Source organism: Weissella viridescens (genome assembly GCF_003862435.1).
GTDB lineage: Bacteria > Bacillota > Bacilli > Lactobacillales > Lactobacillaceae > Weissella > Weissella viridescens_A.
Genome location: NZ_RHGY01000007.1, coordinates 1 through 57,671, shown reverse-complemented (window position 1 = coordinate 57,671; position 57,671 = coordinate 1). Strand labels below are relative to the sequence as shown.

Genomic DNA, 57,671 nt, shown 5'->3' with positions numbered 1-57,671 from the left:
TTGCTGAAATGCCAGATGGCTTAGATACTGAAGTTGGTGAACGTGGGATTAAGGTCAGTGGGGGTCAACGTCAACGATTAGCCATTGCGCGTGCCTTTCTCCGGAATCCGAAAATTCTCATGTTAGATGAGGCAACGGCTAGTCTTGATTCTGAGTCTGAAGCAATGGTACAGAAAGCTTTAGCTGATTTAATGAAGGATCGTACAACCTTAACAATCGCCCATCGTTTAAGTACAATTGTCGATGCGGATAATATTTATTTCATCGACCATGGTCAAGTTAGTGGAAACGGAACGCATCAGCAATTAATGGACACGCTTCCCCTCTATCGTGATTATGTAAAAATTCAATTCAAAGCTTAAATTAAACAAAATGACGTCCTACCAAAAACGTAGGACGTCATTTTTATTGCAAATTTAGTTACAAAAAAAGACTATGAAGTTATTCATAGTCTTTTTCAATTTAAGCTTCGTCTTGCAAGTCAAACCTGAAGCGCTTCTTCATTTGCATTCTGAAGAATAGGTATGACAAACCGGCTAAGACAATACTGATAGCAATGAGAATCAACATTGGTTGCACAATACTATCTCCAGTAGAGATGGTTGCACGTAGTCCCTCAATTGAGTACGTCATTGGCATGTATGGATGAATTGCCCGATAGAATGGTGTTGTTAACTGCATTGGGTAAGTTCCCCCTGATGCAGAAAGCTGCAAGACCATCAAAATCAAGGCTAGGAATGTTCCTAACTTTCCTAAGCAGACATTCAACAAGAACAGTATCGTCATGTCGGCGATGGAACTTATGATGAGTACTACTAAGAACTTAAATGGTTCAAGTGGATGGATACCCACGAGTAAGATTGATGCAACGAATACAATCGTAGCTGATCCAATTGACAATGCAAATGGAACCATGAACTTACTGAACCACCAACCTAGTGAACTCTTAGGTGGCACAATCGCTGGATCAAAGACATTGATAATTGCCATTAATGTAATCATTCCAACATACAAGTAGATTGAAAGCATATATGGTGCCATACCATAACCGTTATTCTTTGTGTTGGTTGAGTCATGATGCTTTACCTTCAATGGCTTACCAAACATGTTAACGGTCTTCTTATTATCCTTGACCTTGCCAATCTTTTCAGCACCATCGTTCAAGCCCTTTGAAAGCTTATCAGCACCCTTATCGGCAGAAACCAAGCCAACTGACAGCTGGTTTGCCCCAGCTGTTAGCTTACCACCACCGGCAGCAAGTTGTTGTGCGGCATCATAGATTTGGGCACCCTTAGCATTCAATTGACCTAAGCCACCAGCGAGTTGTTGACCACCTTGGTTTAGTTGTGAAACACCACCAGTGTATTGACCAAGCCCACTAGCTAATTGGTTCGCTCCTGATTGAAGTTGTCCGCTCTTACTGTCTAGTTGTCCCAGACCACCAGCAAGTTGATTAGCTCCTGATTGAAGTTGTCCGCTCTTGCTGTCTAGTTGTCCTAGGCCACCGGCAAGTTGACTAGCTCCTGATTGAATCTCGCCACTCTTACTATCAAGTTGGGTTAAGCCATTATAAACTTCAGCCCCACCTTGCTTAAGACCAGCACTCTTTTCATTAAGCTGACTCAAACCGCCATTCAACGAATTAGCGCCTGATGAAAGTTCAGATACACCGCCGAAGGCTTTTTGCATACCGGCATAGAGTTGATCATATCCATCAGCTAGCTTAGCCAAATTATTCGTTTGACCAGAAGCACTTTGCAATTCAGATTGAACAGCATTCAAGTTCGCTGTCAAACCACTTACATTAGAAGAAATGGTTTGCTTTTGTGCTGCAGTTAAGTTAGAAGCATTCTCCAAAGCAGCCAAACTTTGAATCTGACCTGCCATGGCACTTAACTTAGCTGTTAAGGCAGCACTATTCCCACCGTTTTGGGCTTGACGTAGCTTATCAACTTCAGCCTTATATTGGGCTGCTGCTGAACTTAAGCTTTGACCGCCACCGTTAACACTACTATTGAGTGTATTTAATGATTCCGTTAGCTTTGCACTACCCGCTTGGGCAGAACTAACCCCTGCCGTATATTGTTGGATTCCAGAATTTAATTGTGAACTTCCATTCACTAACTTTGAAACGCCACCAGTATATTGACCTAAGCCATTTGCTAATGATTGACCACCTTGGTTAAGTTTTGAAACACCACCAGTATATTGACCTAAGCCACTGGCAAGTGATTGACCACCTTGGTTTAGCTTTGAAACACCACCAGTGTATTGGCCTAAGCCACCAGCAAGTGAACCGGCACCTGACTGTAGTTGACCACCTTTACTATTTAGTTCAGATAGACCACCAGCAAGCTTTTGACCACCTGCATTTAATTGAGCAACACCATTGGTGTATTGCCCCAATCCTTGTCCAAGTTGACCAGCACCGTTACCAAGCTTGTTTGCACCATCAGCTAGGCTCTTTGAACCGTTACTTGCTTTTTGCAAACCATCGCCAAGTTTAGCTGAACCATCAGCTGCCTTTTGCATACCTTTTCCAGCTTGTTTAAAGCCAGTCAAGACGGCTTTTGCATAAGCCTTGGTTACTTCACTTTGTACATCAGCTTTGATTTCATTCATGGCACCTTCACCAATTTTTGAACCGATGAAGTTGTTTCCTGCGCTGGTCTTGTACTTTAATTGCATTTGCTTTGGATTATCATCCATCAAAGTTTCCGAATTCTTCGAAAAATCCTTAGGAATGATGATTTCCAAATAGTACTTACCTTCATTTAATTTCTTATCAGCTTCTTTTTGATCAACTTTTTGGAAATCCAAACTCTTACTATCAACTAAGTTGTTAGCCATTGATTTTCCAATATCAATCTTTTTACCATCAACCTTGACGCTCTTGTCTTGATTAACAACCGCCACTGGCAATTTATCCAAAGAGCCATATGGATTCCACATTGACTTCAAGAAAATAACTGAATAAATTGCCGGAATCAACATGATGACAATCATCGCAAAGCGAAGTAACTTGTTTTTCTTTAATTTTTCCCACTCAGCTTTTATCATGCGTGACTCCTTTCTGGATGATGTGTACGTAGTAACTGACTAATCTTGTAACTATTCAGTCGCTGGAGATAGGCCTGCTCCGCTTGCTCCATAAATGAAGCAACTTCTTCTTCGCCTGCCCGTATATCGGAAGCACCTTCCAAAAAATTATCCGCTAGATGTTTAGGGTGGTAATTCTTTTTCTTACCCTCAATTGCATAATAGATATCAAGCAAAGAGATGTCGTCTGTATCCTTAATGAGATAGTAGCCACCACCTTTACCCGTGTCAGACGCAATGACATTTTCACGGACAAGGTTTGCTAAAATCTTTTTTGTATAAGTATTTGAACTTTGCATCAATTCACTTATTTCATTACTACTTATCTTTTGAGGGTAACGATCATTAGCCAAAAGCAATACTATGCAAATGGCCCCTTCGAAACTATCTTTATATTTCATCCAGTACCCTCCATCATTAATTTAACTTTATCTATTATACATACGTGGACGACAAATGTCCACGTTAAATCACAAATTTATTTGACTTTTTTTAAACGTTGTTATAGATTTCACGTTTTTTTAATTTCATAGCTTATTTTGACCAAAAAAAGGCGCCAACAATTGGCGCCCTTTCATTTAAGATTAGTATTCTGTTGAAACAGTTGTAAACAATTGGGTATACATCTCAATAAACTTAAGATACATATCCTTTGAACATTCTTCATTATTTTGGTGAGCAGTTAGGAAGTTTCCTGGCCCAAACACAGCCATTGGAAAGCCAACGGGGTGATTAACCAATAAGCGGGAAGCATCTGTTCCACCCGGTGCAGCGACGGCTTTAATGTCTTGCCCCACAGCTTCCTTAGCAATGGCTTGCATTTCTTCGATTAGCTTTGAGTGCAAATCACCCTCAATTGGAATGATTTCCATCGTGACCTCACGTGATACCTCACCTTGATGGTTGGCATTATACGTCGCAATCGCATCATCAATGATCGCAAGTACGGCTTTATTATCAAATTCCGGTACTGTTCGGACATTTAATTGTGCCTCAGCTGTTGCTGGCAAGATATTTGGTTGTGAACCACCTGTAATGACATCCACGTTATAAACGTCTTGTCCAAGATATTGATTGGTATCTTTTTGGCTTTTCTCATCCAACTTAGCCTTAATATCTGCCCATACATCCATCAATTCTTGGATGGCATTGATACCAAGTTGTGGAGTTGAACTGTGGGCAGCCTTACCCTTTGCTGAAAGTGTGATATTCAACTCACCCTTATTGGCAAAGCTTGTGTAGTATCCAGTTGGTTCACCAACAATCAATGCATCAACGTCGTTCATGTACCCTGCGGCTTGTAATGCTGTTGAACCAGCCATACCAACTTCTTCTCCTGCCGTTGCCAAGAAACGGAGTGTACCATTGAAAGCCATGTCTTGTTCTTTAATTTCAATGAAGGCAATCGCAGCAGCGGCAAGACCACTCTTCATATCTGAAACACCACGACCAAACATCTTATCGCCATCAATTGTTAATTCAAGCGGATTCGTATCCCATTGATCACGATCAAAGTCAACTACGTCCATGTGTCCAGTGAAAGCAATCACTGGATTACCAGAACCAATTTCTGCTACCAAGTTAGCTCGATGGTCTGGATCTGAATCGAGTGGCAAAACGCTGGACTGAATGCCATGCTTCGCAAACAAGACCTTTAAGTATTCAGCCACTGGTCGTTCATTTCCATTTCGACTATCAAATTGAATTAAATCTGACAAAATTTGAATTTTTTCATTAGTTTCCATATATATGCTCCATTCCCTAGTCGCTTAAAACTGACAAAATTATTAAAATAAAGTATAGCATTAATTTTCAATAAAGATAGCTCTTGGCGAAAAGTTAATCGGTGTTACAATTAAATAAAGTGAGCGATAAGCTTAAAGGAGTTATATACATGCGTAAAGGAATTATTTCAATTATCGTTGCCACAGCCGTAATTGGTGGTGCTGGCACTTATGGCTACGCTGAAATGAATGCGCAACACCAAGCTGAAACGCAAAAGAGTCAGTCTTCAAGTCATGCCGACAGTGTAAAGGCAGCGTCTAAATCAACTTCACAAAAATTAGCAAGTGATGCAAATGCGTCATCGTCTAAAACAGATGCTAGCCAAACAACAGCTAGTGAATCTAATCAGACTGGTTCAACATCATCAAGTATGGCTGCATCTGACGCATCAACAAGTAGAACTACTGACACGGCGACAAGTCAAACGCCTACAACACAAGCAAGTAGTGAACAAAGCACATCAGGTACACAATCAAGTGCGCAATCATCAATCGATCCAAACAATCCAAACCTGACACCAGCACAAATTGCCCAACTCTCACCTGCTGACCAAGCCACGAACTTACGTGCCGCAGCAGCGCAAGATCCAACACGTTTCAAGATGGATTCAGCGATTGTCATGGGTTACTCTAACTCAGCCATCCAGAGTGTACCGGCATGGTCACACTATTCAGACAGCGAGATTAATCACTTCCGCAGTCAAGATCAATAAAGACAAAAAAAGCACCAGTATCCGTGGATACTGGCGCTTTTTATTTAGTCTAAAACTTGCCAATGGTTTAATTGGGTTGCCGTTACGTCAAAATGACCTGTTGTTAGATATTGCTTGGCTTTCAAAACCAATGGTGAGGCATTAGATGCTGAAATATCCCTTAAGTTTACAAATAAGGCACCTGTAACATCTTGCCCAATAAAATCTGGCACTTGGGCTTGGATTTGGCCTGTATATTGTAAAACATGGTAAAAAACCGCGATATGTTGATTCTCAACAAAATCCAGATAGTGCCAGGGATAGTGGAAACTTGTCGTTCCCAGCTGTTGGCTTACCTTAACTAACAGACCAGTTTCTTCTTCGATTTCACGGTTCAAAGCATTTTCTAGTATTTCCCCAGGTTCTAATTGACCACCAGGTAAGTCAAACCGATTTTTGTAAGGCCCGTCTGTTTTTTTTACAACCGCCAATTGTTCCCCCTGAACAATTAAGCCGTATACACCAAAAGATTGATGAACTTTGCTTTGTACCATTTTGAGCCTCCGAAAACTTTAATAAATCTGGTATTCTTGCCCGGTTTGTTTACCGACAATGCTCTTAACAAAGGCTTCAGCCACTTCTGTGATTGGCACTGGCGTGTAACCCAAGAACTGATCTTTCAACTTTTCAAAACTCACATCAACGACATTTGGACTGATGGCATTAATCCGTAGTCCGCGTGGCAAATCAATTGCGGCTGATTTTACGAAAGCCGTCACACCACCATTTGCCATAGCCGCTGATGCACCACCAGGAATTGGATCATCCTTTTTAATACCAGTGGTTAACGTAAAGCTACCACCATCTTTAAGATATTGTTGTCCAATAATAACTAAGTTAATCTGACCGAGTAACTTACTTTGTACGGATAGCATATTATCTTCCGGTTGCATGTCTGCCAAAGCTTTTGCCGTCGTTTGACCAGCTGTTGATACAACATGATCCAATTCAGGTAAACTTGCATACATGCTTTTGATACTTTCGGGATCAGCCATATCGACATAGACATCCGCATCATGACGACCACCAATTAAGACGGTATGCCCTAATTCACGTAAACGCGCCACGACGGCTTGTCCCAAAGTTCCATTTCCACCAACAACTAAAATCTGCATCCTATTACCACCTTTACCCTGTTACTAGTCGATTAGGCTAGCGTTACTTCAATCCGTTTTGGCATTTTGATTGTTAACTTTTGAATCTTTTGAATTGGATCAATGCCAATCACTTCAATTACATCTGCTAACACGTTTAATTGTAGCGTAAATGCTGGGACTTCCATATCATTCGTGGTATAGATTTCAATATCAAGTGCGGTGCTATCAGGCACCTTTTTCACATCGGCTTTGGCCACAGTACCATTGAGGACCCCAAGACTCCAACCTTCGGTTAGTTGAATCACATTTTGTTCTTCTGACATTATTGATACCCCTTTTCTTCAATGAATAATTAACCCCAGTGTAACTGGTTTATCTTGCGGACTAGCGTCAACAATGCGTCATTTTGATTAAGGTCAGAAGACGAATTGTTTTATTTAAAAGAACGTTTATTCTCTTAGATAATTGGACTTCCTATTTTTTAAATTAATGCTCATTTTCTAAAAAATAAAAAAACAACCAAATCCGTAGACCTGGTCGCATTAGCTTACTTATGTTTTAAATACCACTTATTCAGTTCCGCCCAAACAATCACGGGCAAACCTGCTAGTACCACGATTCCCCACTGTTGTAATGTCAATCCCGCCGTTGAAAAAATATCATTCATGAATGGGACGTAGGTTAATACAAGTTGCAAGGCAAGCATTAATCCAATTGCAACATACGCCATCGGGTTGGCGAATAATACTTTTTTCGCAAAGGCAAACGCGGATGTTCGAATATTAAAGAGGTAAAAAATTTTACCAAAAATAATAATATTGACGGCCATTGTACTAGCAACCGCAAATGAGATTCCTTGGTTCCGCATCACTTCAAAAATAACCAAAGCCATTCCCGCAATCAAGACACTCACCACTGTCATCTGTACAGCGTCAGATCGATTCATTAATCGTGCATCTGCTTGACGTGGCGGTTTTTGCATCAAACCTGGTTCTGCTGGTTCGAAAATAAATGCCAACTGAATGGTAATTGCCGAAACCATATTAATCCACAATAGTTGTGTGGGTGTTAAAGGCAGCGGCTGACTTAGTAGAATACTAATCGCCACAATTAAGCCTTCTGCAAAACTCGTTGGTAATAAAAATAGAATCGTTTTTTTGATGTTATCGTACAGACGTCGACCCTGTTCAATCGCTGTTTTAATAGTTGAAAAATTATCATTTGCCAAAATCATGTCAGCTGAATCTTTGGCAACGTCCGTTCCTTTAATTCCCATCGCCACACCAATGTCCGCCTGCTTTAATGCTGGAGCATCATTCACACCGTCACCAACCATGGCTGTCACATTACCCTGTTTTTGATAGGCTTGGACAATTTTGAGTTTATTGTGTGGTGTTGTTCTAGCAAAAATATCATATTGCTCAACAACCTGTGTCAACTCGTCCAATGTTAAGGCGTCGACTTCCTGCCCCGTCATGGCACGAATATCGTCGGCCAGACCTAATTGTTGACCAATCGCACTTGCTGTTTCAATGCTGTCACCGGTTATCATTTTCACCTTGATCCCAGCCACACGCATCTCGCGAATCGCTTGAATCACTTCTGGGCGTGGCGGATCAGTAATGCCGACCAATCCTAAGAATTGAATTTCTTGTGTGGCAATACTTGCTGTATCAATTGTTTCAGCATCTCGTGGCATATCTACATATCCAACTGCAATCACGCGTTTACCGACTTGCGCCAGTGAGTGAGCGCAATTAGTCCAATATTCACGGTCGAAATGTTGATTACCTTGGGCAACTAAGTCAAACATGACATCTGGTGCACCTTTAATGGCAGTAATCCGTTCACCCTGCTTATTTTCAATTAATTTTGCAATATATCGATAGTCAGAATCAAACGGAATCCGATCAATTTCGGTTACCTGCGGTTCTGTAATGCCAAACCCTTTATAGTATGCTGTGATGAAGGCCGCATCAGTCGGTTCACCATTCACAGCCCAACCCGTTTCATCCTCAGACAAAACGGTATCATTAGCAAGCTGACCCATCGTGAGTAATTTTGCCAATTGTGGATCTGTTTGAGCTTTGACGGTTTGTCCATCTAATTCAAAATGCCCGTTTGGTGCATAACCAGTTCCAGTCACAGTGTAATGACGATCCGCAACGATAACATCCTGGATTGTCATTTCGTTTTTAGTCAACGTTCCGGTTTTATCCGAAGCAATGATATCAATGGCACCAAGGGTTTCGGCTGCTGGTAATGTTTTAACAATGGCATGTTTTTTGGTTAACTTTTGAACACCTGTCGCTAAAATAATGGATGTCGCGGCTGGTAAGCCTTCTGGCATAGATCCTACGACCATCGTGATGACCGCCATCGCCAAGACCGGTAAGGTATAGACGTTCATGAACCAGCCTAAGGCAAATAATAACACTGAACTGATAATGATGAACCATGAAATCCCCGTCCCCAGTTGATCGAGTTCTCGCGTTAACGGGGACTTTTTTGGCTTCACTGCTTGCACGCTAGTTGAAATTTTACCAATTTCAGTTGTTGCGCCAATCCGTACGACAATGCCGAGACCACTACCATTTGTAACGCCCGTTGAGGCAAAGGCCATATTGGTTTGCTCAGCAAGTGGTGTTATTTCAGGTATCACTTGGTCCGATTTTTCAACTGAGTCAGCCTCACCAGTTAACGAGGATTCTTGAATTCTTAAATTATCGGTATCAACAAGTCGTAAATCAGCTGGCACATTATCACCAGCTTCTAAATAGACAACATCCCCCAGAACGAGTTCTCGGGCCCTGACCGTTTGACGCTTTCCCGCTCGATAGACGGTCGCTTCAGCAGAAAGCATCTGCTTAATCTTTTCCAAAGCATCATTGGCATTCACTTCCTGCATATACCCAATCAACGCATTAATCACAATCACAATGCCAATCACAATGGCATCGGAATAATGTTGCATCAATAAGGTCACAACAGCAGCAAATAACAAAATATAAACAATAATATTGTTGAATTGATTTAGGAAAATGCGCCATTTTGGCGTCACCTTCGTCTTCAACTCATTAAAGCCATCTCGTTTTAGGCGCTGTTCGACCTCCGTTTGTGTCAGCCCGGCTGGCACGCGTGTCTCAAATGCGTTAATGACTTGCGCATTTGTTTCTTGATAGACTGGTAAGCTTCTGGATATAGGGTCCTTTAATTCTGGCACTGATGTGTCTCCTCTAAATGTTTTATATTTTTAAACATTCATTCAAATGTTTAAATTCATTATTCCAAGCCAAACTTTAGGTAACCTTGTCCTAAGCTTTAATGAACCTTATGTCTTTGCATGCGTGCGAATAAGTCCACAAATTCCATAAGATATCTATAATTTTTAAAGAAACCCCACTTTTTTTAGTGTATAGTGATTAATTATAAGTAAAAAAGAAAGTAGAAATAAATTATGACTGTAGCTCCCATTTATTGGATTGGCTTCTTTGTCTTTGTTGTTGTCATGCTGATTTTAGATCTTAAGGTATTCAACAAGGCCAACACTGCGCCAACCATGAAACATTCTCTCATCACCAGTGGTGTTTGGATTGTTTTAGCCCTCCTATTTACCTTCATTATTTTCCATCTTGGTGGAAAAGAGGCCACGGTTGATTATCTGACAACGTATACTTTGGAAATGTCGTTGAGTTTAGATAACTTATTTGTCTTTATTCTCGTCTTCGGATTTTTCAATATCGCTGCTAAATATCAACATCGTGTTTTGTTTTGGGGTGTCTTCACCGCCATCATTATGCGTGTCTTATTCATTCTAGGTGGTTCAGCCCTCTTGTCTCACTTCCAATGGTTGATGTATGTACTCGGTGCCTTCTTGCTCTATGCCGGAATTAAGATGTTCTTTAACAACCAAGAACAACAAGAAAGCCTAGACGATAATAAGCTCATGCGCTTTTTGAATAAAGTGTTACCCATTAAAATTACTGATCAGGATGGCGCACCATTCTTTGTTAAAGCAGATGGTAAGACTTACGTTACCCAATTCATGGTCGCCTTGATTTTCATCGAGATGTCGGACATTATCTTTGCCTTTGACTCAATTCCAGCATCATTGGCCGTGACAACCGACACTTTTGTCGTCATCACGTCAAATATTTTTGCATTAATGGGCTTGCGTTCATTCTATGCTGCGTTGTCATTGATTTTGCCAATGTTCAAGTATATTAAGTACGGCTTAGCCGCGATTCTCTCATTCATCGGTTTAAAGATGATTGTGAACGAAGTTAGCAAGGCCATGGGGTCAAGTTTTGAAATCTCAAATGCAACTTCATTGCTTGTCATTGTGGTTTGTCTGGCCGTTGCCATCGGTGCATCCCTTATTTCAAATCATCGGGCTAAAAAAGCCTAATAAAAAAGCAACTAGTTTCGGATAACTCCGACTAGTTGCTTTTTTGTTGTTTACGTGTGGCTAACTTGACGTGTCTCGATTCCCCAATGCCTCTAATTTAACCAGTTCGCTAGATTCTGCCAAGATTTTTCATTCACTAACATTCTTGGGATATCTAAATTATCAGTCCCCTGATTAACAATTCCTGGATCAAGCGTTGAAACTGATGTTATCCCATGCTCTGCCATGTAAGTTGTTAAATTCTTATTTGTCGCCCCATAAGGGTACGTAAAGTATTTAGCATGCTGTCCCATATGTTGTTGAATAACTTGTTGGCTGTGTTGATAATCTGATGCCATCGTTTTTTCTGACACCTTACCTGATTGTAAAGCTGGCTGACCTTCAATCTGGTAATGTAGTTTATCAGTGTGTAATCCAACCGTTGCTAACGGACTCTGCGCCATCTTTTCTAATTGCGCCCAGTTGGCCATTCGAATGCCATCTATCTTCTTATCAACAAATCCTGTTACTACATAAAAAGTGTATGGAAATTGTTTTTGCTCGAGAATATTGGCAGCATTTTCAGGCATCGTGCGATCGACGTCATCAAAGGTCAAAACCACGTATTTGCCATGAATAGGACCGCGGGCTTTCATTGCCACCATGTCATCATATGAAATCACATTGACATGGTGCTGCGCTAAAAAGTCCATTTGCTTTTTAAATTCAGTCTCCGTCACGTTATATTCATGTAATTGATCATTGCTCGAGACGTGGCGCATCACCCGATTCAACTCCGAATCTTTCAGGATACGATGATAGGTCAACACGGTTACCCCATTGGATTCTTTTTGAAACATCCCCGCATAGCCAGGTAATCGGCTGTGTGTTTGTCCATTAGCATATTGAAAGTATTCATTGCACAAGGCCACCCCAAATATAATTAAAAAAATCAAATAAAGACTCCGTTTGAAGCGCATAAACATTACTCCTTTCTGCTGGTATCACGGGTACACTCCGCGCAGCCAAGCACGATTAGCCAAACGAACAGACTTGTCGTTATTAATCCCAGCACCACTAAGAAAATTTTCTGATTTAAACCTAAGACAATATATAAAATACTTAAGTCATCCGTGTAGGCGCCCCCGAGATAAAGACCGCCAATTAATACCAATCCGAATGAAACAACCCAAACGCTTGAAATAAACGTTTCTTCTAACCAACCAAAATATCTCTTTTTCCGAATAATCATATTTATACCCCTCGATCTGGACTGACCCAAGTCCCGGTAGATTTCTTTGTGAATAGCACGATAAATTCTGACTTAATTGAACAAACTAAATTAATCACCCAGTAAAAAAGGTAATAGATTGGCCAAACAAATAAATCACGTACTGAAATTTTGCTTGTTCCCCCATCGCGAATGAGACTAACGGCCGTCATGAAGACCATCATAAAGATATAAATAAACATAATCGGCACTGAAAGCTTGAAATCATGCGCTGGGAAGACCGAAATAACGAAATCAAGCGTACTGATAATGAATGACCATGACCAAAGGTGTGAAAAGAACATTTCCAACATTAAAAACTTGGTTCCTGTACCGGCTTGCCGTAACACCCAATGTATATTTTGATTGAAGACTTCGACCCCACCAATGGACCAACGCGTCCGTTGCTTGATAAATCCCTGCAACTTTTCAGGCACTAAGATATGCGTAATGGCCCGTGGCTCATATTTAATTCGGTAACCAAATTTGTAAAAGCGCCAAGTGACATCAATATCTTCCGTCATTACTTTTGGATTAAATCCACCAACCGTTTTCAAGCTACTCACACGGTACATCACTAATACACCAGAAACTGTCATAATTTTGTGAAATAGCGTTTGTTGGGCGCGTTTGATGGTATCAATAATACTGACATATTCAAGCGCTTGTAATGTTCCCAAGACCGTTGTCCGATTTCGGACAATTGGCTTTCCTGTAACAGCAGCGATTTCGTCTTGATCGAAATTTTCGACTAATTTTGTTACTGCCAAAGGATCAATAATTGAGTCTGCATCAATCACAGTCATATAATCCGAATCAACATAATGGGTTAAAGCAAAATTGAGGGCACGCGCCTTTCCACCATTTTCCGGCATTTCAACAAGCGTGCAATCATCCCAATGATTTGCTTCAATATATTGTTTAACAATGGTAACTGTCTCATCAGTACTCGCATCATCCACCAAGACAACTTTCAAATTTTCATACGTAACTGCTTTAATCGCTGCCATCGTTTCTTCAATCAACTCTGCCTCATTAAACATAGAAACCAAAATAGTCACAGTATCATTTTTTGCCGCTACCGCTTGCTTGTGAGCATGATGGGTTCGAAAACAAATCGCCCCAACAATCCACCCTACCGACATAAAGACTGGATAAATAATGGTGTATGCTGTCATGAATTGTAAAATATCTTTTAGTACTTCTGTCATTCAAATTACCTCCCCAATGCTAAGCCCTAAACGCGTCGTAATTGAATCTGTAGTCTTTCTTCAATCGTGGTCATCTCATCATAGGATGCCCGTGGTAAATGTGTTGTTTGTTCCAAATGAAAAATGACCTTATTGATTGTTATCTTTGGGTTCTCCTGATAATAATGCTGCACAATTGGTTCAAACATTAAAATCCGCTTACTAATACCTTGTGGCTCCTTACTCTCCGCCATATTTGATGCAACCTCCGTGTGGATCGTGTCGCGATTATGGAAGTGATAGTTGAGTTGTGCTGGCCCTGTTGCTCTAACATCAAAATTCATAACTCACTCCTTTCAGCATGCTTTTTATAATTTTTCAATTAGAAAAACATCATTTGCTCTAACTGATATCCCAAATTAAACCATAATTAATTTTTGAATTATATGCTTTTTCCCGCCTAGCTGTTCATGCTTTTTTAACCACATTAAAAAAACAGAGACTCTGAAGTTCGAGCTCTGTTTGTCGATGTTTGCTGATAACGTTATTGTCCTTGTCGCTTATCCAGTGGTTTTGGCTTATACTTTTCATAATAGGTCATTACCACTTAAGCTAACTGTGAAAAAACGTAGACTCAACGACGCCAGTGATGTGATATTCTGTCGCTGCTAAGTCATACATACCTTGAAGGAGGCACATTTATGGACAAAATTCTTTGTTTTTTAGATAAAGACGATGAGCAAAAAATCCATATTGTTAATCAGATGCTGCAGTCATCAGAACCGATGCTGGAACGTAAAGCTTTTGCTGCCAGTCTTGACATGTCTAACTATCGTTTAAATAAACTTATCGAAGAGATTAATCTAGATTTGCAGACCATCTCACCAAACGTTTTTATTAATGTCACTGATCGTCATATTGATAACAACGAACAACTTAAATATGGGGTTGAAAACCTACTATTACGTAATTACTTTAAATCAAGTAACGCTGAGAAGTTTTTACTCTCCCTGCTCAAAAATGATCAAATCATTTTTAATCAAACTTTTCGTGGTTACGGTTGGTCACGTGCTTTTTTCTTCAAAGAAAAGAAGAAGTTTGAAGAAAATATGATGTATTTCATTGGCCTGCATCCTTCTGAAAAAAATTTACGTTTGTTTATTTACAATTTGTATGATTACTTTAACGTGGTTCCTGATGTTCAAATTCCAGAAGTACAACGTCTTTTGGACCGTGTTTTACAATTAGACATTCCACGTATTCAAAATGATCTCGTCTTTTCGCAAAAAATCAGCATTTTAATTATCATTTCGTATTTCCGTAATCACTATAATCATCGCGTTTCTGAGGATTATTTGTGGTTAGCAAAGAATCCAGACAATCACGATGTCCTTGAATTATTCAAGCAAGTTTTACCAGAAAACACCACGCGTGCCTCAATCTTTATCTTTCAGACCACGCTCGAAATTGGGCTAATCGAACCTACCCACTATCCGATTGAGGACCTTGTCCGTGATCAAAAGAGTTGGCAAACCATTCATACCCTCATTACCGACTACATGGAAAACCTCACCTTCCCTTTTTCAAAAGCACAAATTAATAACAGTACTGTTCGTGAAATTTATACAGAAACGCAACGGAACTACTTTTTAACTGAACGTGATTATAGTCATGCAAGTCACTATTTTTCATCGGTCTATCCTCAAACAGACTTCCATATTCGCCAATTACTGGCCTTAGTGAATCAAGAAATACGGATGTCTCAAAATCACCTGTACCATCTTTATTTTAGAGTGGTTATTTTAGCCATGTCGTCTGGGCTGGATTTCCAACAAGATGCTCCCATTGAAATTTGTGTGTCATTTTCCCGCGGTTATCGGGCGACCAATTGGGTTTCCAATAATATTAATGCGTTTACCTATCTGAATGTACACACGACTACTGAACTATCCAATAAGACCGACATCTATGTTAGCGATGTGCCTTTAGATCACTTTGACAAGCCACAAGTCATTTGGAACAGTCCCACCGGTCCCCAACAATGGTATGACTTAGAAGAATTAATTCGCCAAGTTCGCCAGAACAAATTCAATCCAAAATAAATGTTTACAAATTTTATCCCCTTTGATATTCTGACCGCGAAAGCGAGGGGAATTTATGAAATTAAGAACATTTTTAGTTAGTTTATTACTTACCGTGACTTGTATGCTCGGTTTTTCAACAGGAATCGTACACGCGGACAACCTTGAGGCAAAAGGCGTTGATAAAGATAGCGCGGTTATCACCGATGCCCAAGGTAATGTACAGAGTCATACAAAAGACCTTACTGAATCGGGCTATCACGTGAGTTGGCATTGGTCGATCCCGGACCAAGTTAAGATCAAGTCTGGTGACACCATGCAAATTGAGGTACCCGATAATGTCGTCATTCCACATTCACTAACCTTTGATATTTTAAATAGTACTGGTTTAGTTGTTGGACAAGCCAATTTCATGGCAAACGCAAATACTGGTACCGTAACCTTTAATGATCAATTAGCTGATAAAACCCTAAATCGAAAAGGTGATATTTACATCTATGCCAGCGGTAAAGCGCTTGATGATCAATTACCCAGTGATTGGCTTATTAATAAATCTGGTTGGTGGGACACAAACAAACATGACAAAATCAATTGGAATATTGCTTTAAATCCCGATCAATCTGATTTAGGCCATGTTACCTTATCTGATACTCTAGGTCCTCACCAGACTTACCTTCCTGGCAGTGTTGTGGCCCAAACTGGTACGTGGGATGCACAAGGACAATTCACGCCTGATGGCGGAACGGTACCCGTAAAGGTTACCCAAAAATCCGATCGCAAATTGCAGTTCGACCTCCCCCATGTGACAACTGGTGTAAACTTACAATACCAAACGCAAGCAACTGGAAATCCTAATGGCGAAACCTATACAAATGCCGTGACACTAGATGCTGATAAGCTTGGTGGCGGAGAAGACGATACCCCAGAACGTAGTCAATCTAATGCACAGCTTAGTTTTGGTGGCGGCGGCACCGGTGATGGTGATATGGACGTTAAACCAGAGGTTCCGGATCAACCATCACAACCTGATCAGCCAACTACTCCAAAAACGCCAGAACAACCAAAAACGCCTGACGAACCGACTACACCTAAGCAACCAGAAACGCCCAAACAACCGGATACACCTAAACAACCAACTGCTCCCAAAGTAACTGATAAAAACAAAACCCCGCACCCAAAGCGTGATGCTGAAACTAAGCAACGCACACACACGACTGAATCATCCCCTTCCAGTGCCAAAACCCCACAAACACATGCAAACAAGCAACGTCAGCATCAACTCCCATTAACTGATGTTGCAACATTTAGCATCATCTCATTGATTGGGTTAGCGCTCCTAGCACTAACTGGTACCCTTTACTTTAAATCACATAAATAAACAGCAAAAAGCCTAACAGTTTACCCGACTGCTAGGCTTTTTTAGGGTTATTCTGAGAGTTTTTAACTTTATTAGCGTATAATGAGCATATAAATCTAAACGATGACGGGGTACCTGAAATGAAGAACAATCAATTTGGACGGATGCAATTGCCACAAGATGCGGAACTTTGGGAATTAAGAAACATTCACTTTCTTGACGATGACGTTTTGGACACACCAAAAGCGCAACTCATTGCCTTTTTGGAACGTGCCTTCGCCCCACTTGTAACGAGTCCGGCGGCCTTTAATCAAAAGCTAAGTCAATTGCTGGCGACACCAACGACTACCATGGCAGATTTCCTTGTCTCAGAAACGCCTCTAACCGCGGATATTTTCGCCCGCCTATCATTTCAATTGTTACAATTTGAACCCAATACGGATTATGATTTGACTGATCCCCTGTCAGCTTACGACACGCTACAATTGCCATCATTTGATGTCACAACCTTTACGACAGCGACCGATGTGGCGCACGCATGGTATCAACTCCTAACGACACACACCAAAAATGGTGAAACGTATTTGGATCATCTCACCCAAACGGGTTACTTTGTACCATTTTATGGGCAAGTGACTGGTCCTGTCTTCTTCAATGGTAAGGCCCAAGCGGTTTTCAATCCGCATGAAATTTTACATGAAATTGTTTACGTTGAAGCACCACTCGATACTGACCACGATGGCCAACGCGATTTGTTAAAGGTAGAAGTATCGCGTCCCAAATTAACCAATTCAGGCTATAAGGCACCCGTTCTATATACAGCAAGTCCCTATAATCAAGGTACGAATGATACATTCGGGGAGAAATTGACGCATCAAGTTGATGTCCCCCTTACTGAAAAAGCCCCTAATCAAGCAACGGCAGCAGACGTCCAAGCCGAAACCGTCACCTCAGAATTACCACCTGCCCGCACACCAATTGGCGAAACTGTGCTTGCTACCGAACATTTTGCAAAAGAACAAAGCTATACCCTCAATAATTATTTCTTGAGTCGTGGTTTTGCTGTGGTATATGCAGCTGGAATTGGCACGCGCGATTCTGATGGACTTCGTGATACGGGTGGTCCCGATGAAACCATTTCAACGGTTGCCATTATTGAATGGTTAGGTGGACAACGTCAGGCATTCACCAATAAAACAGACCGAATTGCCATCCCCGCTTGGTGGACAAACCAACATATTGCCATGACTGGTCGTTCATATTTGGGGACCTTAGCTACGGCTGCTGCAACCACTGGTGTCGATGGGCTAAAAACGGTCATTTCAGAAGCCGCTATTTCAAGTTGGTATGACTATTATCGTGATAATGGGCTGGTTGCTGCTCCAGATACATTCCAAGGTGAAGATATGGACGTGCTAGCCGGTGAAGTCTTCAGTCGCATGCACGATGCCGGTGATTATCTTGGGGTTAAGGCTGAATTTGAACAAGTCTTGACCCAACTTCAAAAGGATCAAGACCGTGATTCTGGAAGTTATTCAGCATACTGGGATGGTCGCAACTATTTGAACAACTTAGCCAATATCAAAGCGGACATGATTCTCGTTCATGGTTTAAATGACTGGAATGTCAAGCCCCGCAATGTCTACAATTTGTGGCAAGGGTTACGTGACCTACCTATTAATAAGAAGATTATCTTGCATCAAGGTCAGCATATTTACATTAACAATTTCCGCTCCCTCGATTTCACTGATATGATGAACTTGTGGTTGAGTTACAAATTATTTGATTTGAATAATGGTGCCGATGTCTTGTTGCCAGATGTTTTGATTCAGGATAATGTAACGGCGGAGACCTGGCACACCGTTTCCGACTGGCCCGCTGCCACCGACCACCAACAAACCCTTTATTTGGATCAAAACCATTTAACTAAAACAAAACAAACCGAATCACAGATTCAAAGCTTTAAGGATCACCTACCTGAAACAACATTCAAGCACTATCGGGATGATTTAGCTGCATGGCATGCTGACCTCTTTAAGCCTGATTCTGATGAAAACGGATTGCGTGACAATCGTCTGATTTTCAAAACAGAACCGCTTAAGGGCACTTGGACGATTGATGGCACGCCAGAAATTACGGTCGATGTTGCAGTCGATGCGTCAGTGGGGATGCTCAGTTTCCAACTTGTGGATTATGGGGATGCAAAACGTCTTGGTGCTGCGCCAACGTTATTAGCAAAGAATGCGCTTAGTGGTGCCTATGATTGGCGTACTGACGATTTGCATGAATTTATGCCTGAAGCACAAGCAACGCCTTGGAAAATGATTACCAAAGGACATATCAATTTGCAAAATCGGACGAATGCTTATCAAAATGAAGCGATTGAGCCGAATGCCTTTAACCAAGTCCACGTAACGCTACAGCCGACTTTCTATCGTCTCCCTGCTGGACATCAACTTGGCCTTATCATTTACGCAACTGATTTTGAAACAACTATTCGTGGTAATCAAGATTTGACTTACCGCATTAACCCTGTTGGTAGTCAGCTTAATTTACGTCTATCAAACACGAATGCCTAATAAAGAAGAGTCGCACGCCTATGTGTGGCTTTTTTTATTGGACCAATGCCAGTTGGTATGCATTCATACCTATCAAATGGAACCTTACACCCCAACCGATTACTTTTTACATTTCGTGATTATTTTTTGGGATTAACGTCCTTCTCTGTGTTCATATGATGTTCTTATATACATGAATCTTTTCGACCAACTAATTGCTTAAAATTAAACTCCCTATAAAAACAACATACACATAAATCAAAAAATAGAGTTGCCTCTAATGGGCAACTCTATTTTTTAAAGATTAATCGTTCACTCCCAGAGTGTTTTTTGTTTATTCATTCAGCATTTCTGCTGTTTTCAGCTTTTTCTTTGGATTAACCCCGACAATATATCCATTACTACCAACGGTAATAGCTATTTTCTGCTTCTTACCTTTATAGCCAACTTCATAAATCGGTCATACCTTAATAACGTATAATTCCCCCTGTTGTCAGTGCTAAATAAATATAAGAAAAGCCACCCAAGTTTAAGGTGGCTTTCATCCTAATCAACTAAATAGAGGTCAAATTTTCGCTTAATCTTGTTAGAAGGACGTTGCGCAACTTTTTTTCTGATTTCTTGATCCATATCATAATATGGAAAAATCGAATTAATAAACATGTTCCATACAATTCCCGAATCGTTATAATCCGCAGCGTACAAAAACTTCATTTCATCATGAATCACCATCACTATAGGTTGTTGTGGGAAATCACTAATATTCGATAAATTCATCATAGCATAACCTAATCCGTGCAAAGGATCTGGTAGATTATAATCCGGAAATTGTTCATCTTCATCTTCTTCAGGAGTAATTACTGGTAATTTAAATTTCTGAATACACTGCTTTAAGAAAGTATCTAAATCAGGGATCTCTTCGCCATAAAATTCAATTACTTTTACATCATTCAATAGTTCATCTAATCTTTGATTCAATTCATATTCACTAACTCTATATATTTGATTTCGTTTCATGACTCTTATTTTTCAACCCTTTTTTAATGTTTTATATAGTATAACGTAAAAATGCATACAATGTCGCTTACGTCACTTGTTTATTTTTCTGATCTCGTAGTGCTATTAGGAATGCCCTTCACGAGAGCGCTAAGTTCCCATCTAAACTTAGGTATTTCCAAACGTTCATTAAACTCACAACGCAGTAACGTGGCACATCTTTGATGCCTATCTTTTTAGTAAATGAAACCTAATTTCACATTTAAAACGATTCAAAAGCGAACATTACTAAAAAGTGTAGCAAAGCCCTTTCCTTTCAGTCTTTAGCCCCTTATAATACTAGCAACGAACTAATAATATGAGAAATACTTTAATCATTCATTTAGACTATCGGAGGCATGACAGATGGCTCAGCAAATCCCCCATCTTCCACAATCACTAACTTTTGCATCACTTGCAGACCATGTTGGCATTGAAATCGAAGAACATCGTGTGCAATTACCAAGCGCGCATCTCTCACAACATCCCCATGATTCGGCCCTCGGCGATCGCCGGACTGAACCTAACTTTCAAACTGATTTTTCAGAGAGTCAAGAAGAATTAGTGACTGACCCACAGCCTAGTGTCAATGCTGCTTTAGACCAGCTCAAGCAACTACAGACCCGTTTGACGGCACATTTGAAAACCGATGAAATCATTTGGCCATTATCAATGCCACCATACATGGCTGATAGCGATGTCACATACTTAGCCAATCACTTTGAACGTCCATGGTATGCTGATTATCGGAAAATTTTGATTGAGCGCTATGGCTACTATCAACATATTATGACGGGTATCCATGTGAATTTTTCATTGTCGGATACGGTTAGTGCCCCACTGCTCGATTCTGGTGCTTATCCAGACCGGAATGCGCTCTATTTCCAAATTTTGAAACAGGTTTCTAAATACCGTTGGTTAATCACCTATCTCTTTGGTGCCAGTCCAATTACTGAAAATCCAATTGATGATCGCATGTTAGAGCGCCGTAGCGACATCAAGCAACCGGTTCGTTCATGGCGTTCCAGTTCAGCTGGTTTTGCAAATCACCGTTCAATTCAACTCGACTTTACAAACCTAGACAACTTTTTAGCCAGTCTTGATGACCGAATTGATGCCGGTGACTTGTATGACTTGAGTGAATACTATGGTCCAGTGCGCGTCAAAGCAACTGATGCATACCATAGTCAACATCGTCATTCGGTGCAATATTTGGAATTCCGCATTTTTGACCTAAATCCATTTACACCACTTGGTATTGACCAAAACGCCTTAACTGTTTTAGAGTTGCTGATTTTAGATGCCCTCTACTTCCCTGAGACGCTTGACAATGCCACGATGCAAAAAAGTATCGAAATCAACGATGCTATCGCATTACAGCACCCTGATACGCCTTTACCTGATGCCCAACAAGCTGAATTGCGACAACTGCTAGAACATTTTAAGCTACTCCAAGCACAAGCAGCGGACGGTGCTGAATGGCAAACTACCATTGATGATTTAGAAAACAATGTCGTACACCCCCAGGATACGATTTCACAACAGTTATTGCCCCATATTCATGACGAATCTTTGCAAGCCTTTGCCGTACAACAAGGAAAGCATTGGAAAACGATGATTCAAGACCACCATAATTAAAAATGATAAAATTCATAGGTTCATCTCAGTTGACTTTTAGAATTGAACTTTGTATGATATTTTTAACACACAAAACAAAGTGATCAGGAAAGTAAAACGGCCCCAGATAACAGAAAGCTAGTGGTTGATGTGAACTAGTATCTGGCCCCGTTTGAAAATGACCTGTGATTGGCATACATGAGCGCATCACGTGAGTGTATGACGGCTTGGCCCCCGTTATCCTGGCACACCATTCGACGAATAATGTCTGATGGTTAGTGAGTGGCGGTTGGTAACAACCCCAAATACTCAGAATGGTAACGTAACTATCAATTAGCTGCTTCTGACTTCGCCCCAATGTGGCGAAGTTTGAAGCGGCTTTTTTATTTAATGCATCAAGAAAGGATTGCACATATGACAATTCACTCAAATTATTTAGATTTACTCAGCGAGCTCATTGCAATTCCAAGTGTTTCCGCTAAAGAAGAATTTCTACCAGAAACCGCCAAAGTTTTAACCCAAGCTTTGACTGATTTAGGAGCCGATGTTATCTATGATGACACTTACTTTGCCCCATTAGTCATCGGCCAACTCAAAAGCCCCAATCCTGACGCTGAAACGGTTATTCTCTACAACCACTACGACGTCCAACCGGCTGAACCCTTCGCGCTCTGGGAAACGGATCCTTGGACCCTGACCCAAGTTGGCGATAAACTTTATGGACGTGGTGTAAATGACGATAAGGGAAATATCACAGCCCGTCTGACGGCCGTTGCTGAATACATGGCTGAACATAACGGTGAACTGCCCGTCAACATTACCTTCCTATTTGAAGGTTCTGAAGAAACTGCTTCCCGTCACCTAGATGATTATGTGGCCAAATACGCCGATGAACTTCAGGCGGATTTGATTATTTGGGAATCGGGTGAAAAAAATAGTGAAGATCGCGTTGAAATTTACGGTGGTAATAAGGGTATCGTCACCTTTACTGTGACTGCACAAACCGCCAAGAAAGATTTGCACTCATCCTTTGCAGGCGTCGTCGATTCTGCAGCATGGCGCCTTACGCAAGCCCTCGCCACCCTCTTTGACCAAGAAGGACATATTTTAGTTCCTGGCTTTTATGATGATGTCATCCAACCTAATCAACGTGAACGCGACCTAACAGCTGACATCCCCCTAACGCGGACTGAATTGATAGACCAGCTCGGGATCGAAGCGCCGTTACTAACCGATAAAAATGGTAAGGATCTCAAAGAAACGCTTTATTTTGAACCAACCCTAAGTATTGAAGGGATTAGTTCTGGTTGGCAAGGCGCCGGTGTTAAAACGGTTCTTCCGGCTCGCGCTGATGCTAAACTCGAAGCCCGTCTGGTCCCTGGCATGGATCCAGATAAGACGTTCAATCAAGTTAAGGCTTATTTGGCTGACCAAGGCTTCGGTGATTTAACCCTCACGAAGACGCTTGGTCAACCGGGCTACCGTAGCGACATGTCAGACGCTGAAATTTTACGTGTCGTCAACGTGGTCGATGACCTCTATGACACAGCACCAATTGTCGCCCCAACTGGTGCAGGTACCGGCCCAATGTATTATATCCACGAAGTCGTCCAAGCGCCGATTGCCAGCCTCGGGATTGGTTACACCAATAATCGTGACCATGCCCCTAATGAAAATATTCGTTTGAGCGATTATGATGATGACATTGTCGTGATTAAACAATTAATTGCAAGTTACGAAAATTAAGGAAAGCAGATTGTGCTATGGGACAAATAACTTTTCGCCGTTTCGCGGCTGCTGATGCGCCGGCTGTTGTTCAGTTGGTTGCTAAAACGATGCGCATTTCAAACCGCGTTGACTACTCCGAAACTTACATTGAAAATGCACTCACGCGACTTGATGAATCCCATTATCTTGAGTTAGATCAACGCTCACATTTTTATGTGGTGTGTGACCAAAATAAACTTATCGGTACTGGTGCCATTGGACCTTTTTGGGATATTCCAGATGAGTACAGCTTTTTTGCGATCTTCGTTGATCCAGCCTTTCAGGGTCAAGGTATTGGCACCCGTATTGTCAATACTTTGGAAGCTGACCCGTTTTTTGCACAAGCACAACGAATCGAAATCCCCGCTTCAATTACAGGTCGACCCTTTTATGAAAAATTTGGTTATCAGATTAAGCATCACCAAGCCGAACCTGATGCAGAAGGCCTATATCGTCTTGAAAAATTTCATACTCCTGACCAATGACCAAAAAAGCAGACTATCATCATGATAGTCTGCTTTTTCTTTTAATCGACCGCTTGTAATGGCACACAGCGAGCTTGAATATTTTCCAAAAATGTTTGATCATGTTCAACCACAATCATTGTAGGTTCAAACATTCGAATAACCTTTTCAATTTGGCTTTGATTAAAGACATCTAAATAATTCAAGGGTTCATCCCAGAGGTAGAGTTCAGCCGGTTTAACAAGCGCTTGCGCTAATTCAACCCGTTTTTGCTGACCGCGACTCATTTGTTCAATTGGCAGTGTGAACGCCCGGCGTTCCAATCCGAGCTTGTGCAACATACTTAAGAGCGCCTGTTCATCAACGGCATTCGCTTCGCTGAATTCCTGTAATGATCCGTGCAAGTACTGCGTGGTTTGCCGAACTTGACTAATGGTAGGATTACCAGCAATTTGCACAGTGCCAGTGACTTGCCCGGTAAATGTCCCCTGCAACGCTTGTAAGAGTGATGACTTTCCAACACCATTATCACCAGTCAAGCCGATAATATCACCCCGTTCAACTTTAAATGAGGCTGGTTCAAACAATGGTTGCCCTTGGTATCCTAACTGAATCTGATGTACCTCAACCACAGGGGCTTTCCTAGGTGTTTCCACGGCCATCGTCAAGGTTTCCACGAATTCAGTATCCTGCAGAAGTGCTTGCTTATCATCCAAAGCTTGTTGGGCATGACGTTCAATTTGCTTGGCTTTTTTCATGGTGCGGGCCGCTCGTGCTGATTCAAACCCCTTATCCCCATGATTCTTACCACCGACCTGTGAAGGCTTGGCAGTTAATGACTTTTCACGTTGGTCTGACCATCCGGCCTTTTGTTTCGCGGCTTGATCAAGTTGTTTGATTTCACGTTGCAGCTTCTGCTTTGTGGCCAACTCATGCATATCACGCGCTTGCTTTTCCGTTTCATAAACCGAAAACGAGCCGTTGTAGCGTTTTAATTGCGTTTTTTCAATCGACAACGTATGATCCGTGGTTTGATCTAAGAACTGGCGATTGTGACTCACCACAATAAACCCTTGTTTATGCTGTAGATATTGGGCAACCTGCTGCCGCGTCTTAGCATCAAGATGGTTCGTCGGTTCATCAAGTAAGATAAAATCATCTGAATTAGCAAAGACCAATGCTAGCAAAACCTTGGTCTGTTCCCCACCTGAGAGGGTTTGGTAAACTTGGGCTTCAATATGGTCCACATCCAAGCCTAACTGCTGCATTTCACGCTCAACCTCCCATAAATGCTCCGGCGCCACGGTTTGTTCCAACATCGTTAGCACCGTTTGCTCTGGGTGTGTAACCTGTTGTGGAAAATATTGCACCGCAACCTCACAGGTTAATGATCCTTGATATGGCAATTGATTTTGTAATAATTTAAAGAGCGTGGTCTTTCCTCGACCATTTCGACCAACAAGTCCCAAATGCCAGCTCGTATCGATGACCTGTGAGACATTTTCAAATAACTTTGCTTGACCATCGTAAGCAAAACTAATATTTTTCATTTCTATTTTCGACATAAAAACCTCCAAAAAAAGACACCAGCTGCAATTAAACAGACTGGTGCCTTCTTGTTTGGGCCATGGGTCCTCACGAAAGAAAAATCACTAATCTTGAAAATTGCAGACTGCACCCCTTCTAATCAATTAGAAAGCGTTTCGACAAAATTTCAAATATTAGCTTAATTCTTCAATGGACACATACCTCATTCGTTTTTATAGTATCTGTATTATAAACAGGCCTCGCTTTTTTTGTCAAACATTTATTTAAAGGGATACCAAAAACGACTGCCATTCGTCCAAAGTAATACGAGTTCAATCCCAATCAATAGTAACGTCAAAGCAATCGCCCACCAATCCAACGTTTTGAATTTCTGTGCGTAATACCACGTACGATGTTTCCGCTTGCCAAAACGTCGCAAATCCATGGCACGACTAACTGAATCAATTTGCTCCAAAGATGTGAACATTAATGGCATCATAATCCCAACAGCACCCTTTAAACGGTGCCACAAAGACGTTTTTTTCGACAGATCACTGCCTCGGGCCTGCTGCACTTTACTAATCGTTTGATACTCGACCTGAATATCAGGAATATAACGCAAAGCTAAGGCCACGGCATAAGCCACCCGGTAAGAAATACCAATTTTATTCAGTCCAGCCGCAAACTCACTTGGATTCGTTGTCATCAAGAAGATCAATGCCAATGGTAAGGCAAACAGATATTTTGTGAAAACAATGAGTTCGTAATATAACTGCTCAAAAGTTAAGGCATATGCCCCACTCCCCAATAAGACTGTTTTAGTGCCAAATAAATGCGTCCCATATTGTGGCGCAAACACATAAATTAAAACCAAATTTAAGACCGCAAAAACAGTCACTAGCCAAACCAGCACACGTACATCAGACCATTTAATTTTTGCAACGAATAAAGCCCCAATCGCAACAACACTCAGTAAAATGAGATAGCGTAAATCAAAACTAAGCGATCCCAAAATCGTTAAACTGAGAAAAATAATGAGCTTCGTCGTCCCAGTTAGTTGATGAATTGGCGTTGTCCCTGGATGGAAACCAAAAATATTATGATTCATTAGCGACCTCCCGTGCATGTAAGTCGCGATAGACGCGTTGGTCAGCTACTAGGTCGTGACTTTTCAAAAATACATCTAATGATGTTTGGGCTAAATGCGCCTGGGCTAACACGTCCGGTTGCTGTAATAATTGCATGGGTTCTGTATCTGCCAAAATCTGACCATCAACTAACACAACCGTTCGATCTGCAATATAACTCATTAGTCCCAAATCATGCGTGACGAGCAAAATAGTCAGCCCATAACTTTGTTGGAGTTCTCGTACAAAGTCCATTAAACGATTCGCATTTTCGGCATCTTGCCCCGCCGTTGGTTCATCAAGAATCAAGATGGCTGGATTGAGTACAAGGATTGCAATGATACTTAATCTTTTTTTCTGTCCATAACTTAAACTGTCGGTTGGCCAATTCCGCATGGTATATAAACCAGCCAATTCTAGCAGTGGATTCACCCGTGCGACAATCTCCGTTTCTGGTACATCACGTAAACGTAAACCTGACGCAACTTCGTCAAAAACCGTTGATTGCGTTAACATCAAATTTGGATCTTGAATGACATATCCCATCACTTCCGCACGTTCCTTAATCGAAAGTGTTTTCAAATCTTGACCCGCCAAAGTCATTGTCCCTGACAGTTTTTGATTTTCAATAAATCCAGTCAAAATATTAATGAGCGTCGATTTCCCAGAACCATTTTTCCCAACTAATGTCACAATTTCTGACTTACCCAATGAAAAACTCAAATGGTCAAACAGTAATTGACCATGCTCATACCCAAATGATAAATCCGTCACTTGGAGTAGCTCCTCTGATGTCGGTTTAATGGTTTGTTTAGGTAATTGATTCAAATATGTTTGTACCTGTTCCTTCAAATCCGTTCCTGCGACAGTCGCTGGTGATGTTAATCCTGATAAAGATGGTAACGCCACGTTGGCCGCACGCAATAATTGAATATATAACGGCTCTGCCAATCCATATTGGGTTAATGTCCCTTGTTGTAACACCTCAGCTGGCTGTGCATCTTGCTTGATTTCGCCTTCCTCCAAAATCACAATGCGATCAACTTCGTGTTGTAGGACGTCTGCTAAGCGATGTTCAATCAAAATAATCGTAATGCCCTGTTCCTTGCGTAATCGCTCAAGCAATGTCAACATTTCATTACCACTCGCTTCATCCAAACTTGCCAATGGCTCATCTAGTAGTAATAGCGGACTCTCATCGATCAACACCCCTGCCATAGCTGTGCGTTGCTTTTGCCCACCTGATAATTGTTGCGGCGCTAACTGTAATTTGTCTCCCAAGTCCAAACGGTTCGCCCATTCCGCAACAGCAGCGTGCATCTTTGAGTCATCGACTTCATCATTTTCTAAGGCAAAAGCGATATCTTCAGCCACACTCAAGCCCACGAATTGTGCATTCACATCCTGCAAAACAGTACCAATCTTTTGAGAACGTTCAAAAATACTTTCATCATTAATTTGCTGCCCATCATAGGTCAGTGTCCCAGTTAAAGCGCCAGGAAAGGCCTCAGGAATCAACCCGCTGATTAAGCGTCCCAAGGTTGATTTTCCTGAGCCGGAAGCTCCCGCAATCACGACAAATTCGCCAGCTCGAACTTCTAAATTAATATTTTTTAGCGTTGGTGCTTTTTGTGCCTCATATTTAAAAGTCACATTCTCTAACTTCAGAATCGTTCGTGATGTTTCGTTTTCCATATTTCTTCCCTATTCCGCATTAAGCCTCATGTTCTAATGAATTCTTTTTTACCTTGGTACGATTATAAATGACTAGCACAGCCGTACCCAAAATGGCTGTTGAGATTACATTCACCAAAGTTGAAACAGCCCCTTGCGTAAATACTTTAGCTGCTGGTTCACTATAAATTAAAATATCACCTAGTGGTGCCACAACCAACCACGCCACAACGTTTGCCACCAACTGTGATAGATTAAAGCCAATAATCTTTTTTGTCGTGAAATTACCGTCAGCTAAATGGAGGTACTTACCGGCAATCCCAATCAATACCCCGAAAACACCATCAGCAATGACCCAACTCCACCAAATTGACCCATATGAAATCGCATCATTCAAAGCGTGTCCAATAAAGGCAACTAAGCCGCCAACCACTGGTCCAAAGATTGCGGCAACCAGACTTAGCCAAGCTTGTGCCACATTAATTTGTGTATTCGCAATACCCGTTGGAATGGCTAAAAATTTGAACAAAATAATAAAGACCGCTGTGCCAATGCCAACTGCTACCACTGACCGTGTTGATAAACCTTTTTTCTTTTCCATGCGTTAACCCTCACTCTTCTTAATTTCAATCGTCCAATCCGGACCAGCTGCTACTTGATTTACCTTTTCAAAATTTCCCATTCGAATGGCGATGCCAATCGTTCCAACTGAATTAACATAAATCAGATCATCTCCTGGTTCGACATCAGCGAATGTTTTGACAAACGGAATTTCGCGTTCAAACTTAATTGCTCCGTGATCAAAAATGCGTACCAAATAGTTTTTCCCCAATTCGGCTTGGAAATCATCTTCCCACAATGACGCACTAATGTTCGTCCAAAGTGATCCAAAATTAACATCAGTAATTTCAACTGTGCCTTCAATCACATCTTGCACTAATTGTGCTTCTTCTAAAGGAATGGTGACAATGTCATCAGGTGCTAACGGTGTCCCAATTTCATCAAACGGTACAATTTCTGATGCTAACTTAGCCCCGTTGTATGCGTAAATGTCACGGCCAAGGAAAGTTGCTGAATTTTCTGAGCCAGGTAATCGTTGGACGGTTTCATCCAAGACCCGCACAGCTTCAATCCCAAACTCATCTGCGACATGGGTCAACGTGCCATTATCAGGTGTCACCACGTATTGGCCTGTTTTTAATTTGGCCACAATCGACTTGCGTTTTGAACCGACGCCAGGATCTACGACTGAAACAAAGACAGTCCCTGGTTTCCAATATTTCACTGTTTGGAATAAACGGAAAGAGGCTTCAAAAATATTAAATGGTGTAATCCCTTGCGTGAGTTCAGAGATACGAATTTTATCGCTCACTCCATAAGCCACGCCATACATCGTTGAAACTGCCCCATCTTTAAGCCCAAAATCAGTTTGAATTACTAAATCTCGCATATCTTGCCTCCTTAAAATAAAAAACGCCCCAGAAATCCTAATGGATCTCTGGGACGTTAAACGTGTTACCACCCAAATTTTTTTAGACATCACTATCTAAAACTCTGTACGTATCAATCAATACGTTCCGCAATAACGGGCGGACCCGATGTCATGTCACCATCACATATTTTGCTCCAAGACCATATTCCAAACGCAAAATGGTTAGCTCTCACCAGCACGCCAACTCTCTGAACATCCGCAATTTGTACTCATCTCTTCATCACATTTAATATTAGAAACTTCTAATTTAATGCCATTATAGTGAGAAGAATATGTTAAGTCAACCTTTAAATGATTTCTTTTTTCATTTCAGCAGCATACTTTTGGAAATCACTTGCAAAGTTAATTAGCTTTGTGGGCCCTAGCAAACCTTTGTTGCGATTATAATCAGCTCGAAACTTTGAATTTTCCATATATGTCAGCATTTGCACCGTTGCTTGAGCCCATCCCTTGGAAATACCACTTGCCTGCATGTTTTCGAGAACTTGTGTTCCTGAAATTTGGATCCACTCTGCATCTGGAATACCAATGGCATCCCCTAAAATAGTTGCAATTTGACGCCCCGTGACCTCATCGCTGTCGACATAATAAACGTGCTCACCAAACTCTGTTTTTTCTAGCGCAGCGACAACCACTGGTGCCACATCTTCTGGCGCAACAAATGTTTGAACAAAATCCGGATCTTGAACACCATATATTTTACCCGTCTGCGCTAGAGTCTCATAATTTGCATATAGGTTGTAATACATTCCCGTTGGACGGATAAAAATAAGACTATCCAAATCAAGCATCCGAAGTACATCTTCAATAATATGATAAGTATATAGGCCACCCACTTCTGGTCCTTGATCAGCCCCGATACTACTTAGGTTCACAACATGTTTTACTTGTGCTTCCTTTACCGCAGTTTGATAAATATCAGCCTGCTTTTGAGCTGTTTCAACAACATCAAAATTTGGATTTTTAAAATCCCCACCAGCCAACATCAAGTAAACAGCATCCTGATTCCTAAATTGTTCAATGAGAAAATCAAGGTCCTCAATTGAACCTACGGCAGCCTTTGCTCCCATCGCTTCTATGTCAGCTTTACGTTTTTCATTCCGTGTGATAATTGTTACTTCATGGCCATCGGCTACTAATTGTTCAGCAACTGGTCGACTAATATGTCCAAGTGATCCTGTTAATGTAATTTGCATTTCATTTGCCTCTTTCCATTAAAGATAATACTATCTTTTTTGTGTAAACCCATCATAAGAGATAGGTTTATCTTTTGTCAAGTCTTTTGACAATTTGCACCCGACTCGCTACACTAGCAATTAGTCAAATTGAAAGAAGGTGTTGCTTCAAATGAAAAATAAAGATCAGGCCAAGTATGACCAAATCATCGAAGCCGCTAGCAACATCATTGTCGAAGATGGTTATCCCGCCTTCTCTACCACAGCTGTTGCCAAAGCTGTTGGCATCCGTCAATCGAATATTTATATCTATTTTAAAAATAAATCAGCTTTACTTGATGCCGTCTACATGCACCACATGCGGTTACTTGCACAATTCGCGCATGCGCATGATCAGGTTCAGGCAACAACAACCGAACAAATTCAATCAATGATTGTTGGCTTAGTTGATTTTGCAAATGACCACCCTGATTCCTTGGTTTTAATCATGACTTTAAAAAATAACCATGTGCTCACAGCTACCTTTCAAAGCGAAACAACAGAAGAAAATCAAATCAGCTTACTTGATCTCTTAAATAAGGGAGCAGCTGAAAATCTTTTAAAGTCGCTACCAACATCACTCATGGTCGAATTTGTCATGAGTATTTTATATGACGTTGCCCAACATCACTTAGATTCATCCTACTCTAAGACATCAGTTACAGATAGTACCCTCGCTGATTTCATTATTGATGCAATTTTCAAATAAATAAAAACGCCCGCCATTCAAATCCGAATGACGGGCGTTTTTATTGTATTAACGTTAATTCCTTAATCAGCTGATAAGGCATCAATTGGATTTAACTTTGAAGCACGACGTGCTGGTAGCAATGCTGCTAAGAACGAAATAATAATCGCAATCACGATAACCCAAATCACATTTGATGGGTGAATTTGAATCATGTTAAACTTTGCAATCTTATAAAGAGCTGCATTGAAGACATAACCGAGTCCATAACCGAGCACAATTGCTAAGGCAGCGGAAGACAAGCCAATCATCAAAGATTCACTCGTAAACAAACGGCGAATATCCTTCTTGGACTCACCTAAGGCACGCAAAATCCCAATTTCCTTAGTCCGTTCTGAAACAGACATAAACATTGTGACAATAATCATCAAAGCAGACACAATCAATGAAATAGCTGCGATTAATGAAAGTACAGAGGTTGCTAAGCTGACAAATGTATTAATCGTGCTTAACATTGATCCAGCCGTAATCGCTGTGAATAATTTCTTATTCTTGCTATCACGAATGTTCTGGACATCCTTTTGAACTTGGTTCACATCGCTACGATGCTTAACCATCATTGAAACATAATTGGCATCTGAAACTGCCCCAGCCTGCTTAAGACCTTGTTGCATCGTCTTATAGGTAGTGATGTTAGCAGGACCAGCTTGACCCATATCTGCAATACCAGAAACCTTTAGCACTTGCTTAACAGGAACAGGTGTCCCTTGTGCTGACATCCCAACGTAGTTAACGGTGATGTCTTTCCCAATAATCGCTTTCCAGTTTTTCTTGTCATAATTTTGAGCCACTGTCTTTTTATCGACGACGATTTCATTCATGCCCGCCTTTTTACCAGCTTTGATGCTGTCAGGCTTAATGGCGCTAGTCCATGTTTGCATTTGTGACATCGTGATCTGCTTATTTGGCATGACACCGTCAGTCTTGACGTTTGATACTTGAATACCAGGTTGAATCGTTCCGGCATTCTTTACTTCGCGCAATTTTTGAACTTGTGCATCCGTAATATACTGTGGGTTCGTCCACTGCTGACTTGGATCACCAGTATCATCCCCACGACGCATGACGTTGACGGAACGTGGATTAACCAACGAGTTCACTTGGTCGTTGATATAAGCTTTAACACCATTACCTAACCCACCAAACAAAAGTACGGCAAAAAGACCAATGGCTGTTCCAAGAATAATTAATGAATTACGCCCAAAACTGTGCTTAAAATGCTTAAAGGCATTGCCATAACTCGCAAATGCAGAAAGTGGTCGTGAACCAATGTGTGACGTATCGGCAGGAACAGGATAGCTATCACGTAATTGTTGGTCATCATCAATTTTGCCGTCAGCAAGATGGACGATTCGCGTTCCAGCGTCTGCCACAATCTGTGAGTGCGTTACTGTAATCACTAACTTACCTTGGGCCGCAATATCATTCAAAATATCCAAAACTTCTTGTGTATTTTGTGAATCCAACGCGCCGGTTGGCTCATCCGCAATAATGACCTTGGGATCCTTAGCTAAAGCTCGCGCAATCGCCACGCGTTGCTTTTGACCCCCTGACAGTTGGTTAGGGAACTTTTTAATCTGATCAGCCAAACCGACGTTTTGCAACAATTCTGTGGCGCGTTTTTCACGATCAGCTTTAGAAAGGTCCGTCATATCCAATGATACCAAAACATTATCAAGCACAGATAAGTGACTGATTAAATTGTATGATTGGTAGATATAACCAATGGTTCCTCGACGGTAAGCATCTAGTTCTTGTTCTTTTTTATGATCGAGGACTTTACCATCAATCGTAACGGTTCCTTCAAAGTTTCGGTCCAGTCCACCAATGATATTCATCAAGGTTGATTTTCCACCACCCGATTCACCTAAAATTGAAACGAATTCACCCAATTCAAAATCTAGGTTAATTCCCTTTAAAACGGGAAATTCGTCGTTTCCAAGATAATAAGATTTCTTAATATCCCGTAGACTCATAAATGCCATGTTCGTACCCTCCTGGCTCTGTGACTGCTTTTGATATGGTTGAATTATAGCCCGATTTGACTTAAAAGCAAGTTAAATCATTAAACATAACAACATCATACCTTCATATTCTTTTAACATAGTATCATATCATAACCTTTATTCGGGCATTAGGAAACCAATTAAACTTCATCATAATTCTCATTGTTTCCTTAAGTATGTCTGTAATCATCTCAAATAGACCGATTTACAAGCCGTAAAACACGGTCAAACCCTTGATATACAAGGCTTTGTCGCTTTACAAGACTCTGACGTTATTGATAAAATAAAGTGTTGTGCGTAAAAATTTTACGCCTTTATTTTAGAAATTGCTTTACCCAAAACACTTCATAAAATAGGAGGAATACATGCAAACCCTTAAGCATTCTTTACTTGCCCGTTTTCTATCAATTGCTTTAGTCATTGGTATTGTCAGTAACATGATTAATCCCATGATTCCGCATCCACTAGAGGCGGTGTTCATCTTGGTCGTCACCATCTTGGTGTGGTTAGCCATTAAAGCGATCCTACCGGTGATTGACCGATTATCACAACGCCAGGTTAAATGGATCATTTTTGGGGCCCTTAGTCTCATGTTTGTTGGTCAAATTTTGGTGCTCCATTTCTTACCGGTTACGGTTTATCACGACCCCTATCGTGTGTTATCACAAGCTGATCAAATTAGCCACGGTAACCCCGTTTGGCAAAGCACGTATTTCTGGCGTTATCCAAATAATGTCACTATCGCCTACTTGCTATCAGTTTGGCTGAAATTCACGAATCTATTTGGCTTATCAACCAATCTTTCGATTCACATTCTATCAATTTTGACGCTTGATACTTTTATTGTGCTTATGCTCAAAACCATGTATCGCATTAGTCATCAGAATCGCCACATTTTGTTTGGTGGTTTGGCATTCATGGTGCTCACCCCATTTGCTTACACTTATTTCTTGCAAGTCTTCTACTCAGACTTGCCTTCACTGCTACTCCTACTCGTTATTTTTATCGTCATTTATTTTTGGCCAAACTATACGGGTTGGCGCCAATGGGTCGCTGGAATCAGTCTTGTACTTGCCGTAATGTTAGGTCAGTTACTTAAGCCCAATATCATTGTGTTAATCCCTGCGATTTTAATTGTTTGCGCAGTGCTTCTCTATAAAAAGACATTCTCACTTGTTAAAATTATTATTCCAACCATTTTGATTATTGTCGGTTTCGGGCTAAGTGTTCCTGCAAAACAGGCGATTTTCTCTGAAACAAACTATACCAAGGATGAAGCCTTTGAATTACCAACCGTTTCATGGATTGCGATGGGCTTGAATGAGCACTCACGCGGAACTTATAGTGGAAAAGATATCGGAACTGAAATTCAAATTCCGACAAAGTCAGAACGTGCCACTTACGAAACTAAGGTCGTTAAGGAACGCATTCAAGACCTTGGTCCGATTGGTTTGCTTGAACAATGGACGATTAAGCTCGGTATCTTCCTAAATGGTGCTAATCCGCATACCTTCTATAATGGTGGTTTGCAAGCTGCACCGGCTTGGAAAGCAAAGCACAGCGAATTCTACAACTACTTGGTCAGCCTCATTTACCAAGTTGGTACAATTCTACTATTCGCCAATGTCATGGTCCGCGCCTGGGCTTGGCGTCCAAAGCTAAACACGCAAGCTGAAATGACAGCCCTAATTGCCATTGTCACCACCTTAGGCTACATGGCCTTCCACAGCTTGATTTGGGAAACAGAACCGCGTTACGGTCAAATTATCTTGCCGTTGGTGATGTTCATTCTCGCCGCACTACCCGCACCGCAGCATGCTGAAAAGACTGTTGCAAAACGTTGGCGTTATCTCATGCCAGCTGTCGCTGCATTTGCCTTAATTGGTTCAGCGGCCTTCTTGAGTGATTATTATCCAAAGAAGCAAATCGTTGCGGCCCAGCGCAGTCAACTTTCAACACAGTACGGTGCACGCGCGGCAAGCTTACCAAAGAAGTCAGTGGTGACCGAAAAGGTAACCTTACATGGACCTGCCAAGCGAGTTTCTGTTCAAATTCATGAAGGCTCAAAGTTTGAGGGTACAATTGAAAACCTCGAAACGCACAAACGCTATGCCTTAAAGCAAACGGCGGCTAACTATATCTATGAAGGAAACCTTCCAGCTGGTGATTACCAACTTTCATTCATCAATCATCAAGATAAAGATCAACTTGCAGATGTTGTTTCAACAAAGAACTACAAGCTTGCGCCTTATCCACTTGTGATTAATGGTAAAGCTAACCCCCACGCTTCACTTGTTTATAAAATTCAAAAGTAAGTTACGACCACCCCGCCTTTGTGTTGGGTGGTTTTTGTATAAAAAAAAAGAACCCACACAGGGGTCCTTTTTATTAAATCTCGCAAGTACACCAATTTTTTAATTGGTTTCCTGGATAATGCGCTTGTTCCCCACCTTCAAAGCGTACTAAGTACTGCTCATTTGTTGGATCATAGCCCATTACCAAAGCAGGCGTTTCTAACTTTGCTGAATCTTGTACTTGCACCGAACTGCCAATCATGAATTCTGACATCATGAGACCTCCTTAATCTTGAAGATTAATAAATTTAAATTGGTTAAAATCAAACAAACCTTGATCGGTTATTTTCAGACTAGGGATTACGGGTAAGGCCATAAATGACAGGGTCAAAAATGGATCAAACGTAATGTCGCTAATTTGCTGGAATGCGGCCTGCAATTTTTGATTTTCTGTATCTACTGTTTCATATGGTTGATCGGACATTAATCCGCCCACAGGTAATGGTAACGTGACAATATGGTCGGGGTCAATGACGACAACCTGACCACCATCCATGTCTCGTAAGGCAGCTGCTGCCAATGCCATAGATTCATCATCATGACCCGCTAGAATAAGATTGTGCGAGTCATGCGCGACGGTCGCCCCAATCGCACCTTGTTTGATACCCAGCCCCTCAATAATGCCAACGCCATGACCTAAATCATGATAGCGTTCTGCAACAGCAATTTTGCTAAAAGTTGCATTAGGTGAAAAAAGGCCACCCTGACTTGGAACAGGAACTTCCACATGTTCAGTTGTAATGTGATGTGGCATGATTTTAATCACATGCGCGGGTTGGTCCGCTTTGATCGGCAAAGCCAAGTCACTCGCTGTTAACGAAACATCTAGCGGTACCCGAAAGTCGGCCGATGGTGCCACCGTCGCTTTTTCATCAATCCATGCACCATTAATCATCACTTGTGTTGGGGCTACAGCATTTTTTTCAGGCAAAACGACTAAGTCAGCTAAATAACCATCTGTTAACGCACCGATATTATCCAGTTCCTCAGCCAAAGCAGCATGGTAACTTGCCATCGTAAAGGCTTGCTCAGGACGAATGCCTGCCTTAATCGCCAACCGAACATTTTCATCGATTGAACCTTCTTGGACCAAATCATGCACGCTTTTATCATCAGTTGCAAAACTAAACGCCCGTTGATTAATTGGTGTCACCGCTGGTAAGAGGGCTAATTCATCAGCCTCGACTGTTCCTTGACGAATAAGAACTGACATTCCTGCATCCAAACGTTCTTGAGCTTCTTGTACACTTGTTGCTTCATGATCGGTTTTAATGCCATATTGGCGGTACACAGCTAATTGTTCACGACTCAAGCCTGAAGCGTGCCCATCAGCATGCTTACCATGCGCATTCGCATCTGCAATTTTTTGCAGCATGTCAGCCTGCTTTTGTGCTACTGCTGGAAAATCCATGACTTCAGCTAAGCCATTCACTTCCGGTTCATCATAGAATGGTGCCAAACTAGCCGCATCCAGCACCGCCCCTGTCCGTTCGAACGGCGTGGCAGGAACTGATGATGGTAGCATGAAAAAGTAACGAACTGGCGTCTTACGCGCGTCATCTAGCATATAATTCAACCCTGCCGTCCCCGCAACACTTGCCAATTCATGCGGATCAGCAACCGCACTTGTAACGCCATGTTTTGCCAACAAACGGCCCAATTCAGCCGGACGTAGGAGACTACTTTCAATATGCATGTGCGCATCAATCATCCCTGGCACGATATATTGGTTATGCGCATCAAAAGTTTCGTCGGCCACTAATTGTGCACTTGGTCCGCGAAAGACAATTTGATTGTTTTCAATCCAAAGTTCGGTTTTTTCAAATTCTTCTGTGAATACATTTAAAATTTGTGCATTTTTAATGTGCAACATGGTTTTCCCTTTCAGATTTCAACTTGGTTATTGTTAAATACTATAAAACAAATAACCGTTAAATGAAAGTCCTATTCCAATCATTGTTCGCTTAAATCACAAATTATATAAATTAAATATCGTAAACCGTTTCAATTCCACCAAGAACACGAACATTTCACGAAACAAAAAAGACATTTCAATTTGAAATGTCCGATTGTTCTGGTAATGTCACTGCTAACTGCAGCTTTTGTAAGACTTGCTTCAAAATATCACGAGGCATTTCTTCAATATACTGCCATTTTCGGGCAATGAAATCGAAAGACTTGAGCTGCTCGGTATAGACCGTCCCTGAAATTTTCGTACGATCGTCTAACGCCACATGGAGTGGGTATTCGGGGCCGTCATAACTGCCATGCGAAATCGGGACAATCCAGACAAAGTGTGATGTTTGCATCAAAATATCATTACTAACAACAACGGCTGGTCGCCGTTTGACAATTTCATGCCCGGCTGCCGGCGAAAAATTAATGTAAATGATTTGCCCTTGTTTGGGGTAAGTCCGTTCACTCATTAATCTTCCTCCTCGTTTTCCTGCCACTCATCTTCGCTGGGTTGATAAATGCCTTCCCAGTTTTCAAATAATTCTGCCAAGCGAACTGCTTGTGCCACAGCCGTTTCATCAACTGGCTGTAAAACAATGGTTCCACTTGGTCGTTGGGATACTTCAAGGAGTTCCCCTGGTTCAGTTACGAGCGATTTCGGTAACCGGACGTACTGACCATGTTGGTCTGTTTCAATTCGCTTTAGCATTGCGACCTCCTTATACCAAAAAGACCGCCGATTGGCGATCTGAGGCATTAATCATTTAATAGGTACTTTGCATCAAATTCAGGATCTTGACTCGTTAGAATCTTAGGACCATCCTTAGTCACAACCAAGGTATGCTCATATTGACATGACCATGAACCATCAGCCGTTTCAACGGTCCAACCATCATCGGCACGAGGTGGCTTAACTTCCCATGAACCCATGTTAATCATTGGTTCAATCGTAAGCGTCATCCCTTCCTTCAAACGGGTACCATGTCCGGCAACCCCATAATGTGGCACGGCTGGATCTTCATGCATAGTTGGTTGGATACCATGCCCGATATAATCACGTACGTTACCATAACCGGTTGTATCAATGTAACTTTGAATGGCATTTCCAATATCACCAATCCGGTTACCCACTTGAGCTTGGTCAATTCCAAGGTAGAGTGCCTTGTGTGTCACTTCCATCAAGTTTTGCACTTCGGGCGTTACATCACCAATCGCATAGGCCCAGGCAGAATCTGAATAATAACCATCCAAATCAACCACTGTATCAACCTTCACGAGGTCACCATTCTTCAAGATGCGTTTCTTGCTTGGTACGGCATGGGCCACTTCATTGTTGACTGCCACACAGGTTGCATATTTGTATCCTTCAAAGCCTAATTCGGCTGGACGACCACCACGGTCTTCAATAAATTTACGACAAAAATCTTCGATATCCATCGTTGAAAGTCCAGCTTTGATATATCCACGAAGGGCAATGTGCATGTCAGCTAATAACTTACCTGAACGCGCCATCCCATCGATTTCACGTTGTGATTTAATTGTAATCATTTTGTTTTCTCCAAACTATTTCAATCTCTACTATAGTTATAACATAAATTAGACCAAATTACTGTATTCGCCTTGCCCTCATGCAATGTCTTTCCCCTTAATAGTCTGCTATAATCAGGAATATTATATTTTTATTGCTTACACTTGTTTAGGCAACCTCGATTACTAGGAGTCTTATATGGAACGAAAATTATCGGCACGCCAGGTCCAAATGATTGCTTTGGGTGGGACCATCGGTGTCGGCCTATTTATGGGGTCAACTTCGACAATCAAATGGACTGGGCCTTCAGTGCTAATTGCTTATATTGTTGCGGGTGCCTTTTTATACTTAATCATGCGTGCGCTCGGTGAAATGCTTTATGTTGATCCTGATACAGGTTCATTTGCCAAGTATGCTACAGAATACATTCATCCCGTTTGGGGTTACCTGACGGCTTGGAGTAATATTTTTCAATACGTTGTTGTTGGTGTCAGTGAAATGATTGCAATCGGTGGCTACATGCAGTTCTGGTGGCCCCACTTGCCGGGCTGGCTACCAGGAATTATTGCGGTCATCTTCTTGTGTTTAGCGAACGTCGCATCCGTGAAAATGTTTGGCGAGCTTGAGTTCTGGTTCGCCTTAATTAAGGTATTAACCATCGTCCTCTTTATTATTTTGGGGCTAGGCGTAATCTTATTCGGTTTCGGTAATCACGGCCACCCCATCGGATTCTCAAATCTATGGAAGTATGGTTTCTTTACCGGAGGGATCACCGGATTTATCTTTGCCCTTTCTATCGTGCTCACATCATATCAAGGAATTGAGTTAATTGGTGTGACCGCGGGTGAGGCTGAAGATCCCCAACATACGCTCGTTAAGGCCATTCACTCAACGCTGTATCGGATTCTAATCTTCTACGTGGGGGCGATTTTCGTCATCTTGTGTATCTATCCATGGAATCAGTTAAGTAGCGTTGGCTCACCCTTTGTGCAGACATTTGCCAAAATCGGGATTACATCAGCCGCTTATAAAAAGTTGAATCGACATGGTGTCCCAGCCTACTCCGTTGTTGCCATTTCATTGGGGATTTTGATTGGCGTCATCTTAAACGCCGTCGCACCCCTGTTCTTCAAAAACTCAGGTAATGCCTTTGTCATCGTGTATAGTTCAAGTACCTTACCGGGGATGATCCCTTGGTTCGTGATTCTGGTGAGTCAGCTCCGTTTTCGTAAAGCGCATCCCGAATTACTCAAAAACCATCCGTTCAAGATGCCTTGGTCACCTTGGTCAAATTATATAACGATTATTTTCCTAGCGATAACACTCGCTTTCATGTTCTTTAATCCTGAAACGCGAGTCTCATTATCAGTTGGATTAGTATTCCTAGCCATCATGGCTGGTGTTTACTTCACGAAGTTTTCTAAAAAACAATCCTAAACAAAAGCTGAGCAAGTTGCCTAGGCAACCTACTCAGCTTTTTTTAGCACGGTTAATGTTCGCTTGTTTCATCTGGGCTAAAACTCAAAATATCACCCGGTTGGCAATCCAATATTTCAGCGACACTCGCAATATCATTTTGGCAAAAGATATGAATGTGTGAAAAACCATGTTGTTGTAAATCTTCAATTTGCAGATGTGTTAATGCGGTTCCTGTCGCTCTAAAGTCATTCCTTGCTTCTGCTGCAAGCCATGTTTTAACTTCTGGACTCGGTGTTACATGCGTTAATCGAATCATGCTTTCAACGCGCTCACGTTGTAGATATGGCATCACCCCAATGATTAAGGGCATCGACACTTGAGCAGCCTCAAGTGCTTGTTCAAATCGATAGAGCTGGTGATTGTCCATTACCACCTGTGTCATCAGGGCCCTGGCACCCGCTAACTGCTTTCGTGCCACTGTTTGAACGGTTTGATTGACATTGGCATCATCAGGATGACCTTCTGGATAAGCTGCCCCAAACACTTCCAAATCCGTAGTCGCTTTTATGAAACGAATCAGGTCATCTCCATGTTCAAAGGCATTTGGATACCCATCACCACGCACGGCTAAGACCGTCGTAATGTTCATGTTTACAAGTTGTTGTAACATAGTTTCGACTTGAGCCAGGGTTTGATGACTCCCAGTAATGTGCGGCACAATTGGGATGCCCACAGCAGCTTGTAGCAATTGGATAAACCGTAATACAGGTGTCGCTTCTTCGAGACTGCCACCGGCACCAAGTGTAATGGCAATAAATTCAATGTGATCAGCGGGTAGTTTTTGAATTTGCTTAATCAAGTTTTGTTGTTCAGCCACTGTGGTTGGTGTTGATATTTCAAGTGAATAGTTCATTGCTTCTCTCCAATAAAAAAACTATGAATTCATCGAATCCATAGTCATTTGATATGTTTATTTTGGTGTAACAACACCGTTCTTGTCAACATGGTACTCGTTCAAGACACCATCACCTTGACCATTTTCAGCTGCCTTCTTATCACGAATCATAACATCGTAACCTGATCCAGATTCTGATGCAGATGTTCCAACTTGAAGACCATTCAAGTCGATTCCATTTTGTTGTGCGTAATCAACTACCGCTTGAGAAGCATTTCCTTGTGCATCCTTTTCAAAAGGTACAGCTGGTTGTGCTGTGGCTTGGCTTGAAGCAGTTGTGCTAGCCGGTGCTGCTGTTTGGGTTGCCACATCTGGTTCAGTTTGCTTTTGGCTAACCGCTACAGTTGATTGCGCTGTGACTTGGCTAGCTTGAGTTGCATCGTTAGCAACTTGCGTCGTTGTAGATTGTGCTGTTTCAGACGTTACCGCTTGGGCTGGTGTTGCAACTTTAGCTGCTGGCTTAGCAATAGCCTCCTTTGGGGCACTGTGCTTTGTCGCAGGACGTGCGGAGCTAGAAGATTGTGCCATAGTGTCTTTGTGACTTGAATTTGCTCCGATGACAGCAACACTACCAACAACAACTAGGAATGCCACAGCAAGACTTACGATTACTTTGAACTTCTTTGACATAACTTCTAACCCCGTTTTCTTTTTTTGTTTGGTTTATCTCTTATCTATGTGTCAATTATATTACGTAAATGCAACAATTATTTTCTAATGTGTCGTTAGTTTAACAATATTTAATATTTACGACACACAACGCTGTTCTAACCTGCAAACAAAAACGTGTACACCATGTTTGATGTACACGTTTTTGTTATAGTCGACGTTGACCTGTATATTCAATTGATGGGAATAGATAAACAAATCGTTGTAATTGCTTTTGCGTCAAGCCCATTTCAATTATGGGCACAAAAGTATTCATACTATTTACAGCTTCATGACTCATTTCAGCAGCACCAACTAAAACACGGTCCTGATTGAAAATCAACGTTAAGTAAGCTTCCGTTTCATTTCCAACTTGTCGGAACCAGTCACTTTGGTAGTCAACTTCTGTGATTTCATACTTTTCAGGATTAGCCTGGGCTTCCGCCACTGAAACACCCACTTGAGCGATACGTGGTGACGTAAAGACAACCGTTGAAATAGCTGGATAATCAATTGGATCCGTTGATTCACCTGAGAATTGTGAGGCAAGATATCGTGAATCAAACGCAGCCACTGGTGTCGTCTTTGGCAAAGCATGGTCGACCACATCCCCAGCTGCATAAATGTTCGCCACATTTGTTTGTAAATGATCATTAACCGGAATACCGTGTTCATTGCTTGTCACTCCGGCGGCTTCAAGATTCAAATAATCATGATTTGGCTGACGTCCAGTTGCATCAATAATGTAATCCGTTTCAATCATCAAATCATTTTTACCCTTAACTTGGACCCCGTCCAAAGTTTCCTCAACGGATTCAATGGTTTGATTTGGAATAAAGCGAACACCACGGCGCTTCAAGTCAGCAACGACGCGATTTACATATTTTTGGGGGAATGCACGTAAATATTTGTCTGAACGGGTAATGATATCAACCTTTGCACCAGCCGCATTCGCAATTGTTGCAAATTCTAAAGCGATATAACCCCCACCGAAAATCGTGACGTGTTCTGGCATTTCAGCAATTGATAAGAAATCAGTTGAGTCATGTACAAATTCTGCCCCGGGAATATCCAAGCGATGTGGCCGTTGACCAGTTGCAATCACAATTTTATCAGCAGTCACTGTTTGTCCATTAATTGATACCGTGTGGGCATCGACAAAGTCAGCGTGCCCTTGCAGTACCGTAATTCCTTCTTTTGTTAAACGCACTTCATTGTGATGAGATTGAGGATCAATCAATTCATGCTTGTGTGCCATCAAATCTGACCAATTAATAAAAATTGAACCCTCTACACCACGATCTTGCATGGCTTCGACTTGACGTGATAATTCAACGGGGTGGTCTAATACAATTTTGGCATTACACCCATAGTTTGAGCAAACTCCGCCAAATAAGGCCTCTTCCGCAACTGCTAACTTCAATCCTTGTTTAGCCAATGGAACGGCGCCATTCCAAGTTGCCTGACCACTTCCGATATACAAAACATCATAATCATATGCCATTTAATTTATCCTTCACTTTCTATTATTAACGTACTTTAAGTTTAACAAACGCTTCTTAAATCAAGGTTAGCATAAAAAAAAGACTAACCACAGTTAGTCTTTTTTTCGTCTTATTGCACGCGAGGTGTTTCTGACTTATCAGCGTCAGCTGACTTTGTGTCCTTAGACTTGTCATCATCAGACTTCTTAGTAGCGTTAGTTACCTTATCTTGTAGTGATTGGCTATCAGCTTCGTATTGCGCCTTTGACTTGATATCAATGACTTCAACGTTGAATTCAACCAAATCCAAACCAGTCATTTCCTTCAAGTTCTTAGCAACCAATTCCTTCATTTCGTTATAGATGGCACGAACATCTTTACCATATTCAACGACAATTTGCATGTCAGCAGCAACTTGCTTTTGACCAACTTCAGTGTTGATTCCAGCAGTTGTCTTGTCAGTGTTAACAAGCTTGTCTGCAATGTTTGAGAAGAATCCACCATCAACATTGAGTAAACCGTCAACCTTATCCAATGAAATCCCGATAATCTTTTGGATAACCTTATCATCAAAAGTCAACTTTCCTGAAACTTCGTTTGTCTTTGCTGGTGTGTTTGTCTTTGTGTCTGTCATATTTTTATCCTCCAGATAAATCGTGTCTACTTAGAATTTTTACTAAAGAAACCAGAATCTTGTAGGTATAACCCACCACCGATTCCAACTCCTGTCAAAATAACAACCAATAGGGTCTTCCAGAAACCAAATTCAAGGAAAAGTACTGCCAAAATTAATCCAGCAACACCACCAAGAATTGGCCACTTATATTCTGTCCAAACATCTTTTAATGTATCCATTGTGTAGCTCCTCTTATATTACTCTAGATTTCTTAGATCCATCTACGGCAACATCTGATTTCTTACGTTTCTTACTTGTAGCAAGATTGACACGTACGGTCTTCTTTTGTTTCAAACCAATCAAATTAGTCAAATCTTGTGTTAATTGATCTGCCCAAAGTTGTTCGATTTCTGAAACGTTTGAAGCTGAATTATTCAACTCACCCCGTACATTAACCTTGATCTTCTTACGACGAATATTGATCTTAATCTTTGGATTGTCTACAAACGTTTGTCCTTCCAAACTAGCCGTTACAAATCCCAAAAGGGCTTTGCGACTAATTCGTAATTGACTGTTTTTGTCTTTAAATACATATGCATCTACTTGACGTGGATAGAACAATACAATAACAAAGCCTAGAACTGAAATAACTCCGAGCACAACTGCACCCCAGAAGCTAAATAGTCGCCAATACTCATTTGTCATAATGAAGCGATGAATTTCTTCATACGTCTTACCATTAAAATTAAAGTTTGCTGGTGCAACCTTATAGTACGTAAAAATCAATGTGCCAAAGAGCAACATCAAGATTAGGTAAAACAATAAATAGCCTAACTTCTTACTTCTTTTCACAACATCACCTCCTGCACATCATGATACAGGAATTTAGAATTCATTTCAATTCTAATCAACGTCTAATATAGAATTATTTCAAAATGCCATTTGTTTTCAAATATTCCTTAGCTACCGTTTTTGCTGACTTATGTTGAATGGCTACTTGATAATTCATTTCTATCATATCCGCCTCAGAAATTTTACCGTGTAATTTATTCAAACGATGGCGAATTTCTGGGTGAGCCCGCAACACTTCAGGTCGTACTAACGGCGCCCCTTGATATGGCGGAAAAAAGTGTTTGTCATCTTTTAGCACAACTAATTTTTGTGCTTTAACTTGCGGATCGGTCGTATACGCATCAACCACTTGCACTTGGTGATTTTTTAGCGCTTCATACCGCAGACTTGGTTGGACACTCTTAACATTTTTAAACTGAATCTGATATGCCTTTTGAATACCTGGGTACCCATCTGCTTGATTGTAAAAGTCACTTTCAAATGCCGCTGAAAGCTGCGGACTAACCCGTGCCAAATCCGAAACCGTCTTGAGTTGATAACGTTGCGCAGTGCTTTGATCCACCGCTAAAGCATAACTATTTTCATAGGCCATTGGTTGTAAATAGTCTAATCGGTCTTTTTGCTTTAAGACATGCTGCGCTTGATGGTACACCTGCTCTGGCTGATGGCTAACTAATTTTTGCGGATGAATATTTTGTAACACGGTTCCCGTAAATTCTGGATAGATATCAATTTGCTGATTTTTAATCGCACGATAGAGAAACGTCGTGTTTCCAAAATTTGGTTTCAATTCAATCTTTAAATGCGCATTATCAGCCTCAATCAAATCCTTATACATATTCATCAAAATTTCAGGCTCACTCCCTAATTTTCCGGCAATGATAATTTTTTGATTTTGTTGGGTTTGATAAAAGTGATAACCCCCATATCCCAAACCACCAATACAAAGGACAGCAGTCAAGCCGAGCAAGCGTTGCATTGATAGATGGCTCAATAGTTGTAACCCAATCGAAAAGACGACCGCCAACAATGCTGATAATCCAGCCCCAATCAGAAGTTCAGGATTATCGTTGTTTTGGATACCTTGCATAATGAACGTTCCTAATCCTCCACCACCAATTAAAGCGGCTAAGGTAGCAGTTCCAATCACCATCACTGTCGCAATGCGTAAACCAGTAAAAATAAGTGGTAACGCTAACGGCAATCTAATTTTCCATAACTTGTACCAACTCGTCAGTCCAAATGCCTCAGCAGCTTCTAGCAATTCTGAATCGATTTGTGTTAATCCGGCATATGTGTTTTGAAAAATTGGCATTAACGCATACAAGACGAGAGCAATCACGGCTGGCACAGTTCCAATTCCAACAATTGGAATCAACAAACCTAAAATCGCTAAACTCGGGATCGTCTGAATCACACCCGTTACTTGTAACATCCCCTCACCGAGTTTGCGATGGTTCATAAGTAAGATTGCTACAGGAATTGCTATACATGCCGCAATGACAACCGAAATAAAGGATATCCAAATATGGGTACCCAATGCACTTACAATTGCCTGACTATTGGACTGCATCATGTGTATTATTTTTTGCATATGCGGTCCTCTTTCTATTGTTGTGCCATGTAGCGCAAATAATCATGCTGGGTAACAACCATGTGATCATTACCTTGAACTAATTGTTCGGACTGATTTAAAAATGCCTGCGCTAATTCAGCTAAGGTTGATTCAGGTTTAATGGTTGGTAAATTGCTGGTATCATCTTTTAACTGATAAAAGCCAAGGGCAATTAAATCACTGACCGTTGGTGCCTGCTGCGTTTTAAACATTGCGGCTACTTGTGCATTTTTTGGATGTAGCACGATATCGGTTGGTGTATCAACTTGCTCCAACAAACCATGTTGCATCACACCAATCCGTGTCCCTAATTGCAAGGCCTCATCCATGTCATGCGTGACAAAAATAATCGTCGTACGCAATTTTTCATGTAACTTTGCCACCAGTTGTTGCAATTGCTGACGTGAGATTGGATCCAGTGCACTAAAAGGTTCATCCATTAAAATGACCTCTGGCTCAGCCGCTAAGGCCCGGACAATCCCAACACGTTGCTGTTCACCCCCTGATAGTTCATGAGGCATACGCTGTGCATATTTATTGGGATCAAGTCCCACTTCACTTAACAACTGCTCAATTTTGGGACGTGCAGCTTTCGTCTTAATCCCTTGTGCGTTTAGGGTCACGGCCGCATTTTCAAGCACCGACATATTCGGGAATAAAGCACTCGTTTGCAATACATACCCGACATGATGCCGATACGGTTTCAAAGGCAGTGCCGCGATATCTCGACCTTGAAATATGATTCGTCCTTGAGATGGTGTGAGCAGGCGATTAATCATTTTCAAGGTTGTCGTTTTTCCACTACCACTTGCGCCGACTAGCACAAAGAACTCACCCTTTTGAATTGTGAGTGATACATTTTGAACCGCTTTTTCTTGATCGTAAATCTTTGACACGTGGTCAAATTGAATCAAGGGCTGCGTCTGTGCCGCTTCATGCTCCATGTGCCTCACCTATTTTTTCTATAAATTCTGGGTACATTATAACTGATATTGACATTTTTGCCAAAGTTGTACATTGACACCGTGTCATAATACTGACAGAATACACATTAATGACACAGTGTCATATAGATAAGAATCAAACTACTTCATCCACAAAGGAGATTTTATATGTTTTTAGCTTGGCATGAAATGAGACACGAAAAAGGACGTTATGGCCTAATTATCGCCGTCATTGGCTTAATTTCTTTTTTAATTTTCATCATTAGTGCCCTCGCCCTTGGTTTGGCACATCAAAATACTGCGTCAATTGATAGCTGGCACACGAAAAGCGTGCTCATGACTAAAGATGCAAATGGTAATTTGGCGCAATCAGTCATGACTGCACCAGAATTAAGGCAACAAAAACGAAATCAGCAATCCGCTGTTGTCGGAATTACACCAACCAATATCAATCGGCAAGGTGCCTCAAATCATGATGGCATCCAGTTTGTTGGTCTAAACACGAATGAATATATTTATCAAAATATGCCCATTTCAAAGGGCCACCGGCCACAGCGCGCAAATGAGGTAATCATCTCAGATAAATTAAGTCACTATCACTTGAATGACAAAATTAAAATTGGGCTTGATGATAACACCTACACCATCAGCGGGATTACTCCTGACGCACTATACAACATGGCGCCGGTTGTTTATGGTCAACTCACCAACTGGAACCACATTAAAGGTGTAAACCAGAATTTCAAGGCGAGTGGCATTGTTTCAAAAGCGACAACTCCAATCAAAACAAACAATGCCCAGCTTCAATTATTTAATCATGATCAATTCCTCAAAGAACTACCTGGATATTCTGCCCAAAATACGACTTTTATTTTTATGATTGTCTTTCTGATCATCATCGCTTTAGTCGTTGTAACCATTTTCCTTTATATTCTGACACTTCAAAAACGTCCTAATTTTGCAGTGCTTCGGGCACAAGGCATTCCCAATCGTTACCTTTTACGCAATACATTTAGTGAAACCCTGCTCTTGATGCTTTTCGCCGTCATTTTAGGTTGCGGATTAACAACGCTTACGGCAACCATTATTCCTAGTGGTGTTCCGATGTACTTTGATATTCCACTCATGTTTGGCGTCGCTACAGGTATTTTAGTAACTGGGCTACTTGGTTCATGTATCCCAATGTTGGTCATTTCTAAAATTGACCCTGTCACCGTTATTGGAGGATAAAAAATGACAACACTCGTTCTAAATCATATTGATAAAAATTTTGGATCTGGCCAAAATCAGATGCTAGCCTTAAAAGATGTCTCCTTTAAGACCGAGCCCGGTGAATTAACCCTCATTATTGGACCATCTGGATCTGGTAAAAGTACCTTACTAACCATTTTAGGTGGGCTTCAGACACCTTCATCGGGTGAGATGATTATGAATAACCAAAATATTGAACATCTAACACGTCGTGACCGCGAAAAGTTTCGTTTAAACGAGATCGGCTTTATCTTACAATCATATAATTTGGTTCCCTATCTCACTGTGGCTGAACAATTTAAACTTGTTGACCATGTCAAAAAGCAACATAACTTAGCTCCATCAACATTTGCCCAATTACTGACGCAACTTGGCTTACAAAACCTTCTATCACAATATCCAAACGAACTTTCTGGTGGTCAAGCGCAACGCGTTGCCATTGCGCGCGCATTGTATGCTAATCCGAGCATTATCTTAGCCGATGAGCCGACCGCAGCTCTTGATAGCGATCGGGTCATACAAGTCGGACAATTATTCCAAGACATTGCGCATCAGCAACACAAAGCTGTCGTTGCCGTCACACACGACATACGACTTAAAGCATATGCTGATCACATTTTTGAATTAGTTGATGGTCAATTGAGCCAATTACAATAATAACGCGTAGCCTTGCCACATTTATTTTTCACATAATTCCAAATCTATTGTTGACACTATGTCAGGACTGATGCAAACTTTAGTTAACGACTATTTTGTCATAGCAATTGAACAAGGAGCGTGTCTTATGGTTTCACAAACATTTGAAAAGTTAAAAGCAGAAAAAAAGGATCGCCTCAAGCGTGTTTTAATCGATGAATTTTCAAATTATACGCTAGATCAAGCCCAAGTTGCCCGAATCGTCAAAAAAGCGGGCATTTCGCGTGGTTCTTTCTACACTTACTTCTCGAACCTGTATGATGCCTATCACTGGACGCTTTCTGAAATCCTCCAAAATGTGCACCATGTGCAGAATACCGACCCACTCGAGGGTACGATTGCTTTCATTGAAAACTTACCACATAATCCCTACTATGATTTCTTAGATAAGTATTTTCAAATCAATGAAACACTTCTTCGTACCCATGCTCCGGAACTTTCACCACGCCAAGCTATCCCAACTTTAGCGCCAACTGCGACAGATCAAACGGTACGGAATTGGCTAGCCATGATTAGTACCCATTCTTTGATTCAAGAACGTTTTGCCTTCCCAGACCATGCCGATGATATTTTGCAATCCCTTCGTCAATTAAGCGTTTGGATTCATGACCAAGAAGCCTAGTCTTTGTTTGGTAATGACACTTTTAAAAAAAAGAAAAACACCCGTGTTCATGCTGAACACGGGTGTTTTCGTTTAATTTTAATTATCTGAATCGTCAGTTACGACGTCCTTGTTTAAGGCTACGGCTTCATCGAAGTACCGTCCCTTGAATGATGTGCGAACACCCCAAACGTAGAACAACAATGAACCAATAATCACCACAACGAAGTCCCATGGATAATGGAACCAGTTCAAACCATTGAATTCTTTAGAACCAAGGAATGAAATAATTGAGATGAAGACCAAGTACACCAGCAACCAACGACTACTGCGGAAGGCATTCTTGGTGTTTGGGAAGCCCAAACGCTTTTCATAGAAGAAATAGAATGGCAATCCAAGTGCAATCACGACAATAACTTGAAGCGTTGTTGGGAACATGGCCCAGTAAGTCGCCAATGATGCCAACACAAAGGCTAACGGTGCCATAACTGGCATCAACTTCCCCTTAAATGGACGCTTCAAGTCTGGCGCAATCTTACGCAAACTCATAACTGAAACAGGTCCAGTTAAGTAGGCAATCAACGTTGACGTTGAAATCACGCTGGCCAAAGCTGTCCATGATGGGAAAACAATCACTAACAACATACTTAGGATAGCGTTCACGACCATTGCGACACGAGGTGTACCATAATGGCTGTCCAACTTACCTAAGAACTTTGGCATATGGTTGTTAGAAACCATGGCTGCCAAAGTACGGCTAGCAGTAGCCGCAAATGAAACCCCTGTTCCAAATGGTGAGATGAAGGCATCCATATAAAGCAACACGGACAACCAATACAAGCCCAGCATCATCGCTAAGTCAGCAAATGGTGATTGGAAGTTGATTCCGTGCCAACCATACTTTGCAATAACCGAGGGATCAATTGACGTAATGTATGTGCTTTGCAAAAGCAAATAGATTACAGTTGCAATTCCCAATGAAATTGCGATTCCTAAACCAATATTACGTTCAGGCTTTTTGATTTCACTTCCCATATTAATAACCGTTTGGAAGGCATTAAATGAGAAAATGATTCCGGCAACTGTTGTCGCCGCAAAGATTGGTGCTGTCCCATACGGCATAAACTGATGCAATGAGTGACCATAGTTACCGGGATGGAAGGCACTCAACGTGAACATCACGATAACCAATGTTGGAATTCCAATCTTGAAGATTGAAATAAAACTGGTGAAACGTGTCAACAAATTTACTGACCAGTAGTTCAATAAGGTAAACACGAGGATAAAGAATCCAACCGCAACATACCCAGTCAATGATAACTTACCAGCTGAGAAAAAGCTGTGTGTCCACGTTGCCCAGCTCCAAGGCCATGAGCTCATATATTGCACGGCCGCAATTGATTCAATTGGAATCAACGCAATCAATGACACCCAGTTCGCCCATGCTGCGACGAATCCAAGTAATGAACCATGGGTAATCTGAGCATACTTACTCATCCCCCCGGATTGCGGGAACATTGTTCCCAATTCAACATAATTATAGGCGATGGTACCGATAACAACGGCTCCAATCACCCATGAAATAATCGCAGCTGGTCCGGCAACCTTGGTTGCTTCCCAAGAACCGAATAGCCAACCAGATCCAATCAAAGCGCCAAGACTAAGCATGACGATCTGAAAGAGACCCATTTTTTTCTTTTCCATGACGAAATAAAACTCCCTTCGATTTGTATCGAAATGACATGCTTAAAATAAGCATTCGTATTTTTGTTATCCGTATAGCTATCTATTTTAACAAAAACACATAACCAATTCAAATTTAAGCACTAAAATAAAATATTATTCAAATTCAATTCATTTTCATAAGTATACGTTTAGTATTTCTACAAACTCGTTTTAACCCCCGTTTAATTTTCGTGAATAACATTCCAAAAAATTGCAATCGTCCGCATAAGCATAGCCATTAGCCGTCACACGAACATTGTGATTTAGATGGACATGATGTCATTTTTTCATATTATGAGTTTGTTATCATTTTGTAATGGTTTTGCTGTCTTAGATAAACGAAATAAAATTGACACTTCATCATTTCATTTGCCAAATAGATGTCTAAATCCCGTCAAATGGGCAAAAAAAAGCATACCATGCACCATGGTATGCTTTCAAAATGCTCTTTTTTATGACAATTCATCATCTTCATCTTCATGCAAAGCAATGTCACGCATTGGTTCTGGAACATCATAGAGTCCTAAACGACCTGGCACCAAATGCTTATAAAAGTTTTGCTTAGCCAATGAGAAATATGGGTACACATAAAATAACGCAATTCCCAAGGTCACAATGACTAACAGTGCCCACAAAATAAAGCTTAGTTGCAAAATAAACAAGTCTGCTTTATGTCCATCCATGAGTTCACGACTTTGGGTAATCGCTTCATTAAAGCCAACCGGTTGCCCAGCATCAACAGAATCCTTATAGATATTTAGCGCTTGCGAATATGAATAAGACTTGACGATTCCCGGAATAATGAATAAAAGCGTCCATAAAGTCGTATAAATTGACATGAGCAATGAAATGATTAGGACACCCCAAATATACTTTGGTTTCAAAGATTCCGTTTGTTGCGTAATTGGATTACCCGTTGGCTCATCTGCCCGAAGACCATCCAAAGACACATAATCCGCACTAATTGTGACAAAGAAATTTACAATTGAAATCAATGCTAAGGCGAAAGCTACCCATTTCGTTGGATTATCGGTCGCAACACTGAGCAAAATATAGGTCAAAACTGAGATCAAAAACAACTTAAAATTATAACCGTAATTTTGATTTAAATACTGCCGTGCTTCTTGTTTAATCATCACGCGTTCATTCGGCATAACTGACATTCCTCCTTCGTTTGTATGGCACTGATGGCCATGATCAAATTTTCGTGTATCGTAAAACTAACGTAAATAAGGCGCTGTAATCGTATCGTCGGAATCCACCATTTGTTCCGGTGTTCCCGTAAACATGAGTTGACCACCGTTAATACCACCCTCAGGCCCCATTTCAATTAACCAATCTGCTGCCTTCATGACATCAGGATGGTGGTCCATGATGAACAAGGTACTTCCCTCATCAACCATGTGCTTAAACAAATTGATAATATGGCTAATGTCTGCGAGGTGTAATCCATCGGTTGGTTCATCTAAAATGTAAATGGCTGGATCTTGATGAAGATAGCGCGCCAACTTCAAACGTTGTAGCTCGCCGCCAGATAAGGTTGAAAGGCTTTGGTTCAAATGTAAATAACCCAGACCAACATCAACTAATGCCCTTAGTTCACCAGCAAATGGTTGGTCGGCAAAAAAGGCCGCCCCTTCATCAATTGTCATCGCAAGCACATCAATAATTGACTTACCATCGTACTTGTAGTCAGCCATTTCGGGCTTGTAACGTGTGCCATGACAAACATCACATTCCATTGTGACATCATCCATGAACGCCATCTCCGTCTTAATCACACCTTTACCATGACAAGCTGGACATGCCCCATCCGCATTATAACTGAATTCAGATGCATTTAAGCCGGTTGCTTTGGCAAACAACTTACGAATTTTATCAAAAATATTCAAATAAGTGAGTGGCGTTGAACGTAGATTAATGCCAATAGTTTTCTGCGAAATACTAATAATTTCTTGTGAGGTTTCTTGTTCTTGCAATTGTTGGTAAATTGCTTGAGATAACGTGCTTTTTCCTGAACCAGCGACGCCACAAATGACAGTCATAATGCCCATTGGCACCTGCAAACTCAAATCATGGACGTTATTATTGGTCACATGTTCAATCGGTATCCAAGCAGTGGCTGACTTTGGCTTTGTATTTAATGGATACTTTTGTTTAATCAGACGGCTAGTTAAGGTATCTGCCTGCTTGAATTCCGCTTGAGTTCCAGCAAATACCAGTTCGCCACCCGCTGATCCAGATCCGGGACCAATTTCAACCACATAGTCTGCTGAATTAATGATAATAGGATTGTGTTCGACCACGATCACCGTGTTCCCTTTATCCCGTAAACTCACCAATGCCGCTTTAAAACGCGTCACATCTTTAGGATGTAAACCTGCACTGGGTTCGTCTAAGATATACATCATATCTGTTAATTCACTATTCATGTACTTTGAAATCTTTACACGTTGAGCTTCCCCACCAGACAATGTCCCCGTGTTTCGACTTAACGTCAGATAGCCTAATCCTAAATCAACAAGCGCTTGGACACGATCTTTAATCGCATGACACATGTCATTTGCAACCGGATCGTTGATATCATCTAAGAATGATTCAATGATGGTATCAACAGGCATGTCCACAACATCACCAATGTTTAATCCATTGATTTTACATGAGAGCACTCGCTCATTAACGCGAGTACCATGGCAGACGGGACATGTTTGAACAGTTACAAAACGGTCCACGTCTTTTTGGTGTCTTTTACCTTCGTCCTTATGTAAAATACTACGTTGCATCCGCGGAACAACCCCTTCATACAAAGCCGTTTTTGGCCATTCTTTGGGTGGGTTATCTAACTTTGTTTGTGGTTGATATAGCAACTCATACAATTCGTCATCTGAATAATCCTTGATGGGTTTATCTAAGTCGAATAATCCACTGTAGGCATAGCGCTTCCAGCGCCAGCCATGCCGGAATGTTGGAAAATCAATGGCATCCTCATTCAAGGACTTATTAAAATCAATCAATTTATGCACATCGATATCAGTAACTGTTCCTAAGCCATCACATTCAGGACACTTACCTTCCGGATTGTTAAATGAAAACGTATCTGAATAACCGACAAACGGCTTTCCAACACGAGAAAAGAGCAAACGCAAATACGTATAGATGTCAGTGTACGTCCCCACTGTTGAACGGGCATTTGAAGATAACTTCTTTTGGTCCACTACGATAGCAACCGGCAAGTTTTCAATTTTCTGTACAGCTGGTCGGTCATATTTTGGTAAGTATTGTTGAACAAACGTCGCAAACGTATCATTCAGTTGCCGGCGTGAAGCAGCAGCCAACGTATCAAATACTAATGATGATTTTCCAGATCCTGATAGTCCCGTAACTACTACGAATTCATGTTTGGGAATATCAACTGAAATATCCTTTAAATTATTTTGGACAGCGTGTTCAATTTTAATCCATTCAGTCATAGGCGCTTGCGCTCCTTCTTTTTTATTGGTTATTGCCATTTTATCATGTTCAATTTAAAGCCGTTTTATAACGCCACGGTGGACTTTTTCATCCACGAATTCCCCTCATTCGAATATATCATGAACCTAACGATAAAGAAAATAAAAAAGCCTCAGTAAGTATCTCAACAAAGAGATATATACTGAAGCTTTTATCTTTCTACCTATTTGATTGTTACGAAATTATATTTAAGCCATGTAGATGCTGCACCAATATCAAGCTTCACGGAACTTCCTGATGGATTACGTACCATATACATGCTATTCAAAATAAAGACGGCGCTTAGCTGTCTTCCTATATTTATTCCGGAACTACTTCGTCATCGTACCCTAACTACTTTAAAGTAAGTTATTTTTATGAATTATTGGTAGCGCCAACCGGCTGGTCTATAGCCGCGAACTTTGAAAACACGTCCAGAACCAAAGTTTGGCGCACCTCGACCAATCATTTGACCAACAACTATGCGAGCGATTAAAACAGACCCAGCTCCCCCCCGTCATTGATCCGACGATTCCAACTCCAGTACCGATGGCAAAACTACGGATTAAGTTTAAAGTTCTTTTCGATAAGTAAACATCTACGTTACCCTTTCCTTTATGTCTAACCACTCTATTTACGCCTGCCCTTGCGAGCGAAGGTCCGATAGGTTGCATTGCTAATGGTGCTTTATGATATGCAGCACGATAGGCTTCTGCAACTTGAGCATCAGTTGTAATCCGTGTAACATCGCCATTTGATGTCACGGTTTCAGTTCCCATTTGGCTGAGTAATGTTAGAAATTTTGATCTTGTTGACTAGTTGTACTTTGAGTAGATACAGGGGCGCTATTAACTGAAATTACAGTGGGATTGGCTAAAACGGATCCTGCTGATAACAAAGTTGTACTTTCCAATGTGATTGCGAGAACTTCAACTTTCATTGATATCTCCTCATTGTTTCAATTATTTTTCTGTACGAATATAGTCATTAATTTGGAATTAAAAATGGAATTATTGTATAAATAAATGCTAAAAACGAAGCTTTTCCTTTACTCATGTTTTTTTCATTCATCAAACGATTTTTAGTTGGCATGTAATAAGCTTTGTAGTTTACAAACCAAACTATGCCTATCACAAAAATAACAAATGCAATAATCCAAAAGATATTAATGTGTCTTAGCATAACTGAGGATCCTCATTTTTTTCAAATCAACAAAACCGGTAATGATCATCTATGATGATACTACAACAAACTCCACTGTCAATTAACATAAAATAAGTAAATCAATTGCC

General features: G+C 41.1%; 50 protein-coding genes, 1 pseudogene and 1 other annotated feature (1 of these 52 running past the window's edge). Of the genes and pseudogenes, 15 read left to right on the top strand and 36 right to left on the bottom strand.

Annotated elements, in window-relative coordinates; translation table 11 throughout:
* Positions 1 to 362 (top strand): annotated as a pseudogene (locus tag D3P96_RS06630) (ABC transporter ATP-binding protein) (it extends 1,401 nt beyond the left edge of the window).
* 100 nt (positions 363 to 462) lie between these two features.
* Here the strand turns inward: D3P96_RS06630 and D3P96_RS06625 are convergent.
* From D3P96_RS06625 to D3P96_RS06615, 3 genes are all read right to left on the bottom strand, one after another.
* A complete protein-coding gene (locus tag D3P96_RS06625; protein ID WP_124943593.1) occupies positions 463 to 3,060 on the bottom strand; it encodes a YhgE/Pip domain-containing protein in 2,598 nt (865 codons plus the stop codon).
* Positions 3,057 to 3,500, bottom strand: a complete 444-nt coding sequence (locus tag D3P96_RS06620) for an RrF2 family transcriptional regulator (protein ID WP_124943592.1) — start codon at positions 3,498 to 3,500, stop codon at positions 3,057 to 3,059. Before D3P96_RS06620 ends, D3P96_RS06625 begins: the two co-directional genes overlap by 4 nt.
* 183 nt (positions 3,501 to 3,683) lie before the next feature.
* A complete protein-coding gene (locus D3P96_RS06615) occupies positions 3,684 to 4,844 on the bottom strand; it encodes an ArgE/DapE family deacylase (protein WP_124943591.1) in 1,161 nt (386 codons plus the stop codon).
* A 149-nt stretch (positions 4,845 to 4,993) separates the two neighbouring features.
* On the opposite strand from D3P96_RS06615, the gene D3P96_RS06610 reads away from it, so the two are divergent.
* Positions 4,994 to 5,596, top strand: a complete 603-nt coding sequence (locus D3P96_RS06610) for a hypothetical protein (RefSeq protein WP_124943590.1) — start codon at positions 4,994 to 4,996, stop codon at positions 5,594 to 5,596.
* Between the two features lie 44 nt (positions 5,597 to 5,640).
* On the opposite strand, the gene D3P96_RS06605 is transcribed toward D3P96_RS06610, so the two are convergent.
* The 4 genes from D3P96_RS06605 to D3P96_RS06590 form a co-directional block, all read right to left on the bottom strand.
* Positions 5,641 to 6,129, bottom strand: coding sequence for an NUDIX hydrolase (locus D3P96_RS06605; RefSeq protein ID WP_124943589.1), 489 nt, complete (start codon positions 6,127 to 6,129; stop codon positions 5,641 to 5,643).
* An 18-nt stretch (positions 6,130 to 6,147) separates the two neighbouring features.
* The gene (locus D3P96_RS06600; protein WP_124943588.1) at positions 6,148 to 6,750 is read right to left on the bottom strand and encodes a short chain dehydrogenase; all 603 of its coding nucleotides are present in this window, start codon (positions 6,748 to 6,750) and stop codon (positions 6,148 to 6,150) included.
* Positions 6,751 to 6,782: 32 nt separating this feature from the next.
* Positions 6,783 to 7,055 carry a hypothetical protein gene (locus tag D3P96_RS06595; RefSeq protein ID WP_124943587.1) on the bottom strand — a complete coding sequence of 91 codons (273 nt, stop codon included), beginning with the start codon at positions 7,053 to 7,055 and terminating at the stop codon, positions 6,783 to 6,785.
* A 224-nt stretch (positions 7,056 to 7,279) separates the two neighbouring features.
* A complete protein-coding gene (locus D3P96_RS06590) occupies positions 7,280 to 9,955 on the bottom strand; it encodes an HAD-IC family P-type ATPase (protein WP_124943586.1) in 2,676 nt (891 codons plus the stop codon).
* Positions 9,956 to 10,189: 234 nt separating this feature from the next.
* On the opposite strand from D3P96_RS06590, the gene D3P96_RS06585 reads away from it, so the two are divergent.
* Positions 10,190 to 11,140, top strand: coding sequence for a TerC/Alx family metal homeostasis membrane protein (locus D3P96_RS06585; RefSeq protein WP_124943585.1), 951 nt, complete (start codon positions 10,190 to 10,192; stop codon positions 11,138 to 11,140).
* A 92-nt stretch (positions 11,141 to 11,232) separates the two neighbouring features.
* On the opposite strand, the gene D3P96_RS06580 is transcribed toward D3P96_RS06585, so the two are convergent.
* From D3P96_RS06580 to D3P96_RS06565, 4 genes are read right to left on the bottom strand one after another with little or no spacing between them, the layout of a single operon-like run.
* Positions 11,233 to 12,099 carry a polysaccharide deacetylase family protein gene (locus D3P96_RS06580; RefSeq protein ID WP_185696112.1) on the bottom strand — a complete coding sequence of 289 codons (867 nt, stop codon included), beginning with the start codon at positions 12,097 to 12,099 and terminating at the stop codon, positions 11,233 to 11,235.
* Between the two features lie 5 nt (positions 12,100 to 12,104).
* Positions 12,105 to 12,371, bottom strand: a complete 267-nt coding sequence (locus D3P96_RS06575) for a hypothetical protein (RefSeq protein ID WP_124943583.1) — start codon at positions 12,369 to 12,371, stop codon at positions 12,105 to 12,107.
* Between the two features lie 2 nt (positions 12,372 to 12,373).
* Positions 12,374 to 13,600, bottom strand: coding sequence for a glycosyltransferase (locus D3P96_RS06570; RefSeq protein ID WP_124943582.1), 1,227 nt, complete (start codon positions 13,598 to 13,600; stop codon positions 12,374 to 12,376).
* Between the two features lie 26 nt (positions 13,601 to 13,626).
* The gene (locus D3P96_RS06565; RefSeq protein ID WP_124943581.1) at positions 13,627 to 13,923 is read right to left on the bottom strand and encodes a hypothetical protein; all 297 of its coding nucleotides are present in this window, start codon (positions 13,921 to 13,923) and stop codon (positions 13,627 to 13,629) included.
* Positions 13,924 to 14,280: 357 nt separating this feature from the next.
* Here D3P96_RS06565 and D3P96_RS06560 point away from each other — a divergent pair, with 357 nt between their 5' ends.
* The 3 genes from D3P96_RS06560 (at position 14,281) to D3P96_RS06550 (ending at position 19,596) form a co-directional block, all read left to right on the top strand.
* Positions 14,281 to 15,681 (top strand): hypothetical protein, encoded by a 1,401-nt coding sequence (locus D3P96_RS06560; RefSeq protein WP_124943580.1) that lies wholly within the window; start codon positions 14,281 to 14,283, stop codon positions 15,679 to 15,681.
* Between the two features lie 55 nt (positions 15,682 to 15,736).
* Positions 15,737 to 17,038 carry a collagen binding domain-containing protein gene (locus D3P96_RS06555; protein ID WP_124943579.1) on the top strand — a complete coding sequence of 434 codons (1,302 nt, stop codon included), beginning with the start codon at positions 15,737 to 15,739 and terminating at the stop codon, positions 17,036 to 17,038.
* Between the two features lie 119 nt (positions 17,039 to 17,157).
* Entirely contained in the window at positions 17,158 to 19,596 is a 2,439-nt protein-coding gene (locus tag D3P96_RS06550) for a Xaa-Pro dipeptidyl-peptidase (protein WP_124943578.1), read from the top strand.
* Positions 19,597 to 20,121: 525 nt separating this feature from the next.
* On the opposite strand, the gene D3P96_RS06545 is transcribed toward D3P96_RS06550, so the two are convergent.
* Positions 20,122 to 20,592 (bottom strand): hypothetical protein, encoded by a 471-nt coding sequence (locus tag D3P96_RS06545; protein ID WP_124943577.1) that lies wholly within the window; start codon positions 20,590 to 20,592, stop codon positions 20,122 to 20,124.
* 384 nt (positions 20,593 to 20,976) lie between these two features.
* Between D3P96_RS06545 and D3P96_RS06540 the strand changes: the two genes are divergently transcribed.
* From D3P96_RS06540 to D3P96_RS06530, 3 genes are all read left to right on the top strand, one after another.
* Positions 20,977 to 22,248 (top strand): glutamate--cysteine ligase, encoded by a 1,272-nt coding sequence (locus D3P96_RS06540; RefSeq protein WP_124943576.1) that lies wholly within the window; start codon positions 20,977 to 20,979, stop codon positions 22,246 to 22,248.
* A gap of 393 nt (positions 22,249 to 22,641) precedes the next feature.
* Positions 22,642 to 23,973 (top strand): M20/M25/M40 family metallo-hydrolase, encoded by a 1,332-nt coding sequence (locus D3P96_RS06535; RefSeq protein WP_124943575.1) that lies wholly within the window; start codon positions 22,642 to 22,644, stop codon positions 23,971 to 23,973.
* Between the two features lie 17 nt (positions 23,974 to 23,990).
* The gene (locus tag D3P96_RS06530; RefSeq protein WP_124943574.1) at positions 23,991 to 24,479 is read left to right on the top strand and encodes a GNAT family N-acetyltransferase; all 489 of its coding nucleotides are present in this window, start codon (positions 23,991 to 23,993) and stop codon (positions 24,477 to 24,479) included.
* 41 nt (positions 24,480 to 24,520) lie between these two features.
* Here D3P96_RS06530 and abc-f read toward each other — a convergent pair whose 3' ends face one another.
* From abc-f to D3P96_RS06500, 6 genes are all read right to left on the bottom strand, one after another.
* Entirely contained in the window at positions 24,521 to 26,023 is a 1,503-nt protein-coding gene (gene abc-f, locus D3P96_RS06525) for a ribosomal protection-like ABC-F family protein (protein WP_124943573.1), read from the bottom strand.
* A 242-nt stretch (positions 26,024 to 26,265) separates the two neighbouring features.
* Positions 26,266 to 27,093: an energy-coupling factor transporter transmembrane component T family protein gene (locus D3P96_RS06520; protein ID WP_124943572.1), complete on the bottom strand. Its 828-nt coding sequence runs from the start codon at positions 27,091 to 27,093 to the stop codon at positions 26,266 to 26,268.
* On the bottom strand, positions 27,083 to 28,807 hold the full coding sequence (locus D3P96_RS06515; RefSeq protein WP_124943571.1) for an ABC transporter ATP-binding protein: 1,725 nt from the start codon (positions 28,805 to 28,807) through the stop codon (positions 27,083 to 27,085). Before D3P96_RS06515 ends, D3P96_RS06520 begins: the two co-directional genes overlap by 11 nt.
* A gap of 19 nt (positions 28,808 to 28,826) precedes the next feature.
* Positions 28,827 to 29,387 (bottom strand): ECF-type riboflavin transporter substrate-binding protein, encoded by a 561-nt coding sequence (locus tag D3P96_RS06510; protein WP_124943570.1) that lies wholly within the window; start codon positions 29,385 to 29,387, stop codon positions 28,827 to 28,829.
* A gap of 3 nt (positions 29,388 to 29,390) precedes the next feature.
* Positions 29,391 to 30,236 (bottom strand): SAM hydrolase/SAM-dependent halogenase family protein, encoded by an 846-nt coding sequence (locus D3P96_RS06505; protein WP_124943569.1) that lies wholly within the window; start codon positions 30,234 to 30,236, stop codon positions 29,391 to 29,393.
* A 46-nt stretch (positions 30,237 to 30,282) separates the two neighbouring features.
* Positions 30,283 to 30,508 (bottom strand) — a binding site (T-box leader).
* A 57-nt stretch (positions 30,509 to 30,565) separates the two neighbouring features.
* On the bottom strand, positions 30,566 to 31,474 hold the full coding sequence (locus D3P96_RS06500; protein ID WP_124943568.1) for an SDR family oxidoreductase: 909 nt from the start codon (positions 31,472 to 31,474) through the stop codon (positions 30,566 to 30,568).
* A gap of 151 nt (positions 31,475 to 31,625) precedes the next feature.
* On the opposite strand from D3P96_RS06500, the gene D3P96_RS06495 reads away from it, so the two are divergent.
* Positions 31,626 to 32,201, top strand: a complete 576-nt coding sequence (locus D3P96_RS06495; RefSeq protein WP_124943567.1) for a TetR/AcrR family transcriptional regulator — start codon at positions 31,626 to 31,628, stop codon at positions 32,199 to 32,201.
* 62 nt (positions 32,202 to 32,263) lie between these two features.
* On the opposite strand, the gene D3P96_RS06490 is transcribed toward D3P96_RS06495, so the two are convergent.
* On the bottom strand, positions 32,264 to 34,225 hold the full coding sequence (locus D3P96_RS06490; RefSeq protein ID WP_124943566.1) for an ABC transporter ATP-binding protein/permease: 1,962 nt from the start codon (positions 34,223 to 34,225) through the stop codon (positions 32,264 to 32,266).
* A gap of 386 nt (positions 34,226 to 34,611) precedes the next feature.
* Here D3P96_RS06490 and D3P96_RS06485 point away from each other — a divergent pair, with 386 nt between their 5' ends.
* Positions 34,612 to 36,561 carry a hypothetical protein gene (locus D3P96_RS06485; protein ID WP_124943565.1) on the top strand — a complete coding sequence of 650 codons (1,950 nt, stop codon included), beginning with the start codon at positions 34,612 to 34,614 and terminating at the stop codon, positions 36,559 to 36,561.
* Positions 36,562 to 36,634: 73 nt separating this feature from the next.
* Here D3P96_RS06485 and D3P96_RS06480 read toward each other — a convergent pair whose 3' ends face one another.
* From D3P96_RS06480 to map, 5 genes are all read right to left on the bottom strand, one after another.
* Complete coding sequence (locus D3P96_RS06480) at positions 36,635 to 36,814, bottom strand: hypothetical protein (protein ID WP_124943564.1); 180 nt, start codon at positions 36,812 to 36,814, stop codon at positions 36,635 to 36,637.
* Positions 36,815 to 36,826: 12 nt separating this feature from the next.
* Positions 36,827 to 38,473 carry an adenine deaminase gene (gene ade / locus D3P96_RS06475; RefSeq protein ID WP_124943563.1) on the bottom strand — a complete coding sequence of 549 codons (1,647 nt, stop codon included), beginning with the start codon at positions 38,471 to 38,473 and terminating at the stop codon, positions 36,827 to 36,829.
* Positions 38,474 to 38,651: 178 nt separating this feature from the next.
* Entirely contained in the window at positions 38,652 to 39,026 is a 375-nt protein-coding gene (locus D3P96_RS06470; protein ID WP_124943562.1) for a type II toxin-antitoxin system PemK/MazF family toxin, read from the bottom strand.
* Positions 39,026 to 39,265: a hypothetical protein gene (locus tag D3P96_RS06465; protein WP_124943561.1), complete on the bottom strand. Its 240-nt coding sequence runs from the start codon at positions 39,263 to 39,265 to the stop codon at positions 39,026 to 39,028. The genes D3P96_RS06470 and D3P96_RS06465 overlap by 1 nt, the downstream gene beginning before the upstream one ends.
* A 47-nt stretch (positions 39,266 to 39,312) precedes the next feature.
* Positions 39,313 to 40,104, bottom strand: a complete 792-nt coding sequence (gene map / locus D3P96_RS06460) for a type I methionyl aminopeptidase (protein WP_124943560.1) — start codon at positions 40,102 to 40,104, stop codon at positions 39,313 to 39,315.
* 178 nt (positions 40,105 to 40,282) lie between these two features.
* On the opposite strand from map, the gene D3P96_RS06455 reads away from it, so the two are divergent.
* On the top strand, positions 40,283 to 41,521 hold the full coding sequence (locus tag D3P96_RS06455; RefSeq protein WP_124943559.1) for an amino acid permease: 1,239 nt from the start codon (positions 40,283 to 40,285) through the stop codon (positions 41,519 to 41,521).
* A 52-nt stretch (positions 41,522 to 41,573) separates the two neighbouring features.
* On the opposite strand, the gene D3P96_RS06450 is transcribed toward D3P96_RS06455, so the two are convergent.
* From D3P96_RS06450 to D3P96_RS06415, 8 genes are all read right to left on the bottom strand, one after another.
* Positions 41,574 to 42,416 carry a methylenetetrahydrofolate reductase gene (locus tag D3P96_RS06450; protein WP_124943558.1) on the bottom strand — a complete coding sequence of 281 codons (843 nt, stop codon included), beginning with the start codon at positions 42,414 to 42,416 and terminating at the stop codon, positions 41,574 to 41,576.
* Between the two features lie 57 nt (positions 42,417 to 42,473).
* Complete coding sequence (locus D3P96_RS06445; protein ID WP_124943557.1) at positions 42,474 to 43,088, bottom strand: hypothetical protein; 615 nt, start codon at positions 43,086 to 43,088, stop codon at positions 42,474 to 42,476.
* Positions 43,089 to 43,275: 187 nt separating this feature from the next.
* A complete protein-coding gene (locus D3P96_RS06440; RefSeq protein ID WP_124943556.1) occupies positions 43,276 to 44,610 on the bottom strand; it encodes a dihydrolipoyl dehydrogenase family protein in 1,335 nt (444 codons plus the stop codon).
* Between the two features lie 110 nt (positions 44,611 to 44,720).
* A complete protein-coding gene (locus D3P96_RS06435) occupies positions 44,721 to 45,224 on the bottom strand; it encodes an Asp23/Gls24 family envelope stress response protein (protein WP_124943555.1) in 504 nt (167 codons plus the stop codon).
* A gap of 26 nt (positions 45,225 to 45,250) precedes the next feature.
* A complete protein-coding gene (locus tag D3P96_RS06430; RefSeq protein WP_124943554.1) occupies positions 45,251 to 45,445 on the bottom strand; it encodes a DUF2273 domain-containing protein in 195 nt (64 codons plus the stop codon).
* 13 nt (positions 45,446 to 45,458) lie between these two features.
* Positions 45,459 to 46,058, bottom strand: coding sequence for an alkaline shock response membrane anchor protein AmaP (gene amaP, locus D3P96_RS06425; protein WP_124943553.1), 600 nt, complete (start codon positions 46,056 to 46,058; stop codon positions 45,459 to 45,461).
* 73 nt (positions 46,059 to 46,131) lie between these two features.
* On the bottom strand, positions 46,132 to 47,652 hold the full coding sequence (locus D3P96_RS06420) for an ABC transporter permease/substrate-binding protein (protein WP_124943552.1): 1,521 nt from the start codon (positions 47,650 to 47,652) through the stop codon (positions 46,132 to 46,134).
* A gap of 14 nt (positions 47,653 to 47,666) precedes the next feature.
* Positions 47,667 to 48,617: an ATP-binding cassette domain-containing protein gene (locus tag D3P96_RS06415; RefSeq protein ID WP_244919080.1), complete on the bottom strand. Its 951-nt coding sequence runs from the start codon at positions 48,615 to 48,617 to the stop codon at positions 47,667 to 47,669.
* Between the two features lie 189 nt (positions 48,618 to 48,806).
* Here D3P96_RS06415 and D3P96_RS06410 point away from each other — a divergent pair, with 189 nt between their 5' ends.
* The 3 genes from D3P96_RS06410 to D3P96_RS06400 all read left to right on the top strand — a co-directional run bounded on the left by D3P96_RS06410 (position 48,807) and on the right by D3P96_RS06400 (position 51,186).
* A complete protein-coding gene (locus D3P96_RS06410) occupies positions 48,807 to 49,847 on the top strand; it encodes an ABC transporter permease (RefSeq protein ID WP_244919079.1) in 1,041 nt (346 codons plus the stop codon).
* Between the two features lie 3 nt (positions 49,848 to 49,850).
* Entirely contained in the window at positions 49,851 to 50,525 is a 675-nt protein-coding gene (locus tag D3P96_RS06405) for an ABC transporter ATP-binding protein (RefSeq protein ID WP_124943550.1), read from the top strand.
* Between the two features lie 127 nt (positions 50,526 to 50,652).
* Positions 50,653 to 51,186 (top strand): TetR/AcrR family transcriptional regulator, encoded by a 534-nt coding sequence (locus D3P96_RS06400; protein ID WP_185696111.1) that lies wholly within the window; start codon positions 50,653 to 50,655, stop codon positions 51,184 to 51,186.
* Between the two features lie 78 nt (positions 51,187 to 51,264).
* On the opposite strand, the gene D3P96_RS06395 is transcribed toward D3P96_RS06400, so the two are convergent.
* From D3P96_RS06395 to D3P96_RS08380, 4 genes are all read right to left on the bottom strand, one after another.
* A complete protein-coding gene (locus tag D3P96_RS06395) occupies positions 51,265 to 52,869 on the bottom strand; it encodes an APC family permease (RefSeq protein ID WP_124943548.1) in 1,605 nt (534 codons plus the stop codon).
* A gap of 473 nt (positions 52,870 to 53,342) precedes the next feature.
* On the bottom strand, positions 53,343 to 54,053 hold the full coding sequence (locus D3P96_RS06390) for a DUF975 family protein (RefSeq protein ID WP_124943547.1): 711 nt from the start codon (positions 54,051 to 54,053) through the stop codon (positions 53,343 to 53,345).
* A gap of 57 nt (positions 54,054 to 54,110) precedes the next feature.
* Complete coding sequence (locus D3P96_RS06385) at positions 54,111 to 56,360, bottom strand: ATP-binding cassette domain-containing protein (protein ID WP_124943546.1); 2,250 nt, start codon at positions 56,358 to 56,360, stop codon at positions 54,111 to 54,113.
* A gap of 812 nt (positions 56,361 to 57,172) precedes the next feature.
* Positions 57,173 to 57,319 carry a hypothetical protein gene (locus tag D3P96_RS08380; RefSeq protein WP_185696110.1) on the bottom strand — a complete coding sequence of 49 codons (147 nt, stop codon included), beginning with the start codon at positions 57,317 to 57,319 and terminating at the stop codon, positions 57,173 to 57,175.
* Positions 57,320 to 57,671 lie beyond the last annotated feature (352 nt).

Excerpts from the sequence above, each read along its gene's own strand:
- D3P96_RS06470 (WP_124943562.1), bottom strand. The coding sequence starts at position 39,026 with ATGAGTGAACGGACTTACCCCAAACAAGGGCAAATCATTTACATTAAT.
- D3P96_RS06600 (WP_124943588.1), bottom strand. The coding sequence starts at position 6,750 with ATGCAGATTTTAGTTGTTGGTGGAAATGGAACTTTGGGACAAGCCGTC.
- D3P96_RS06390 (WP_124943547.1), bottom strand. The coding sequence starts at position 54,053 with ATGTCAGTTATGCCGAATGAACGCGTGATGATTAAACAAGAAGCACGG.
- ade (WP_124943563.1), bottom strand. The coding sequence starts at position 38,473 with ATGTTGCACATTAAAAATGCACAAATTTTAAATGTATTCACAGAAGAA.
- D3P96_RS06400 (WP_185696111.1), top strand. The coding sequence starts at position 50,653 with ATGGTTTCACAAACATTTGAAAAGTTAAAAGCAGAAAAAAAGGATCGC.
- D3P96_RS06450 (WP_124943558.1), bottom strand. The coding sequence starts at position 42,416 with ATGAACTATTCACTTGAAATATCAACACCAACCACAGTGGCTGAACAA.
- D3P96_RS06420 (WP_124943552.1), bottom strand. The coding sequence starts at position 47,652 with ATGCAAAAAATAATACACATGATGCAGTCCAATAGTCAGGCAATTGTA.
- D3P96_RS06615 (WP_124943591.1), bottom strand. The coding sequence starts at position 4,844 with ATGGAAACTAATGAAAAAATTCAAATTTTGTCAGATTTAATTCAATTT.
- D3P96_RS06540 (WP_124943576.1), top strand. The coding sequence starts at position 20,977 with ATGGCTCAGCAAATCCCCCATCTTCCACAATCACTAACTTTTGCATCA.
- D3P96_RS06585 (WP_124943585.1), top strand. The coding sequence starts at position 10,190 with ATGACTGTAGCTCCCATTTATTGGATTGGCTTCTTTGTCTTTGTTGTT.
- D3P96_RS06495 (WP_124943567.1), top strand. The coding sequence starts at position 31,626 with ATGAAAAATAAAGATCAGGCCAAGTATGACCAAATCATCGAAGCCGCT.
- D3P96_RS06595 (WP_124943587.1), bottom strand. The coding sequence starts at position 7,055 with ATGTCAGAAGAACAAAATGTGATTCAACTAACCGAAGGTTGGAGTCTT.
- D3P96_RS06415 (WP_244919080.1), bottom strand. The coding sequence starts at position 48,617 with ATGGAGCATGAAGCGGCACAGACGCAGCCCTTGATTCAATTTGACCAC.
- map (WP_124943560.1), bottom strand. The coding sequence starts at position 40,104 with ATGATTACAATTAAATCACAACGTGAAATCGATGGGATGGCGCGTTCA.
- D3P96_RS06490 (WP_124943566.1), bottom strand. The coding sequence starts at position 34,225 with ATGGCATTTATGAGTCTACGGGATATTAAGAAATCTTATTATCTTGGA.
- D3P96_RS06445 (WP_124943557.1), bottom strand. The coding sequence starts at position 43,088 with ATGTCAAAGAAGTTCAAAGTAATCGTAAGTCTTGCTGTGGCATTCCTA.
- D3P96_RS06605 (WP_124943589.1), bottom strand. The coding sequence starts at position 6,129 with ATGGTACAAAGCAAAGTTCATCAATCTTTTGGTGTATACGGCTTAATT.
- D3P96_RS06535 (WP_124943575.1), top strand. The coding sequence starts at position 22,642 with ATGACAATTCACTCAAATTATTTAGATTTACTCAGCGAGCTCATTGCA.
- D3P96_RS06575 (WP_124943583.1), bottom strand. The coding sequence starts at position 12,371 with ATGATTATTCGGAAAAAGAGATATTTTGGTTGGTTAGAAGAAACGTTT.
- D3P96_RS06455 (WP_124943559.1), top strand. The coding sequence starts at position 40,283 with ATGGAACGAAAATTATCGGCACGCCAGGTCCAAATGATTGCTTTGGGT.
- D3P96_RS06620 (WP_124943592.1), bottom strand. The coding sequence starts at position 3,500 with ATGAAATATAAAGATAGTTTCGAAGGGGCCATTTGCATAGTATTGCTT.
- D3P96_RS06520 (WP_124943572.1), bottom strand. The coding sequence starts at position 27,093 with ATGAATCATAATATTTTTGGTTTCCATCCAGGGACAACGCCAATTCAT.
- D3P96_RS06610 (WP_124943590.1), top strand. The coding sequence starts at position 4,994 with ATGCGTAAAGGAATTATTTCAATTATCGTTGCCACAGCCGTAATTGGT.
- D3P96_RS06580 (WP_185696112.1), bottom strand. The coding sequence starts at position 12,099 with ATGCGCTTCAAACGGAGTCTTTATTTGATTTTTTTAATTATATTTGGG.
- D3P96_RS06515 (WP_124943571.1), bottom strand. The coding sequence starts at position 28,807 with ATGGAAAACGAAACATCACGAACGATTCTGAAGTTAGAGAATGTGACT.
- D3P96_RS06465 (WP_124943561.1), bottom strand. The coding sequence starts at position 39,265 with ATGCTAAAGCGAATTGAAACAGACCAACATGGTCAGTACGTCCGGTTA.
- D3P96_RS06500 (WP_124943568.1), bottom strand. The coding sequence starts at position 31,474 with ATGCAAATTACATTAACAGGATCACTTGGACATATTAGTCGACCAGTT.
- D3P96_RS06405 (WP_124943550.1), top strand. The coding sequence starts at position 49,851 with ATGACAACACTCGTTCTAAATCATATTGATAAAAATTTTGGATCTGGC.
- D3P96_RS06565 (WP_124943581.1), bottom strand. The coding sequence starts at position 13,923 with ATGAATTTTGATGTTAGAGCAACAGGGCCAGCACAACTCAACTATCAC.
- D3P96_RS06560 (WP_124943580.1), top strand. The coding sequence starts at position 14,281 with ATGGACAAAATTCTTTGTTTTTTAGATAAAGACGATGAGCAAAAAATC.
- D3P96_RS06625 (WP_124943593.1), bottom strand. The coding sequence starts at position 3,060 with ATGATAAAAGCTGAGTGGGAAAAATTAAAGAAAAACAAGTTACTTCGC.
- D3P96_RS06435 (WP_124943555.1), bottom strand. The coding sequence starts at position 45,224 with ATGACAGACACAAAGACAAACACACCAGCAAAGACAAACGAAGTTTCA.
- D3P96_RS06545 (WP_124943577.1), bottom strand. The coding sequence starts at position 20,592 with ATGAAACGAAATCAAATATATAGAGTTAGTGAATATGAATTGAATCAA.
- D3P96_RS06395 (WP_124943548.1), bottom strand. The coding sequence starts at position 52,869 with ATGGAAAAGAAAAAAATGGGTCTCTTTCAGATCGTCATGCTTAGTCTT.
- D3P96_RS06480 (WP_124943564.1), bottom strand. The coding sequence starts at position 36,814 with ATGTCAGAATTCATGATTGGCAGTTCGGTGCAAGTACAAGATTCAGCA.
- D3P96_RS06550 (WP_124943578.1), top strand. The coding sequence starts at position 17,158 with ATGAAGAACAATCAATTTGGACGGATGCAATTGCCACAAGATGCGGAA.
- D3P96_RS06510 (WP_124943570.1), bottom strand. The coding sequence starts at position 29,387 with ATGGAAAAGAAAAAAGGTTTATCAACACGGTCAGTGGTAGCAGTTGGC.
- D3P96_RS08380 (WP_185696110.1), bottom strand. The coding sequence starts at position 57,319 with ATGAAAGTTGAAGTTCTCGCAATCACATTGGAAAGTACAACTTTGTTA.
- D3P96_RS06555 (WP_124943579.1), top strand. The coding sequence starts at position 15,737 with ATGAAATTAAGAACATTTTTAGTTAGTTTATTACTTACCGTGACTTGT.
- abc-f (WP_124943573.1), bottom strand. The coding sequence starts at position 26,023 with ATGTCGAAAATAGAAATGAAAAATATTAGTTTTGCTTACGATGGTCAA.
- D3P96_RS06570 (WP_124943582.1), bottom strand. The coding sequence starts at position 13,600 with ATGACAGAAGTACTAAAAGATATTTTACAATTCATGACAGCATACACC.
- D3P96_RS06505 (WP_124943569.1), bottom strand. The coding sequence starts at position 30,236 with ATGCGAGATTTAGTAATTCAAACTGATTTTGGGCTTAAAGATGGGGCA.
- D3P96_RS06485 (WP_124943565.1), top strand. The coding sequence starts at position 34,612 with ATGCAAACCCTTAAGCATTCTTTACTTGCCCGTTTTCTATCAATTGCT.
- D3P96_RS06440 (WP_124943556.1), bottom strand. The coding sequence starts at position 44,610 with ATGGCATATGATTATGATGTTTTGTATATCGGAAGTGGTCAGGCAACT.
- D3P96_RS06410 (WP_244919079.1), top strand. The coding sequence starts at position 48,807 with ATGAGACACGAAAAAGGACGTTATGGCCTAATTATCGCCGTCATTGGC.
- D3P96_RS06530 (WP_124943574.1), top strand. The coding sequence starts at position 23,991 with ATGGGACAAATAACTTTTCGCCGTTTCGCGGCTGCTGATGCGCCGGCT.
- D3P96_RS06430 (WP_124943554.1), bottom strand. The coding sequence starts at position 45,445 with ATGGATACATTAAAAGATGTTTGGACAGAATATAAGTGGCCAATTCTT.
- D3P96_RS06385 (WP_124943546.1), bottom strand. The coding sequence starts at position 56,360 with ATGACTGAATGGATTAAAATTGAACACGCTGTCCAAAATAATTTAAAG.